Origin of the sequence: Paenibacillus sp. 1_12, from assembly GCF_900114475.1 — a bacterium.
GTDB lineage: Bacteria > Bacillota > Bacilli > Paenibacillales > NBRC-103111 > Paenibacillus_S.
The window spans coordinates 230,687-288,357 of sequence record NZ_FOTE01000003.1; the positions used below are offsets into that span (position 1 = coordinate 230,687).

Below are 57,671 nucleotides of genomic sequence, written 5' to 3' on the forward strand. Positions count from 1 at the left end.
AAATAGATCATCAAGGAAATTAATGAATTATTGAAAATGTATAGAAAACCCGGCATGAGCACATAAACGGCTGCTTTGATGGGGAAAATCTGCTGCTTCCAACTGGTAGCCATAATTCCCGCTAAACAAATAATGAGCAGAAAAGGGGAAATGGCTACGAAATTGATACTCGTAAAGCCAAGTGAAAGATAATGTGAGCCGTTTACTTGCTGTCCGAATAATAACCCCCAGCCCATGACAAGCAAAATGAATATATAAAGAGCTTTTGAATAGGGGATCAGCTTCCTGTAATCCCAAAAACACAATCCTAGCATACAGACGATGCCAATAGCGGAATAGATTATTTTATTAATGAAAAAGCTGCGCACGGAAACCAATTCAATAGCATACATCGCCAGTATTCCGATGCCAATAAAGATGCCGATAAGCCCAAGCAAGCTCCAATCGACCCGGGCTTTGTGAGCTTTGTTCAGTTGATCACCAACAAGCAGAGGATCACCCATTTGGCGGATGGCTATTTCAATCGCCTGTTCCCGCTCCATGCCTTCGGATACCTGTTCCTCTACCAGCTCAAGGATGTGGCTTTGCAGCTCCAGCTTAATTTCAGGGTGCAATTCCTTCGCGTTGACTTGCTTGCACACCTTTTGCAGATACAGCCTCACTGCTTCCTCATATCCGATTTGTTTCATGCTTGACCCTCCCCAATCACACGGTCAACAGCTGTACGGAACAAATTCCACTCTTGCTGCTTAGTCTGCAGCTGTTTTTTTCCATTGTCCGTTAATCGATAATACTTTCTTTTACGGCCTTCCTGCTCACTCCAATACGACTCGACGATTTTGTCGGCCTCCAAGGTATGTAGAATGGGATAGAGGGTTCCTTCCTTAAAGGTGAATAGACCGCTGGATCGGCTTTCGATCTCTTTGGTCATTTCATAGCCATACATTTCCTTGCGCCCAAGCAGAGTCAGGATCAGCATCGCAGTACTGCCCTTCATAAGCTCTTTGTTAACCATGGTATACCTCCTCATAAAATATGGGTTTTTCCGCTGTGCTCTGCAGCTGCCGTAAGTCAAGCATTGAGTTCCAATGCATCGAATATCTATGTATAGTATAACAGCTGCCCATTAACAAAACAAATTTTATCAAAAAGACTTATATTACGAGTTATGTAGTACTTCTATAAGACTTGTGTGGATCCAAGGGGGAGAACATATAAAAACAATAGTTGACAATGAGAATGAGAACCATTATCATTTAATTATCAACAAATTGAGAATCATTATCAGGTTTAGATCAATCCCTAAGGAGGATATTTCCCAATGGTATTACTGCTTTGCTTATTGTTGCCAATACTGTTTGTAACATTAACGTTAATTGTATGCTATTGGTGGAGTATGCGGGATTACCATACATATGAATCAATGGGGTTGAAAGGGAAATTCGCGGGGCGAGCCACGGATACACACAAATAAACTGCAGAAACAAATAGGAGGATTAAGAATGCCATCGTTATTGGTTGTAGGTGCCGATCATTTAGGGAATATGCCGGAGCAGTTAGCAAATATAGGTTTTGATGACGTTATGCATTTGTCGGGGCGGAAATCTCAATCAGTACGCAAAGGAATACCCGAGAAAATAGATGCTGTACTGGTGTTGACCGACTACATTAATCATAATTTAACCAAGGTCATCAAGCAGCAGGCGAAAGATCAGGAATTACCGATTTATTATGCCAAAAGATCATGGTGTTCCGTACAAAAAGCATTGTGCTCCTGCGAGCATGTATGTAAATTTATGGAAAATTAGTAGTGGATAAAAGAAAATCAGAACAAAAAGTCCCGATGAAATTATCGGGGCTTTTTGGTGTCCACTATCGTTAGGCGAAAACTTCTAATGGATGGACCTATTCAAGGCTCTAATAGCTTGGATTCGTTATCTGATTTCTTTTGTCGGTCAGAAAAAAGGAACTGTCAGCGACAGTTCCTTTTTAGAGTAAGCTTCTATAAGAATTAACCTTGGCTAGCTTCGATCGCTTGCTTCAAGTCGTACAGAATGTCATCAATGGACTCTGTACCGATGGACAAGCGAATCATGCCCGGTGAAACACCTGCCGCGATTTGCTCCTGTTCTTTCAACTGTGCGTGGGTCGTGCTTGCCGGATGGATAATGAGCGACTTGGAATCGCCTACGTTGGCCAGATGCGAGAACAGCTTCACGTTATTGATAACGCGGCGTCCTGCGTCAGTTCCACCTTTGATACCAAAGGTCATAATTGCGCCTTGGCCTTTTGGCAAGTACTTTTGCCCAAGCTCATAAGAAGGATGGCTTGGCAAGCCTGTATAGCTGACCCATTCCACTGCCTCATGAGCTTCAAGGAATTGAGCTACCTTTAACGCATTGGCACTGTGGCGTTCCATCCGCAGATGGAGCGTTTCCAAACCTTGCAATAGCAAGAACGAGTTAAATGGTGAGATCGAGGCGCCCATGTCGCGAAGCAGCTGAACTCTAGCTTTAATAATATAAGCAATCGGTCCCACTGCATCCGTATAGACTACACCGTTGTAGCTTGGGTCCGGTTCAGTTAAGCCAGGGAATTTACCGCTTGCTTTCCAATCAAAGTTACCGCCATCGATGATAATACCGCCAATGGATGTACCATGTCCACCAATGAATTTAGTTGCTGAATGCACGACAATGTCAGCACCATGCTCAATAGGACGGCATAGGTAAGGGCTCGGGAACGTGTTATCGATGATTAACGGGATACCGTTTTCATGAGCAATCGCGGCAACGGCTGCGATATCGAGAACATCCCCTTTAGGATTACCGATCGACTCGGCAAAGATCGCTTTGGTTTTGTCCGTGATGGCACTGCGGAAATTTTCCGGATTGGAGGGATCAACGAATTTAACGTTAATGCCAAGCTTAGGCAGTGTGATTGCGAACAGGTTATAAGTCCCGCCGTACAGGCTGGCTGCGGAGACGATTTCGTCGCCTGACCCAGCAATATTCAGAATCGAATATGTAATGGCTGCTTGTCCGGAGGCTGTAGCTAGTGCCGCAGGAGCTCCTTCTAAGGCAGCTACTCTTTTCTCAAAAACATCCGTAGTTGGGTTCATGATACGTGTATAAATGTTGCCGAACTCTTTAAGAGCGAACAAGTCAGCGGCATGATCCGTATCACGAAAACCATATGAAGTGGTTTGATACAGAGGGACTGCGCGGGACATTGTAGTCGGATCGATCTCCTGTCCAGCATGTACAGCTAATGTTTCAAGACCTAGCTTGCGTTCCTCAGACATTGAATAATTCCTCCTCGTGATTATGAAGTAACTTGGTTTTAACGAACCTATTCATTTTCTCATATTTTCCAATAAATTAAAAGAGAAGGTCCACCTAGGTTATGCCTATTCAAGCAATGATATAGAAGTATCCGTACGAAAACAGAACAAAGCCTCGCAGCATGAAGCTGAAGGCTTTGAATGGTATGTGGATGTCCGCTTTATTTGGGAAGCGGGACCTGCTGCTCGGCCAACTTCTCCATGCTGCGGCTGTAAGCAGTAATGGTTAGCGGCTGCGCAGGATCAAGCTTGGCAAAGTCCAAATCGACTTCCCATGGCAGCTCGTGGGAGATACTGAGCTGCTTGCCTGCTTGTGAATATCCTACAGCAAAGGGCTGATCGCTATGCGGCATGGACACGTAAGTGAACACCTTATGTTTGCCTTGAACACTGCTTCTGCTTGCTTGCGTGAGCGGCTTATACATGATATTTTCCTTGGTTTGGGCTTGTTCTTTTACCTGACTCAAATAAAAGTCACTCTGAATTAATCGCTGGTAGAGACGATCGGCGAAGGCGTTCTCACCAAGATCATATACGGCTTCCATGTTGCTTCGGACTGCTCTTTCTTTGCTGAAGTTAAAATAGGTGATCGCCTTTACTCTTGGATACAGCCGCGGCAAGTAGGCATATAAATCGCCGAGCTGATCCTCGGCCCAACGCTCATAGCTTTCATTCTTGATCAGGTTATAGTGGGACACGCCGCTTTCCGAAATCATAATCGGTTTATTCGGGTAGGCTTCGCTTAGAGGACGGAATGATTGCAAAAATCCGCTCTTGTCGTCACTCGCACTTTGTGGACCATCGATAGCATAAAGCGAATAACCGATCCAATCCACATAATCGTCACCAGGGTAATAAGCATCAATGTTATCCATCGGCATAAAATTGGGCGACCAGACCATGACGACATTCGGTGCTTCTTCCTTCATGATCTTATGAATAAGCTGGAACTTCTCGATATATTTGACAGGATCTCCGTACCAAGGTACCCAGGCTCCATTCATTTCTGAGGCATAACGCAGAAACACGGGAATTCCCGATGCTTTGGCTTCCTTCGCAAACGTACGCACATATTCATCATCCAGCACATCGTCCAAGCCATAACGAGGCTCCCAACCGATCTGCAAAGAGCCGCCCATCGCCTTCACATTATCGGCCTGCTGTATGGGGAAATACGAATTCGTCTGGGTCTGTACCTTACGCCAGCCGACATAGGTCAAATACATCGCATGGGTACGACCGTATACCGGCTCAATCTGCTTCCAGTTAAAAGCGACACGCTTATCGGCTCCGAGCATACCGAGGTAAACGCCAGTCACTGGCTCGAATTTAGCAAGCTGCGCATGGGGGGCTGCCGGAACGCTTACATAGGCTTCCAAGGTGACATGACTGTCTGTTGAAATTGCAGCGGACTCCGAAGCAGACTGCATCAGCAGTTTGTCGGGCTCCTTGTCAGCATATTGTCGGCTTAATTGTTCCAGTGTATCCGCTTGTGAGAGCTCATTCTTATCTCTATAGAAAGCCGCTTTCCGGCTCGTATAATCGGCTGCAAGCCGCCATTCCTGTTTCTCCACGGCACTATCAATTTGGGTGCTCCACCAGGTAAGGGTAGAGTTGGGCGGATCAGATTCCGCTGCAAGCGTCGTTATGGCCAATGAAGCATTTTGCCAGCGCTGCTGCCCCCAATAGGCAACAATACCTAATAATAAACATGCAGCTACCAACACAATTTTTCTCATATGCAGCATCCCCCAGCAATCCCTTAGCCATAAAGTATATGATTCATTATATCTTAAAAAAGTACGGGATAGGGCTTAACTTCAGAAAGATTTTTGAGAGCTGCCGCTGCATCGAATATGCTCAACACACAGCTTATCATGACTTGGATTCAAATTTTAGGCAAGGGTGACCGGAGGACCTTTTGACGAGCGTGGAGGGCATCTCAGCTGTCTTGAAGCCGAAGGCCTTACAGCCTCTGGGAAACGCAGGATCCCAAGTTACATAGTAATGAACGCATTTGATGCAGTTGATGATGAATTTGGCTGAAGCCTTGTCGCTATCCTCTTTCATGGGAATACCTCTTTTATATATACAATTTTAAACATAATAATGAGCTGAGAATAATATACCTTATACGTAGGATCGAAAGTATAGCATGAAACCCATCGAATCAGCAGCTAAGGAAGACGTAAAATTGGACTTGTTAGGATAGAATGATAAAGATTTATGGAAATCATTGATTTCGACAAAAATAATGCATATTTTTTTGAAATGATTACCATCAAGTGACATTCTTTTTTGAAAGGCTCTATTATAATAATTAAAGTAAAGTGAAATTATGAATATGGGATGGAGAGTGGAATTTTAATGATAGGTTCCAAGATTACTGTGGATATTTATGCAATTATGGCTGAACTCAATCTCTCAATAGAAAAGCTACAAGAGTCGAACGTACTGGATTGCACAAAGAAATTTCACAACAATGTTCCCTTCCCAAAAGGATTCGAGCTGTTATCGGAATCGTATCATAAAGAATTGGGAACAGCTCCATTCAGCAGGTAACCAAGTAAAACCCATGCCCCAATTGGGAAACATAGGCTCTTGCACAATAAAAAAATGGTGATGTGCTTATCGCTTAGCTAGACGACCGTTGCGCACGGATGAAATGGATAAACCGAGTGGCTTCTTCTGAAGTCAGCTCTCTGCCATCAATCGTCAATGTGAATTTGTCCAGTACCGCTTGATCTGAAAGCTCTAAATGGCTGACAAATTCTTTAGCGTGTTCGTTCACAGAACGACTGAGTTCTTCACTGCGGCCCATTAAGTAGTCGACGGATACGGCGAAAAAGTCAGCAATTCTCTGAATGGTCTCATAATCGGGTTCTCTTCGATTATTCTCATAGTGAGATAGGGCTGAGCGTGTTATCCCAACTTTCACGGCTAGCTCTTCTTGGGTTAAGTGTTTTTCATCCCGAAGATCTGCAATTCTATGCCCATATTTCATATTATGTCATGTCCTCCTCACACCCACACTACATTGGGCAAGCCTTATCTCTGTTATATCACTAATTGTACTATAAAAGAAAGTTGTCGAAAACGGTTAACTTGTTACATTTTGTATATTAACCTATAAATGACGATACGTAAAGTACCAAAAATTAAAGATACTATTTAGGTTATTAAACGATATGCGAAACTCATTATTGCCATCCTTATGAGGATCAAACGGGTCACCTTAAAGAATTGCAGTGAGTATCCATTTGTACATCGATAGGCTGCTGATCGAAAACTAAAAAGGACAAGGGAGCGTAGTGCCTCTCTTGTCCTTTTACTTAATAGAAGGATCAATTAGTTACAATACCATTTTTTCCAGATATCAATAGATTCATCAATAGGGCGATTGTTTTTATTATTCTCATACCAATCCTTGGCGTCTTTGTTTTTATTCCAAAAATCTTTTAAATCGTCTTTGGAATTGTTACTGCTTGAAACAAATGAAAAAATCTTATTAATAATCGTTTGGTCGTAGCTGTTATTATGAGGATCTGAATGATTGTCTTTGGCTGCGAAGGCTGCTGTAGGAAATGTCATCACACTGCAAAACAAAACGATGCATACTACCCTTTTTAACCTATTCATGGCGAGCTCCTCCTTCTTTAATTATTGATATAATCATATGTTCTTTATAAAGAATCATACATCAAATTTAAGAGTTTGAATACTAATAATTACCAAATTTTGTTTCCGACATAAACCTCCAGATTCACAATAAGTTCGACCATCCTGAATAGTTCTGGTTTTATGCTCCGGATCTATTTATCTCGATACAATATGGACTAAAAATAAAAAAATAAGGTTGACACGATACAATAAGTATCATAAAGTTAGTAATGTAGTCAATGTTACAAAAAGTATCATTATTATCATTTTATTGCAGTAAACAGGGAAAGATGACTGCCTTTGGAGGGGAATCGTGGAGATCAATCTTAAAGAATACTTAGTTATTATAAAGAAGCGCTTGTGGCTTGTTGTTGTAATCGTTTTTATATGTACGGCTTTGACTGCCGTTTACAGTACTAATAATTATAAACCGCTTTATCAAGCCTCCACAAAATTAATTGTCAACAAAATTGGAGAAAAAGACCAGATGGGCAAGGAACGAATCGACTATGGTGCCATCGGTACGAATCTCGCACTCATGAATACGTATAAAGAAATTATTAAAACCCCAGCGATTATGGACAAAGTCGTTCAACGGTATCCAGATATCAATTTATCTGCAGAGCAGCTGAGTTATATTACTACAGTATCCGACTTACATGAAACACAGTTAATGACTATCATTGTCCAGTACTATTCCCATGAACAGGCTGTAAAAATTGTCAATGCCGTTTCGGATGTGTTCCAAGCGGAAATCCCCAAAATCATGAAGGTTGATAACATCACGATATTGAATAGAGCGAAGCTGCAGGATGATCCATTACCCATCAATAAAAAGTCCAACCAATACATCATTCTTAGCTTTGTGGCTTCCTTATTGGTATCAATCGGAATCATTATCTTGTTAGAATCTTTAGATGATACGTTGAAAACAGACCAGGATATTCGTCAAGCGATGGACCTTACCACTATTGCTTACATACCTAAGATAAAGAAAAAAGAGTTGAAGTCACCTAAAAAAAAGAAATTCCGAACCCACACAGGAGACGAGAACTATGCCAAAACCATCCACTAGTCCCCCGATTTTGATGCAAATTAATCCCAACTCGTTAACTTCGGAGGCCTATCGATCCTTAAGGTTTAATATTGAGTTTTCTGATTTTGAACATGAGGTAAAAACAATTGCTATTACCTCAGCAAATCGAGGAGAAGGTAAAACGACAACGGCGCTAAATTTGGCGGTTGCGTATGCACAGATGGGAAAGAAAGTCGTTTTGCTTGACGCTGATCTGCGTAAGCCGTCCGTCCACATTGCCTTTGGGGGGGACAGCAGCAGGGGACTGACTAGTTTTCTTAACGAAAGAAGCTCTATGAACGAAATCATACATGAGTCGTATGTAGATGGCTTATCCATCATTATAGCGGGAGCGATCCCGCCTAATCCGTCTGAATTGCTGGCATCAAAGCAGATGAATGTGCTTCTGGCAGAATTAAAGAACAGCTACGATCTGATTATTATCGATACCCCTCCGGTATTAATGCTAACCGATGCGAAGGTGGTGGCCTCCAAGTGTGATGGTGTCCTGCTTGTTGTCGAATATGGCAAAGTCAAACGCAGGGAGGGCAAGAAGGTAAAGGATGAGCTAATGCTCGCCAAGGCTAAGCTGATAGGGGTTGTTTTGAATAAAATTAATACTCAGGATGCGGATGACTATTCATAGTGGGAGTTATCCAGATGGACTTAATAAATTTATGTTAGGAGTGGACTCTTAGCAGATGAGAAAAAAAAGACGAAAACCGTATAGACGAGTCTTGAAGACAGTCAGCATTTTGGCGCTGAGTTTTACAATCATTGCAGGATGCTCGGAAACGATTCCATTAAATCACGAATCTAATACCGCCGTGCAGGAGCAGCCGTTGAAAAGCGTAAAGGTGTATAAAGTGGCTAAGCAAAAAATTGGAGATCCGGTTGAGCGTGCTGCGGACGTTCAATCCTCGGTTCAATTTGACATTATAGCGAAAGCTGGCGGAGATATCGAGAAGGTGCTGAAAAACCGTGAAGAATCGGTTCAAGAAGGGGAAGTCATCGTCAAGGTGAATTCGGCCGATGCCAAATTCGAGAAGGAAAGGGCAGTACTTGCCGTTGAAACAATTCAGACGTCAATCAATAATTCGCGGGAAAAGGCTCGAAAAGAGATGGAAACCCAGAAACGAGAATTAAACAACTCTATTCTGAAGCTGGAAATGGGACTGGGCGACATGACAAGAAATTACAATAAACTGAAAAATGACTATGAGGTTGGGTTAGCTACCAAAGCCCAGCTCTATCAGATGGATGTTCAACTGAGGAATGCCCAAATGGATCTGGATCAAATGAAGCAAAGACAAAGGCAAAGCGTTCAAGATTCAAGTGCCTCTCTGCCAGAAATGGAAACGCAGCTCAAAAATGCTCAGCTCTCTCTACAGCAGCTTGAACAATCCTTGTCCTACCTTGAAATTAAATCGCCTGCAAGCGGAATTTTAATGGGGATTTCCCTTGAAGCGGGAATGACGCTGCAAGCAGGGAGCAAAATCGGTGTCATTCAGAAGCTTGATCCGATTAGAATTAAGGCGCTGCTAACCGCTGATGAAGCCAAATATGTAAGCAGTAAAACAGAATTAACCTACTATTTGCCAGGAACGACACAAAAGTATAGAGGAAAGGTCAGCTTCCTCTCCAAGGTTATCGATCCTGATACGAAGGCGTACGAAATCAACCTGGACGTGCCCAATAAAGAGATGACTTTGAAACCCGGAATGAAGGTATGGTTACAGTTGACCGAAGAGCAGGATCAAATCGTGTTAACGATTCCTACATACAGCATCGTCAAACAAGGAGAAGATTCCTTTGTATATGTGCTAGCGGGAGATTCGGTTGAAAAGCGCAAGGTGCAGCTTGGCCGGGTGAATGAGCCTGATCAAGAAGTGCTCTCTGGTGTTAAAGAAGGCGAACAGGTCGTCATATCCAACCCGAATCAATTGAGAGACAAAGAGAAGGTGCAGAGGGCTGCCGTGGAAGTACCAAAATGAAACTGGAGTGAACATAATTGAAAATGATGTGGAAACAAACGATAATGACGTTCATTTTATTAGTCTCCTTGTTTATTCCCACGGTACCGCTGCATGTGATGGCGATTGAACCCGAGCTTTCCATTTCATCCGCACCGGAAGGGTATCATTTGACAAGTTCAATTAAAGCAGCTGTAAAAAGTGTTCTGAATGAGCAAACCGCTGAAGGAGCAACCATCATCGCAGTTGTCCGATTGTATAATGAAGGATCGAAACTAACAAGGGTTCCCGATTTGGAAGCTAGAGCCAGGACAACAGAAGGCATAGAATACAACTTACGTTCGAGTGTGGCAAACGTGATCGCTATTCAACCGAAAGAAACAGTGGAATTAAGTTATATGGTTGCATTGGATAGGAAAGACAGCTTCTCCTTGTCTGAGCTAGTCTGGGTAGATGTTGACGAATATGCTTCTCCTAAACAGGAGAAGACGATTGCAGCGATACCTGTTTCTTCTATAGAGTGGAGGGGGAGGGATGCCATTTCTTCCGATCCGGCTGCAATTAAAAGCTGGGGGGACCCTTTCACGATCTCTGTTTTGTCTACTTCACTTGAATATAAGGCAGTTCGTTTAACTGAGCAGAATACGCTGCAGGGACCGATGACAATCGTCGAGCTTCTTGCAGCTAACAAGAGTGATTTGAAAGAAACCATACCCGATTTTCGCGTCGACGGCAAATCGAACAAAAAGCTGTATACCGGAAAAAGGTTGGAGCAGGGAACGATAACACTTGAACCGGGAGAACAACGCTATATTCACTATGCAATTCCGGCAGGTGACAAAGTGAAGCTGAACAGCTTATCGGTTCTGACTCCCGAAGCTTATACGGTAGATGAAAAAACGATTATTCGTTACTCTATCGGACAATTGACTATTAATTTGCCGGATGACAGGAATGCTGTTCAACTCATGGATCAATTGGAGCCGTACGTATGGAACAACAGGATCAAGCTTGATCCGTTAAACAAGGTCATTCCATCGGAGGTTGCCGTTTCCATGTCGTCCCTTCAAATGCATACAAGCACGGCAGGCGGCTTTAAAGTGGCTGTTGCCAAATTCAAGCTGCAGAATCTAAGCGATCGTCCGATGCCCGTTCCTCGTTTTCAGGCGGAATTGATGAGTGCTAATGGAAACAAATACACGGGAACACGACAGACGACGATAGTGGAAACCCTGATTCCTAATGTAAGCTATGTGATCTATTACTCTTTTGTGCTGCCCAGTACAGAAAGCGGCGGACAACTGGCAATGGAAATAGAAGATGGCGAATCGATCACCCCATATAAAATCCCAATAGCCATGTTTAAGACTCAAGTCCAACTGCAAAATACGGATACAGCGCTGCTGTTCTATCCGTTCAATGTAAAGATTAACAACTGGGCAGTAGATGTATTTATGGGCATAGCCAAAGATAACACCTACAGGCTCAAAGTCGATTTGGATATCAGTCTACAGGAAGAAGTCGTGGTAGATCAAAGCTTCCCTAAAATGAAGATGGAGCTTGTGGACTCGCAAGGTAAGGTCATAGGATCGAAGACCCTTGCATTCACTGGAGAGAATAGATTTGTAAGTGGTATGCAGACATTTAATTTCAATTCGGAAATATGGGAATTCTCACGTTCACTTCGTATTTATGAAACAATCGATACGTCTTATGGCGAAGCTGAACGTTTGATCGCCACATTCAAGTAGTAAGGGATTATATGATATTGCAAATCCAGAACGTCCCCAATAATAGATTGGATTTGCATATTATTGTTCAGGGTCAATGGGTTATTGCCATTGACCCTATCTACGATTCAAGTCTTAAGGTAATTAAAATTCGATAGGGGAGTTGATATCATGATTGCGGAGGATGGTACTATTACCAATGGGGACTTCTTATGCATGGGGGCTAGCGGGGAAACGACGAAAATTATTTCGCTAGCTATTCGAAAACATGGGAGGCTTGATCTTACCGCCCATGGCAATAGTATGTTTCCTTTCATTCGGGAAGGGGATGTGTGCCGTTTTGTATCATTTGACAGCTTGCTTTTGAAAAAAGGTGATATTGCTGTGTTCTATTCATTAGATGGAAATATAATCGCACATCGCTTATGTCAATTCAAATTAATAAATAATGAGCTTTGTTACGTTTTTAAAGGCGATACGAGCATAGGTTATGATGAGCCGGTTAGAAAGAAACAAATTATTGGAAAACTGATTTGGATTCGAAAAGGGACAATGATTTATCGTGCGGAAGGCTGGGCTCCGCAGCTTTGGGGTAGACTGATACTTACTTTACCCGTATTATCCCTTTTATTGAGAACGTATCTAAAAGGAAAAGCAAATACATAATCGTACAATTTAACCTTACAGCTCATACCGTATAATTAGGAAAAAATAAGAACATTTAGAATATAGTTGACAGTAGAGGGAGAAGATGATATTCTGAAATCGTTCTTTATAAAGAACGATTCTAGTGGTATAAGTGACTTCCAAAATATTATGATCAAAATATTGCGCATATTCCATACAAATGTTCTTAAACAAGAACGTTTGTATGGTAAACCAAATCGCTTGTAACATGAAGCATTGCGGAGGAAAGCATGAGCGCCATAACCGGAATATATCATTTCGATCAAAACCCTGTAAGTATTGAACATGGCCATACATTAATGCGCGGATTAGAGAAATATCCTTCCGACTATGTGCATACATGGAAAAGCGAGAAAGTCTTTCTTGGCTGTCACGCGCAATTTATTACACCTGAATCACTCTACGAGCAGATCCCTTATTACGATTCAGAAAGACAACTGGCGATCACTGCTGATGCGATAATTGATAACCGTAATGATTTATTTGATCTGTTGCAAGTGGAGTATACTCGGAGAAAAGTGATGTCTGACAGCGAACTGATTCTGCTTGCTTACTCTAAATGGGGTGTAGATGCACCCAAATATGTAGTTGGCGATTTTGCCTTCATGATTTGGGATGAAAGAAAGCAGCAGCTTTTTGGTGCAAGAGATTTTTCTGGAAGCCGTACTCTTTATTATTTTAGAAATCAGGAGCAGTTTGCCTTCTGCACAGTGATCCAGCCCTTGCTGTCGTTACCCTATGTGAAGAGGGAATTAAATGAACAATGGATGGCGGAATATATGGCCATACCTGGTATGAATGAAGCGGTAGATACTTCTATAACCGCATATCAACATATAGAGCAACTACCTCCTTCCCATTGCATCACCATAGTCGGGGATCAGGTAACGAGATCAAGATATTGTACCTTAACTACAGGGGAACAACTGAAGTTCAAGTCCAATCAAGAATATGTAGAAGCATTTCGTGAGGTGTTCCAAAGTGCAGTATCTTCAAGGCTGCGTACCTACCGTAACGTTGGTGCTCATTTAAGTGGGGGATTGGATTCGGGTTCTGTCGTAAGTTTCGCTGCAAAAGCGCTGCAGGCTAAGAATAAGTCGTTACACACATTTAGTTATGTGCCACCCGATGATTTTATAGATTGGACACCTGGATATCTGCAGGCTGACGAAAGACCATTTATTCAATCGACGGTACAGCATGTAGGAAATATTACGGATCATTATTACGACTTTAATGAAATCAATCCACTGTCTGAAGTTAGCGATTGGCTCGATATGATCGAGATGCCTTATAAGTGCTTTGCCAATTCAAATTGGATTAAAGGTATTTTTGAAAAATCCCATGATCAAGGAATAGGCGTGCTATTAAATGGGGGCAGAGGAAATTTAAGCATCTCTTGGGGATCTGCTTTGGATTATTACGCTATTCTTTTGAAAAGACTCAAATGGATTCGCCTTTTCCGTGAATTGCATCAATATAGTATGAATGTTGGAGGAAGCAGGCTGCGAAGGCTGCCCATGATCGGGAAAATCGCATTTCCAATTGTTAACCGAGTTTTTAACAAAGAGGAATCGTTTCAACCTCCTATGCTTATTAATCCGGAGTTGGCTAAGCGGACAGGCGTTTTCGATAAGCTGAAAGATCATGGTATGCACGTCTTAAGCAGCTCATCCAAAAGTAATATATATGATGCAAGAAAAAGGCATTTTGAAGAAGTATTTCCTTGGAATGCAACGGGCACATTGGGTACAAAATTGTCTCTGCGTTACTCGTTATGGAAACGTGACCCAACCAATGATATTCGCGTTATTCGGTTTTGTTTATCGGTACCAGAAGATCAATATGTACAAAACGGGCTGGATCGAGCATTAGTCAGAAGGTCAACGGAAAGCTTTTTGCCTGATAAGGTTCGATTAAATCAACGAATCCGAGGCGTCCAGGGTGCAGATTGTGTTCACCGTATGTCCCCTGTTTGGAATGCTTTTATCGAGGAGCTCGAGCAGCTTAAGGTAGACCCCATGATGGCTGAACTCATAAACACACAAGTACTCAACGCAGCCATCTCCAAGGTTAAACAAGGTCCACGGCCCGAATATTCATTTGATCCGGAATACCAGCTGTTAATGTTCAGCTTGATTATCCATCGATTTACTAAAAAATTTGCATGAGAGGAGGTGATACTATGTTAACTAATGAAAAGAAACAATGGCAAACGCCAGAATTGGAAATACTTAATGTTGAAGAGACAATGGCAAGTGGGAACTGGGGGGCATATGATGAGGGCTACAATGCTGCTCTTGGTGAACAAGGACAAGTAGCGGCCCATCATGTTTCTTAATTAATTTCATGGGTTTTGTATACGTCGCCCTTATACAGGATCATCATGTATGAGGGTTTTTTATAAAACAAACCTTGTCAATGATAAGGAGTTGAGATCATTGTTAGAGACTTTAAATCATGTGATGTATAAAGCCTTTGGATTGACGGTGCTGAGTGAAATTGTCCTGCCGGAATTGCCTCAACAACAGGGGGCACTCGGGGATTCAGCAGATATTTTGATTGAAAAAGCGGATGTATCCAAGCTATGGCGTGAGGTATCCTCTCCACACAGCAAGTATGTCGTTACAGAGAATCTAGTCATGCTGGATGTCCCCGATATTGCTATATTTTCGATCCAAGATGGCAACAAAATTACGGTGTCACCCGGAAGAGGATACGATGAGGAAATCAGTCGGCTTTACATCCTTGGAACCTGTATGGGTGCATTATTAATGCAGAGGCGAATATTTCCTTTACATGGCAGTGCGGTAGCCATTGATGGTAAGGCATACATTATTATCGGCGATTCAGGGGCTGGAAAATCAACGCTGGCAACAACATTTTTAAATCAAGGGTATCAGCTTTTAAGCGATGATGTGATAGCCATTTCTTTTTCACAAAATCTGACTCCACTTGTTACCCCTGCTTATCCTCAGCAAAAGCTATGGAAAGAAAGTTTGGTAGAGCTTGGAATGGAAATGGGTCCGTATCGTTCTATATATGGAAGAGAAACGAAGTATTGCGTTCCAGTTCCCTCCCAATATTTTAATGAACCCTTACCCCTTGGCGGTGTGTTTGAACTAGTAAAAACAGTAAATGCGAAGGTTGAAATTCATCCTATCCAAGGACTGGAACGATTGCGTGTTCTTTCCTACCATACTTACCGTAATTTTCTTATCCCGGGTTTACGTTTAATGGACTGGCATTTTAATACTTCTGCAAGTATCGCGGATACCATTGAATTTTTTCAGCTGCGTCGACCCGCATTTGGTTTTACCGCCCACCAACTGGCAACCTTAATCTTAGCTGCAATTCATAAGGAGGAGTAATACATGATTAAACAACAAACAATTTCATTAAACGATACCGTTGTACAAGGTAAAGGATACATCGTGAGCAGCATGGGCGGAGAGAAAGTGATGCTTAGCATTAACAACGGAAAATATTACAATTTGGGTAAAATAGGCGGAAGCATATGGGATCATATCGAGAAGCAGATCACGGTTAACGAATTGATTGCCGTCCTCATGTCTGAATATGAAGTAAAACAACCTGAGTGTGAAAAACAAGTGATTTCTTTTTTGGAAGTTTTATTGGCGAATGATTTAATTCTTGTTGGAGAAGCGATCAGCATATAACCCACTCTCATATTTCAATAGAAGTAGGGAAGTACAAATGAATATCTTAAAAAAAATAAAAACTTTTTTCTCATTAGAGATGACAACCATGCTTTTAATTATAGAGGCATTTATTTATTTGGGATGGGCCCGTATTCTCAAATCAATGCCGTTTGCTAAGGTAGCTTCTACATTAGGCGTTCCTATGAATGAAACCCCTCTAAGCAACAATCCATCCAACAGCAAGTTATTAACCCATATTTCTACAGCTATACATATCACTAGCGCTCACACGTTTTGGGAAAGCAAATGCCTTGTTAGAGCAATAGCCGGAATGAAAATGCTAGAGAGGCGTCAAATAGAGAGTACCCTTTACTTAGGAACAGCGAAAGATGAGAGCGGAAAAATGATTGCTCATGCATGGCTGCGCAGCGGCCCTTTTTACATCACGGGAGCAGAAGAAATGCAGAAATTCATTGTCGTAGGTAAATTTGCCAGAACTATATGCCAAAAAATTTGAAGGTGAAATACGATGTTTAATGATTATGAGCTTGATGTAAACCAGGTTTCTAAAGAGCTGAAGCTGCAGCTTGAAATCATCAGGATGGAAAACACGGAGGAGCTTAAGGCAATCGATAAGGAACGGTTTGTTCATATAGATTGGGATCATTTTCTTAAATTAGCCATACATCATCGTATATATTCATTGATTTACGTAAGGCTGCAAGAGTTGGATGAGACGTTGATTCCCGCCTATGTCTTTGAAGTTTTGCATCGAAAATTCAAAAAGAATACGCTGCAAATGCTTCACTTAAGTGCAGAAATGGAGCAAGTCAGTAAATCGTTTACGGAAAACGAGGTTCGTACTCTTTTCTTGAAGGGTCCTGTACTTGCTGTAGATCTTTATGGAGATATTTCGCTTCGTACCTCCAGTGATTTGGATATTCTTATCTCTATAGATGATCTGGATCGAGTAGAAAAGCTTCTTTTCAAGCAAGGTTATGTGAAGGATGATGAAATACTAACCGTGTTGAACGATTGGAAGTGGAGGCATCATCATAAAACCTATTACCATTCTAGCAAAAAAATTACACTGGAAATTCATTGGAGACTAAGCCCTGGTCCATCTAAGGAACCGCAATTTGAGGAGCTTTGGGGACGGAAGAGAAAAAGCTCTCTTACCCATTTTCCTACTTATTATTTGGGGAGAGAGGACCTGTTTTTATTTCTTGTTTCTCATGGAGCACGTCATGGCTGGTCTCGACTACGTTGGTTGGTAGATATTCATCAACTTGTAAGACAAAAGCTGGATTGGGGAAAACTCAACAGGTTATTGAATAAATATCAATACCTTCATCTTGGAGGCCAAGCGCTTATTTTAGCTTCACAATTATTAAAAACTCCAATGGATGAAGAAATGAAACCAATCATAGTCGGAAATCGCCCCGGGCGTTTAGCTCAAGAGGCCATATTCTATATGGAAAGAATGGTGAATTTACATTCTAATCCTGTTCCAGAGGATGTATACAAGTATCATAGACGCCATTTATTTTCATTAATGTCCAATCTGCAAAAGTTTTTTTTCGTTATGAGCTTTTTATATCCTTATCCTGAGGATTCAGAAGCATTACCATTACCTAAGCATTTTCATTTTCTATATTTTCCATTACGACCTGTTTTATGGGCCTGGAGGAAAACGAAAAAGCACGTATTATCATAGGGGGAAATAAAAGTGGAACAACTCTTGTACTTTACTAAAAAGTTGCATTCTTTTTCTGGAAGAATCCTGTATATGAATCTCCTGGGGATGGTCTTAGTCAGTCTCTTGGAGGGTATTGGCATTCTTCTGTTAATCCCTATGATTAGTATAAGCGGAATTGTCAATGTAGATATGGGCTCCAACCCCGCTTCGCCGATATTTGAATACCTGCACAATATACCTGAGACCATTGGTTTGCCCCTAATCTTAGGTTTGTATATCTTATTGGTAGTTCTTCAATCCCTCTTTCAGCAAAATGTAACCCTTCGAAATTTAAAAATTATGATACGCTTTACAAACCATATCAGATTGGAAACCTATGATGCTTTATTAAAGGCTAACTGGTCCTTTTTTATCAACAAAAGAAAGTCGGATCTTATCCATGTATTGACCGATGAATTAGGGCGTGTTGTGAATGGAACCCATCTATTTCTTCAGTTTGCAACCTCCATTATTTTTACTTTGATCCAGATTGGAATTGCCTTATGGCTTTCTACCCACATCACACTTTTCGTACTATTCGCCGGTTTGGTACTCGCCTATTTTTCCAGACATTTTATAAAAAAATCAAGAATGCTGGGGAACCGAACTTCGGAGATCGCAAGGAGCTATCTCGGTGGCATAACAGACCATTTTAACGGGATTAAAGATATTAAAAGCAATACGTTAGAAGAATCGAGATATAATTGGCTGAAAATATGGTGCGGAAAGATTGAGCAAGAGCAGCTTAGTTATAACAAATTAAAAAACAATTCCCAACTATTTTATAAAGTGGCGTCGTCTATACTTATTGCTCTTCTTATTTTTATTTCTGTAAAGCTATTTCAAGCCCAGCCGGGGCAATTATTATTAATTATTCTTATTTTTTCAAGGCTATGGCCGCGAATTACGGGTATTCAATCCAATCTGGAACAACTTGCTGCAAGCATTCCTGCTTTTAAATCTTTACTGGCCTTGCAGGAGGAATGTAATAAAGCCGTGGAAATCCAAAATGTGGAGCAAGCCTATAAACACGTAAAGCCATTGACTATAGAACGAGGAATCGAATGCACGAATATGTACTTTCGCTACCATACAGATGAGTCCCCCTTTACACTCCAGGATATTAATGTTCAAATCCCTGCAAATCGTATGACAGCAATTGTGGGCCGTTCCGGCGCCGGTAAAAGTACGTTAATTGATATTTTAATGGGGCTTATGCAGCCTGCGAACGGGCAAGTGTTCATAGATGGAAGCCCACTAACTAGTAAAAATTTATTATCGTATCGGAGAGCCATTAGCTATGTCCCACAGGATCCTTTTTTATTTAATGGGAGCATAAGAGAAAATTTGTTGATGATTGAACCGAATGCAAGTGAAGAACAGATGTGGGAAGCGCTGCAATTTTCAGCGTCTGCTGAATTTGTAAGAAGGCTGCCTCAGAAGCTGGATACTTTGATTGGAGACCGCGGGGTAAGGCTTTCTGGAGGAGAACGGCAGCGTCTTGTTCTGGCTAGAGCTATTTTACGACAACCATCTATCCTTGTCTTGGATGAAGCTACCAGTTCTTTAGATTCAGAAAATGAGGAGAAAATACAAGAGGCACTCGATCGCTTAAAAGGGAAGATGACGATTATTGTTATTGCCCATCGATTATCGACGATACGAAATGCTGACCAAGTGATCGTATTAGATAAGGGAAAAATCGTTCAAAAAGGGGTATTTAATCAGCTGGCTGAAGATAGAGGTGGGCTGTTTGCCAGCTTATTGGGCAGTCAATTCCGGCATGCGCAGGTGAGTGCATTTAAATAGTGAATAGTTGTAAAACTTTGTTGACACGTTCTTAATAAAGAACTAATATGGTAGTATATACGTTTAAAATTTGCATATTTGGCAAAAAAATTTTATATTATCGTTCTCTATTGGAAACTATATCGTTCAATGTAAAATTTTATTCTGTTTTTGAAAAGGGCGGTGGTTTATTAGTGTCTATGGTCTATTGTATGGAATGCAATCAGTTGGTTGATGAAAAGCTATGTACAGGGATAATGAAAACCGGTTTTTATAAAATAAATATTCCAGTTGCAAACCAATGTGTACATTGTAAAGATCGTGCAGACCAAGAGACAATTAGGAGCAATAAAGATGAAACCAAATAGCCAAAAGATAGAGAAAATTATACATTATTGTTGGTTCGGTGGCAAGGAAAAACCGGACATCGTAAAGAGGTGTATATCCAGCTGGCATAAGAAGCTATCCGGGTATGAAATTATAGAGTGGAATGAGCAAAATTTTGATATTCACTGTAATTCTTATGTAAGAGAGGCTTACGAATCGAAAAAGTTTGCTTTTGTAAGTGATTATGTAAGGGTGCACGCTTTATATACGTTTGGCGGCATCTATATGGATACAGACGTGGAAGTATTCAAGTCTTTTGATGATCTGCTGCATCACGATTCCTTTTGGGGTTTCGAACAAGAGAATTATATAGCAACAAGCACCATAGGAGCGGCTAAAGGAAATAAGCTGATACAACTATTTTTGGATAGTTACCAGGATAAAAGTTTTATTAAACAAGATGGTAGCCACGATGAATTAACCAATGTAGCTATCATAACCAAAATATTGCAAATCATGGGTATACAGTCCAATGGGGAGTATCAGGAATTAGTTGGTCTGGGAACCTTTTATCCGCAAACCTACTTCTCCCCCTATGATTATATTAACTGTCGTAAATTCACAACTGAGCACACCTACACCATGCATTATTATTACAAAAGCTGGTTATCTCCAAAAGAAAGATTGAAAAGTAACCTCAAATGGATCGCAGCTACTGTAATAGGTGGGAACAATATGGCGAGAATAAGAAAACTGGTTTCAAGAACGTACTCTTGAATGAAGCAGCATTGGCAACTACCGGCTTCGTCGATGCTGATGATTATATAGAACAAGATATGTATGATCTCTAAGGAGGAGCTTAACAAAATGAACATTATGATGTTTGCTCACGATGGGAGTTTGAATAGGGGATGTGAAGCTATCGTCCGTTCCTCGACCCATATCATCAAAGAAAAAATTGATGGGGCAAAGGTATATTTGGCTTCAGGGAAACCGGAGACGGATACCATCATTTCTAAGCTGGACGCGATTTATGACGGTTCCACCTGTGAAATCAACAAATATTCGTATGATTGGTTTTTGTCTGCGGTGAAGGTGAAGCTTTTTAAAGACGAGACTTATGCGCTTGGCATTATTCATAACAATATTGTTAAGCATATCCCAGACATGGATGTATGTTTATCGATAGGAGGAGATAACTATTGCTACGGAGAGCAGCCAGGCTGGTATGAGGTGAACCGAAGGGTAAAGGCACAAGGGAAAAAGCTCGTATTATGGGGCTGCTCGATTGGTCAAGAAGATATGTCCGAAAGGAAATTAAAGGATCTCAAATTGTTTGATTTAATTCTTGCCCGCGAATCGCTAACCTATCATATGCTGCAAAGTCATGGTCTGTCCAATGTTAAACTAGTTGCGGATTCCGCTTTTACGATGGACAAGGAAGAGCTGGAACTGCCGAGGGGATGGCAGGAAGGAAATATGGTGGGCCTCAATTTCAGTCCATTGGTTTTGAGTAAAAATAGCCAATCCCGAGCGGCAGTCAGAGATCTTATTGCACATATCATTAAAACTACCCCAATGACCATAGCGTTCACTCCGCATGTGATGGAAGGCGGCAATAATGATTATCATATTCTTCATAGCTATTATGAGGAATTTAAAAGCAAAAACAAGGGCAGAGTCATTCTCTTGCCTAATTATCTGAATGCCATGCAGTACAAGGGGTACATCTCAAGAATGAGGTTTTTTATCGGAGCCAGAACTCATGCAACGATTGCGGCCTACTCCAATTGTGTGCCGACTATGGTATTAGGATACAGCGTAAAGTCGAAGGGAATATCGAAGGATATTTTTGGAGAAGAAAAGCTGGTGCTTGGCATTGATGAAATATCGAATAGCCAACAATTAAAAGCCAAATTCGATGAAATGGTAAAAGAAGAAGCATCTATTAAACAGAGACTACGAGTATCCATACCCCATATAAAAAATATGTCCTACAAGGCAGTCGAGTATTTGGATCAATTAGTTCAATAAACCAATAGGATAACAGTTGCCAGGACTTGAATGAGGCAGCTTGGGCATGGGCTGTGTGGAATGTTCTGAGGGGAGGGGGAACTTGTGAAAAAAAGTGTACTATTTGTCATGAACAATTTGAACTGCGGGGGTGCTGAAAAGGCGCTCATTTCATTATTGGAAACGATGGACTATGCGAGCTATGAGGTCGATTTATTTTTGCTTAAGCATGAAGGGCTGTTCCTTAACAAAATTCCTGAACAGGTGCATTTGCTGGAAGAACCAGCGGAATACAAATATTTTGATATGCCGATCAAACAAGCTCTGGTGGCATGTTTAAGAAAAGGAAGACTGGACGTAGTGTTATCGAGATTGCGTGCAGGATATATTTTTAAAAGTGAAAAGAACAAAGCTCGTTCTGAGCAGATGGTCTGGAAATATATATCGAAATCGTTGAAAAGTATCAATAAACAATATGATATAGCCGTGGGATACCTCGAAAAAAACCCGATCTATTTCTGTGTAGATCATGTAACCGCGAATAAGAAATTAGGATTTATACATAATGATTACGACAAGCTGGGGATGGATCATATACTGGATATGCAATATTTTGACAAGCTGGATCATTTAGTAACGGTATCTGAAGAATGCGGGAATGTATTGAAAAATAGATTTCCTTTGTATAAGCATAAGGTGAGGGTTATGTACAATATCGTGTCTCCTGCGGCAATTCATAAGTTGTCTTTAGAAGAAGTCAACATGAAGGATGAGGAAATCAAGCTGGTGTCTGTAGGCAGGCTGAATCGCCAAAAAGGGTTTGAGCTCGCTGTAGAGACTTGCAAGGAGCTAGTCCAAAGCGGGTATAAGGTCAAGTGGTATATCATTGGCGAAGGTGAAGAACGAGCTATGCTGGAGAGGTTGATAAAAGTAAACAGTCTCCAGGGAATATTCAACTTACTCGGAATTAAAGAAAATCCATATCCTTATATAAAAGAAGCCGATATCTATGTTCAGCCCTCCCGATTCGAAGGGAAATCGATAGCCATCGATGAAGCCAAAATTTTGCATAAGCCTATCGTGATCACTAATTTCAGCACGGCTAAAGATCAAATCACAAATAATGAGAATGGATTGATTGTAGGCATGAACGCTGCATCCCTATCCATAGGAATCCAAACATTAATAGACAATGAACCATTGAGAAAGCATTTGGTCTTCAACCTTTCCAAGGAGCAATTAGGCACAGAGTCTGAAATACATAAATTATATGAACTATTTAATAATTAAATTCTAAGGTTGTGTAAAAATGACCATAAAAAGCTTGCTAACCTCGTTGAAAATCCGAATAAGAAACAAGCTGAACCCCAAAACAGAGCTAGATGTATTAAAAGAAAGAGGATTAACCGTAGGTAGAAACTTTAACTTCTTTAATAGTCATATAGACTACGGACATTGTTGGCTGGTGGAAATAGGGGATGACGTAACAATTACGAACAGCACGATATTAGCTCATGACGCAAGCACCAAATTGTATTTTGGGAAATCCAAAATAGGCAGAGTGAAAATTGGTGACAGAGTGTTCATTGGATACAACAGCTTGATTTTATGCAACGTAACCATTGGAAATGATGTGATCGTGGCCGCCGGGTCCATTGTCACTAAGAATATACCAGACAATTGTATAGTTGCCGGTAACCCTGCGAGAATCATTGGAATGACAGCTGATTATTTGGCAAAACATAAGCAATATCTGAAGGATAAGCCAACCTTTGATACATACTGGCCTTATAAAACTCAGCAACAGATTGATGCAATCAAACAAGCTCTGGAACACGACTTTGGCTATGATGAATAAATATAGCAGGAAATGCGGAGATCATAATGAGAGTTAGCCGGCTTAAGATGCTTCAAGTATATAAATAGCTGAAGGAGGAATTGTCGTGAAAACTGTATCCATTTTAATACCTGTTTTTAATGAGCAAGAAGTACTCCATACGCTTTATATACGACTGGCATCCGTGCTCGACCAGTTAACCTTTTATCAGTTTGAAATACTTTTTGTCAATGATGGTAGTAAAGACAGCACCCTAGATATCATAAAGAAGCTGCAAGAATTGGATAAACGAATTAGTTATTTAAATCTTTCACGTAATTTTGGGAAAGAAACTGCAATGATTGCCGGTTTAGATCATGTTACAGGTGATGCGGCTATCATTATAGATGCTGATCTTCAAGACCCTCCTGAGCTCATACCTAAAATGATTCAGTATTGGGAAGAGGGATATGACGACGTATATGCCAAAAGAAGAAGCAGGCTGGGAGAGACGTGGTTCAAGAAATGGACAGCAAGCGTTTTTTATAAAATTCTGAAAAGCTTAACCAGAATACCTATCCAAGAAAATACAGGTGATTTTCGATTGCTGAATAGAAGGTGTATAGAAGCTTTGAAGACGTTAAGAGAAACACAGAGATACACCAAAGGAATGTTCAGTTGGATTGGTTTTCATAAAAAGGAGCTTTTATTTGATCGTGATCCCAGAGCTGCAGGAGAGTCCAAATGGAACTACATCAAGTTAATAGACTTGGCGATTGAGGGATTTACTTCGTTTACAACTGTTCCTTTACGGTTATCTGCTTTCTCGGGAGTTATCATTTCACTGCTTGCGTTTATTTACATGGGTTGGGTAATCGTAAAAACTTTAGTTTTCGGTGATCCGGTGCCAGGTTATTCTTCACTTATCACCGTTATGCTGTTCTTGGGGGGAATACAATTATTTTCTCTTGGAATTATTGGGGAATATTTAGGAAGGATCTTTAATGAAACGAAGAAGAGACCCTTATATTTTATAGATGAATACAAAGGGGAACATGTCTTGAACAAAAAAGATACTCAAAAAGAAATCTTAACTCTATCAAAGTAGGTTTATGATGAATAAAAGCACACATATAGGGCTTTATGTATTTTTTGGTGTACTGACGACAGGCATAAATATTATTTGCTATACATTGCTTGCCAATATATTCAGTGTCAATTACATTGCCGCCACGTCCATAGCATGGATAATCTCTGTACTATTTGCCTTTGTCACAAACAAACTGTATGTGTTTAAGAATTGGAATAACAAAACGGGATTTTTAAAAGAAATGGTATTATTCATTCTTTTACGGTCGAGCTCATACCTTGTGGATGCTGGTACCATGATAATCTTTGTTGAAATTTTAGCTGTAAATGATGTCTTATCCAAAATAATGATAAATTTTATTATTGTAGTCCTTAATTATATCTTAAGTAAACATGTAGTCTTCAAAGCAAGTCATAATAATTAGGGTTATCCTGCAATGCTGCAGGGGAAGGGAAATGTATGATCCTAACCAAATATAATAACGTGCTCATCTTAGCCTTGTTATTTGTGTACATGTTTACGATTAATCATTTCATACCGATGTTTGCGGATGATTTTAATTATTCTTTTATGTGGGATAAGTCCAAACGGGTTGAAGACTTTATCGATATTTATAGGTCACAGTGGATGCATTATTTTGAGTGGGGGGGAAGAACGGTATCACATACCATCGGACAAATTCTTTTAATGTCCAATAAGGCAATCATTTCGTTCTGCAACGCACTGATGTATGTCCTCTTCATTTGTTTATTATATTGGCATTCCCAAGGGAAAAGAGTAAGTTTACAATCCAATGCGTTTATTTTATTATTGTTATCCTTTATTTGTTGGATGTGTTTGCCCTCCTTTGGTGAGACGACCATCTGGTTGATAGGTTCTGTAAACTATTTGTGGACAAGTGTGATCATTCTTATTTTTCTTCTCCCATTTAGAATTAGAATGCTTGTCGATCAAGGTATGAAGGATCATCTTTTGAGCCGCGTTAGCATGTTTCTTATTGGGGTAATCGCTGGCTGGACCAATGAGAACACGGCGCTATCCGTGATAGTTCTTACTTTTTTGTTTCTTATTTATTTTTACACAAAACGTTCTATTAGCGCTTGGATGTTAACTGGTTTTGTAGGGACCCTGATTGGGTTCATATTATTAGTTTTGGCACCTGGAAATATGGTTAGGGCGGCCAAGCTCCAAAGTGTTGAAGATTATTCTTTTATGCTGTATCACATTAAAATGCCCCTCATGACTACGATTAACATTGTATTATACCAAGCACCACTATGGATCATCATGTTGATTATGGCGATCGTTTTGTTAAACCATTTTATAAAAAACCGACTTACATACAAGGATATTAAAGAAAAATATGGAGTCGAAATATTGTTTTCATTAATAGTTGTTGCGTTAAGCCTATTTAATAATTTAGTTATGTTTGCTTCACCTTATTTTCCGCTAAGAGCCGGGTTTGGATCTACTGTTTTTCTGATTATCGGGGTCTTTAGTATATTTCGAATGGATATGATCAAAGCTTGGTTCAGCTATAAAACAACCTTTTCCAAAATAATCATAAGTATAGTAAGTATCGTTCTATTCATTTCGATGGGACTTGTGTATGAGAAGTATTCAAAACTAAATGAAGAGAATAACCTGCGGCTGGTTGTAGTAAATGAAAATAAAATAGCAGGACATGATGCAGTCGTAGTTGCTCCTTACAGCATACAAGCACAAGACACCTACCAAACTTATTTCGGTCATGTTTTTGTTAGTGATATTGGGGGAGACCCGTCCATTTGGCCTAATAATATTTATGCACAGTATCTGGGTTTAAAATCAATTAGAATTGATAAACCCTTCTAAGAAACATACAGCCCAAGCGGAGAAAGCGGACCCTTCTGGAGAAACGAAGTGTTCGCCTTTGCAGACGGATTCTTACCCCTATAGGGCTAAGAATCCAAAGAATCTGGCTGCAACAGCGATTGGAAGAAGGGTCTGCTTTCGCAGCGTCTCCCTGCTGTCCGAATGTTTGGTTCATCTTATATAGTCATGAATTCAAGGGGGTTATACATTGGAAAATAACCATTCATATATGCCTACTCTTGACGTTCTTAGGGCTTTTTCGATTATTCCGGTCGTATTCCTCCATACTAGTTCTTCTGAATTTGCAACCAAATATGTAGGGTATTTAGGATCCTATGGCGTTTTATTATTTTTTTGCATATCTGGATTTTTGCTTTCTTATTTAGCTTTTGAAGAAATAAAAAAGAATGGTTATTTTCATGTCAGAGCTTTTTATATGAGACGGCTTTTAAGGATATGGCCTAATTACTTTTTGTACATAATCTTAATTAATGTGTTCTTATTGACCAATCCCGATGTAACGAATTGGTTTCTGGAGCTGTTTTTATCCGTGTTTTTCCTGGGAAATCTTCTGAACAGCATCCATCCTTTTGTGGAAGGCGTTCCTCATGGCAGTATATATTTTAATATTTTATGGTCATTGGCTGTAGAAGAACAATTTTATTTATTTTTCCCTGTCATTCTAGCACTGTTTACCAAGAATAAATTCAGAACGATCATTATAGCATGTATCGGTATAGCCATAGTCATTACGGGATTACGTTATTATTTAATCCAGTTAGGCTTACAGCTTAACTATTCCAAACCCTATTGGCCGGGTATCGCATTTCAAACGAATACATATTTCGATATTATTTTGTTTTCAGTCTTTCTGGGGTATGTGAAATCAACATTTAAGTATAAGCTTTCGCAAAAGTATACGAAGATGAGTTTATTTAGTTTAGTCATCATTTTTGTGCTCTTAAGCTTTTTCTTTTTTAGAAACTTAACGTATTTAGAGGCAAAATATAGTTTAGGTTTTATTGGTATGGGAATCATATTGGGGTTAATTACGTACCTGAGCTCATTTATGGATATAAACAAAAAGAAGATAGTGAGCAAGATATTCATTTCTATCGGTAAACAATCCTATGGCATCTACTTATTTCATATCCCTATCAGTTTGATTTTAAGTGCAGTCACTTACAAAGTTAATATAGTTGTGCCTTTTTTTACTGTATGGGTTTTTATTATTTCTTACATGTTCTCTCTATTTCTATATAAATACTATGAAGTGCATTTTAGAAAAATAAGAACGAAGCACCTTCCCGCATCGACTTACGCACTCACAAAAAAATCCCTCTGACCGATGGCCTTGGGATTTCGTTGTATGGGTATTCATAAGGTGGTATTATCGATCATCCTAGTACTCGAGTTAGTATCCGTAGATACATTATTGAATACGCATTTGGCTATCGTCATTGCCTTGTCTTTCGTCAACCAGTGCAAGGCAATTTGAACGTTGTTAAAGTAACAATTAGTTACTATAGAAGCAGCAGCATTATCTGTTTTTCTAACAGTGGAGTTCATAAATGTGCTGTTGCTCGATGTGACATTCCCTTCGAAGTTGACAGCGACATTTTGAAATAAACAATTATTCGCAACGATAGTTCTCAATAATCCGTTCGTGTAAGTACCAAACGTGATATCTCCACCGATTCTCCCAGTTTTAGCTCTTAGAAACTTGCCGTTACTTAAATTACAACCTTCAAAGTTAGCTGCTCCTTCTATTAAAGTAACGCCATCAATCGTATTCGGACGTCCGGCATAGTTTTCTGGAGTACTAATATCTATGTCGTAGTTCTTGACTGTAATGTTAGTAACAACTCCCCCAGTGATAATCAGGTTGAAGTTTTTTGCTAAGGCGTTATCCGTTCTCCAATCTCTTTCGACGACGATATTGGATATATAACATCTGCCATAATTGAATCGACTAATATTAAAACCGCTTACGCCCGCATCAGTGATAGCTATAGGCTTTCCATTCAAGCTGTCAGATACCTGAAAGCTGTTTGGTGTAATGCCGACCGTATAATAAAGCTTATCTACACTTATACCTGAAGGGACCTTGCCGATCCATTGTTCAAAAGATATTCTTGCGCCGTTCCCCATTCCGTGAGGTGCAGCATAGGAAAATGTTCCGCTTGCAACATCTACCTTAGGGATGCCGAAATATCCGTATAAGCTCGCGCCGTAAAATTGACCGTTTTTAATCTGACAATTGGTAATAACCGCCCCAGTTAGATCAGCTACTTTGATGTTGCCATTATTGCAAACAGCTCCATTGACAAAATTATCACCTGAAACGACAAGCTCACAGCCTATAAAGGTATTGTTCAAATATTTTACGTACCAGTTATTGGAATACGAACTAATACCTCCAACATTAGTGCCTTCAAATGTATTATTTGCTAAGACTACATTGATACCGTCAACGTTGACAAAGTGCCCTCTGCTGTTCGTATAAATATAATTATCTTTAATGTAGATTCTTGTATTGAGCTCTAAACCCGTTTGATTTAATTCAGGTCGCCATGTCGGTATATTCGTTTCGGACCAAATGGACTCGATATCGATCCCAAACATAGGGGCCGTTCCATCTTCCGTTATACCATCATCTGCTTTGCCAATATGATGTATTTTATTATTACAAATGCCGATATCATTGGAGCCGCCAAGAGAAATACCTTGTCTTCTGCAATGATGGAGATCACAACTATGAATATAAATATGGGAACCCATTTCTGATTGTTGATAATCAGCCGCGTTCAGCTTATATATGAGCCAGCCTGTACTAATGGCATCACCGGTGCAATTACTTATATCGATATGTTCAATTTCGACATTATTGGAGCCTTTAATTTCTATGCCTTGACCCCATTCATGCGTATAATTCTGGCTGTCCACTTTGGCGCTAATTTGAGCAATCTGTGCATCTGTTTGTGGGGAAGCTGTAATATCAATAACAAATATCATTTTATTGGCACCATCTATTTCAGCAAACCAACCGCGGCCCGTAGGAGCTGCTGGAGCAAATAGTCCATTGGTTCTGGAACCGACAAGTGTGCTTTTGGATATCGTATCCTTATATTGATAAAAACTATACCCCGTTGTTGTTATACCACTGATACTCCATAGTCTAAAAGCTTTTAACAAGCCTGGATTATCATACCTGTCTACGATCTCACTGCGAATAAAATTAGGATTATTGTTTAAGGAACCGTCAGCATCCACGCCGCCTCTAACAAACTTTACACCTAGCTGGTAAATATGAGTCTTCTTGTCGCCGATTATTTGTCCACCGCTAATCTTTGCATTGGTAACGCCTGTTACATCAAATACTCTATACCAAGGCGATGAATTCGTTTCTAATTGCAAAATACATCCGTCTGCCATTTGAAAGTGCATATTGCTATACATAATAATACATGAGAATGATGAGTTGTTAATCTTTAGCTTATAGGTACCCATTGGCAGCAGAATATGGTTATATCCTTGGGAATTTGCCCAGAGCAGGGCATCATTTATCCCTTTTGTAGTGCCAGCGGAGTCTGTCCCATCATTTTTGATATTCCATCTTTTTAATTCTATTACATAGTCCATTGCTGTAGATGTTCCATTCGGTACGGGTGGAACTACTGGTGGAGCATCGGGTGTTTTAGGTATCCATTTTGATTTTGTGCTGTCAAAAGTTAATATATCATTATTTGATGGAAGCTTGCTTATCAGATCGATATCATCAAGGTCCCCAAGATTAGCCTTTATCATTGTCTGTCTCACCCCTTTAATGGTTGTAAAGTATACTATGCGTTGAGCAAAGAGGTTGTTTCAACAATAGCCCGTGTAAGAGTAAGAAGGGGTGATTGTCTTGAGAAAAGGGGCATTACGACGATCTTTGGAAGGTGAAGGAAAAAAAGAAGTTAACAAAATACAGTATTGACATGTTCTTTATAAAGAACTACAATTGTGATACGAAATGTAACTAATACTATCTTTTCTTTATTATATAGGATGAACTAAACATCATGACAGCAAAGAGGCGCTGCGTGTTTCTTAAATAAATATTTTTTTGCAGTACAGTTCTCTATAGAGAATTCGAGGATGAGGAAGAACTATATTGAGAGGGTGAAATTGTTGTCATATAGTCAAAGGTTATCATTACTAATCATGTCCGACTCCTTTATCGTGTTGACTTCCATTTTTTTTGGCCGCTTTTTGGTAAGCGCCGATATCCATGTCATTACTTTGCCTGTAGTAGTCAGCTCAATCACCTTGCTGCTCTGTCATCACCTGTTTTCGATGATTTATAAGCTTTATAAAAAAGCCTGGGAATATGCGAGTGTGGGGGAATTACTGTTTATTTTAAAAGCCATCACGTTTTCTATTTTCACTGCTGCGATTATTCAACTGGTTATTTTTCAAAGCATCTCCTTTCGGCTGCTCGTTGTGACATGGATGCTGCATATTCTGCTGATCGGCGGCTCGCGTTTATGCTGGAGAATTGTGCGAGATACCTACATAAAAAAGGATGAGAATAAAAAACGGACTCTGATCGTAGGAGCTGGATCGGCAGGAATGATGGTGGTCAGGCAGCTGAGTAAAAACAACGACGCAGAGCTGCTGCCAGTGGCCTTTATTGACGATAATATAAACATTCAAAACCTGGATATTATGGGTCTTCCCGTCATTGGCGGTGTGGATCGGATCGAGAAGGCAGTCCATGATTTAAACATTGATAACATTGTGATCGCCATTCCCTCACTCGGGAAAAAAGAATTAAATACCATATTTGAGGAATGTGCAAAAACAAATGTAAAGACACTTATCCTGCCCATGCTGGAAGATCTCGTTACCGGCAAGCTTTCAGTTAATCAATTCCGCGACGTGCAGGTAGAGGATTTGCTGGGTCGGGAACAGATCGAACTGGATATTGATAGCATTTCCGGATATATCAAGCATAAAGTTGTATTAGTAACCGGCGCTGGCGGTTCGATCGGTTCCGAAATTTGCCGCCAGGTCATGAAGTTCGATCCGCACAAAATCATTTTGCTGGGACATGGCGAGAACAGTATTTATTGCATTGAAATGGAATTGAAAGATAGTTACGGAAGCTCACCCATTGAAATTATTACAGAAATTGCAGATGTTCAGGATATAACCAAAATGATGGCGATTATGAACAAATATCGGCCTGATGTCGTCTACCATGCCGCCGCACATAAGCATGTGCCATTGATGGAGAAAAACCCGGAAGAAGCAATTAAGAACAATCTGATCGGTACGATGAACGTCGCTAAAGCGGCAAGCAAATATGGTGTGAATATATTTGTGATGATTTCGACCGATAAAGCTGTCAATCCCACGAGCGTTATGGGCGCTACCAAAAGACTGGCTGAAATGTTCATCCAGAGCATGGATAAAACGAGTGGCACGAAGTTCGTTGCAGTTCGCTTCGGCAATGTATTGGGCAGCCGAGGCAGTGTTATTCCACGCTTTAAACAGCAAATTGAAAAAGGTGGACCGGTGTCCGTTACCCATCCCGACATGGTCCGTTACTTTATGACTATTCCTGAAGCCTCAAGGTTAGTCATACAAGCCGGAGCGTTGGCTAAAGGAGGAGAAATCTTCGTCCTGGACATGGGAGATCCCGTGAAAATTGTCGATTTGGCCAAAAATTTAATCAAGCTCTCAGGAAATTCAATCGAAGAGATTGGCATTGAATTTACTGGAATGAGGCCCGGCGAAAAGCTTTTTGAAGAATTGCTTAAAGCCAATGAGGTCGATGAAAAGCAAGTTTATCCAAAGATTTATGTCGGTAAAACGGCGGATCTTTATACAGAGGAAATCATCAAAATGATCTCGAATTACGCATCGCTGGATAAAGCTATCTTGAGGGAGCAGCTGTTGAATTTAGCTAACAGCAGCAAGGTGATTCCAATTCCTAAGAAATTAATTTCAATCGGTTAAAAGGAGCATGCAACATGAAAGTAAGAAAAGCGATTATACCAGCAGCAGGAATGGGGACCCGATTTCTGCCGGCAACCAAAGCCATGCCCAAAGAAATGCTGCCTATTGTAGATAAGCCGACCATTCAATACATCGTAGAAGAAGCCATAGAGTCGGGTATTGAAGATATTATCATTGTTACAGGAAAAGGAAAACGAGCGATTGAGGACCATTTCGACAGCTCCTTCGAGCTGGAGCACAATTTAATGGAAAGACAAAAATTCGATTTATTAAATGAAGTTCAAAAGTCCTCCAATTTGGTAGATATCCATTATATTCGTCAAAAGGAACCCAAGGGTCTGGGACATGCCATCTGGTGCGCACGCAAATTCATTGGGGATGAGCCCTTCGCAGTGTTGTTAGGTGATGATATTGTGCGGGCGCAAAAACCTTGCCTTAAGCAGATGATCGAGCAATTCGAACGTCATGCGGCATCCATTATCGGTGTGCAGCATGTATCGGATGAGGAAGTATCCAGGTATGGCATTGTTGATGGATTCAAAATAGAGGATCGATTATTTAATGTGAATCATCTGGTGGAGAAGCCAAAGCGGGAGGAAGCGCCATCCAATCTGGCAATTTTGGGACGTTATATTCTTACTCCTCGGATATTTGAAATCTTAAGTTATCAAGAACCTGGAGCTGGCGGAGAAATTCAGCTTACTGACGCTTTAGCGGAATTGAATCGTTTTGAATTGGTGTATGCTTACGAATTTACGGGTACACGGTATGATGTGGGCGACAAAATGGGTTTTATCCAAACCACCATCGAGTATGCCTTGCAGCGGGACGATTTAAGATACGGTTTATTAAACTATTTAACCAAACTATTGGAAAAGGAACTAATCATAGATAAGTTCAATACTAAATAATATTCGTATAAAACGTCCTTCCAGCAATTTGAAACGGCTTATTGTCCTGTTGTTTGGAAAACGTTTTATTTATGTGCAAAATTCAGATTCCCGTTAAATAAGAACGGAAATGGAAAGGATTGGAGGATCCGGGATGGTGCCGACTTTGACTGTTTTTACGCCAACATATAATCGTGCATACACACTTCATTTATGTTACGAAAGCCTAAAAAGACAAAGTTGTAAAGATTTTAGCTGGTTAATCATTGATGACGGATCTACTGATCAAACAAAGGAATTAGTAGAAGAATGGATTTCTGAAGGCTCCTTTCCAATACGCTATCATTACCAGGAAAATCAAGGTATGCATGGTGCACATAATGCTGCCTATGAATTAATCGATTCGGAGCTGAATATGTGTATTGACTCGGATGATTATATGGCAGATGAAGCTATTAAGCGGATTCTTTCCTTCTGGAAAATCCATGGAAGCGACCAATATGCCGGAATCGTGGGATTGGATGCCACTCCAAATGGAGACATTATCGGGACTAAGCTGCCGGATTATTTGAAATCGTCCACCCTTACTCCGTTATTTGCCAAACATAAAGTTAAAGGAGATAAAAAGCTTGTTTATCGTTCAGAGCTGACACGTAAAATTCCACCATATCCCTTATTTCCCGGGGAAAAGTACTGCCCTCTGAGCTATAAGTATGTTCTTATTGACCAGGAGTGCCCACTGCTGATTATGAATGAAATTCTTTGCCACGTTGAGTATTTAGCAGATGGCTCCAGCTTGAATATCATTAAGCAGTATAAGAGCAACCCCCAAGGTTTTTTATTCTTTAGGAAGGTTGCTATGAAATATGCCCCTACATTTAAGGATAAATTACGTGAATCCATGCACTATGTATCAAGTAATTTGATGATTAATAACTACAAATTTCTATTTGAATCGCCTTGTAAATGGACTACGTTTATCGCCACACCTCTTGGAATCCTGTTTTATCTTTATATTCAGAATACAAGCAAGGTGACTTTTTTGAAAACTCAATAAGTTTTTTTGTGGAAGGAATACCAACATGACAATGATATGGATTAATCTTGTTATGGTTTATATCTTTTCTTTTTTTTCAAGGTATTTGGCAAGGCCTGCGATGATCGGATCGGGCAATGGCTTTGTTAGTATACAACCTAATAAATTTATGACGTTTATTGTAATGATAACTTTTGTAATGATAGCAGGTCTTCGTAAAAATATTGGGGATACATTTTTTTATATGCATTCTTATGTTGTTGATCCCTATTCATGGCAATTTGTTATGTCGAGTAAAGATATTGGCTTCGGTCTCTTCCAGATGGTACTCAAGCAATTTTCCAATGATCCTCAGCTGCTGGTGTTTACAACCGCATTAATTACAAATGTACTTATTGTAGGTGTGCTTTATAAATATTCAAGATTATTTGAGTTAAGTTTATATGTTTACATAACGTCAGGCTTTTATATCGTTTCCATGAACGGGATTAGACAATTTCTGGCCGGGGCGATTCTGTTTGCAGCTACCAAATATATATTCGATGGAAATTGGAAAAAGTATTTCTTAGTCGTGCTGCTCGCCTCAACCATCCACCAAAGTGCTCTCATCCTCATTCCGATTTATTTTATTGTTAGAAGGAGAGCTTGGACGTCTGCTACCTTTGTACTTCTATCTTTCGCGATACTGCTAGTTATAGGATACAACCAAATTTCAGACATGATGTTTTCAGCTCTAGAGGATACCCAATATGGCAACTACAAGGATTTTAAAGAAGGGGGTGCTAATTTAATTAGGGTTGCTGTTGAAGGGGTACCGATTTTATTCGCTTACATGGGAAGAGATAAACTTAGGGAGATCTTTCCCAAGAGCGACTATGTGGTCAACATGTCCATATTGAGCTTGGTCTTCATGGTCATCGCAACACAAAACTGGATTTTCGCGAGGTTTACGATTTATTTTGGATTGTATAATTTAATACTGATTTCATGGATTGTAAAGCTATTCGTCAAGAGACATCAGATTATAATTTACTACGCGATTATCATATGTTATTTTATTTATTTTTTTTATGAGCAGGTTATTACGTTGAATATTGTTTATAGAAGTGATTATTTCAATTTTTGAGAAAAATGAGGCTGCGAATATGGCGAAGAAGCACATACAAAAACTTGTTAACTGGTTGTATCTTATTCGCAATGGGATGAATATTCCAATATGGTCAATCGCGGTATTCATGACCAATGATGTCGTTTCTGCTAAATCACTGCAAGAAATGAATTTGGACATTCCCACTTTACAAGCCTCGGATGTCAATGATGTGCAAGCTGAATTTGTTGCGGACCCTTTTATCATACGGCATGATTCGCAATTTTACATGTTTTTTGAAGTAATGAACAAAGTATCGGGACGGGGAGAAATAGCAGCAGCGGTGAGCTTGGACGGAGTGAAGTGGGATTACCAGCAAATCGTCATTCGTGAACCTTTTCATATCTCTTATCCACAGGTTTTTAAAGTTAAAGATGACATATATATGATCCCTGAAACGATTGAAGCTAATCGTGTTTTACTGTATAAAGCCAAACAATTCCCTATCCTTTGGGAAAAAACAAGCGAACTGCTGGATGGCCATTATTTAGATCCTTCTGTAATAGAGTATGCCGGAAAATGGTGGATGTTTGCGGGAACGGAGGAAAGAAATCTGCATTTATTTGCAGCGGACACATTAGAAGGACCATGGAGCGAACATCCCAGCAGTCCGATTATTACGAATGATATTAGTATTACGAGGCCGGGAGGCCGTCTTATCGTATCGGGGGATCACCTGTATAGATATACACAGAACTGTTATCCGTACTATGGAATTTCTGTAAAAGAATTTAAAGTGAAAGCGTTATCGGAAACAGAATACGAGGAAGAGGAAATCTCCCAGATTATGAGCGGTACTCAAAAAGACAGTGACTGGAGACGAGACGGGATGCATCATATCGACCAACTCAGAATTGACGATAATCAATGGTTGGTCGCGGTAGATGGTCACACATTTAAAAAGTCGAATTACTTCGTATGGAAGTTTAACCGTATCTTTGAGAAGGTTTTTAGCTGATAGAGCGGGGTGGCGATCAAAACGACTAATTGATTTTTTGTTCATGATACTTGAGCTTGGTATAAAAATGCTCTTTCATTTTCAAGTCCAGGCAATCCCTGTAAAGAATAAAATTATAGGCATACAAAACCTGATGGTAAGTCTTCTTCGCCTTTCTCAGTAATACCTTCAAAAGCGAGTACATAACATGCCCCCTTGGTATATCTTTATGGACTATTATACGGATGTATTCAGTCTAAAGCTACATTGTGAATATGGGAGGAGGTGATACAAAGGGACCCTATGATCTCAAGGACGATTGATTGTAATGGTGGTTATGAATTCTTGAATTTTGCTAAAAGTGTCACTTTGGAGTGATGTCCATGATCGGTAATAATATTTCTGCTATTCGAAAACAGAGAGGTTACACGTTGTCTGAGCTATCCGAACGGGCCGGTGTATCCAAATCCTACTTAAGCAGTATTGAAAGGAATCTTCAGCAAAATCCATCTATACATGTTATGGAAAAAATAGCTACGGTTTTAAAGGTCGATCTCAAAAGGTTGCTAATCATTGCAGGTGAAGCAGATAAAAAGCAGATTGAAAAAGAGTGGATGGATTTAATTTATGATTTGAGAAAATCTGGTATAGGTAAAGAGCAGATTCATGAATACAAAATCATTGTTGAGTTTATGAAATGGTACAATGAAAAAATGAAGTAGAACCTTATATAAGTGAGTACTATTGGACGACAAAAAGCCCCTTCAGGGGGCTTTTTCGCAAAACGCTATGGACACGTAAAAAATGTAATGTTTGTTCTTTAAAGAGAATTTTGATATGCTGTAGTCACTATAGTTATCTCAATTCATTAAGTGAAAAGGGAAGATTCCGAATGATAGGTAAACGTGTCCAACAGCTTAGAAAAGAAAAGGGAATGTCTCTGACGGAGCTAGCTGAACGCGCTGGTGTGGCTAAGTCGTATATAAGTAAATTAGAACGTGACATTCAGAAAAATCCCTCAATTGAGTTTCTTGAAAAAATTGCGGCTGTATTAAACGTGACTATAAACAGGCTTATTGATTCTGAGGAACCGGCTGCTAATGACAATGAATTTGATCAGGAGTGGTATGAAATTATTAAAGACGCCATGTCATCAGGGGTTGATAAGAAGCGGTTTCGAGAGTATCTGGAATACAACAAGTGGATCATGAACCGTTCTAACGACGACTAGCTTCATGAGTTTTTGTAACGGTACTTCGTTATGCATCCTCTGTGTTAACATAATCCCTCGTCTCACATTTCATTTGAGTACATATGGATCATATTCTGTGTTCATATCCAGATGCTGTGCAGACTGCTCGGAGCTTGTCAGAAATGTGCGAATGTCGCATGGGTTAAGCCCCATCTTACGAGCACTCATAATAAGATCCACCCACTCCACATCAAGCAACTCAAGTTCCATTCGATTCGTGCTACTCACAGGTAACCCCTCCTGAATAAATGAACGTTTAGATACATAATGTATCATTAAATGTATTATTGCATTTTTTTTTTTCGAAATCAATCATAATTATTAATTTTAATACAAAATGTATCATATTTAACATTAATTTTGGAGCATGAACATTTAGTTTAGCCTGATCGGGCGAACTAAGGACATAGACAAAGCTTCCATACGGGTGATATGATGAAACAAGACAATTGTATACGTGATAAAATAGGTGCGAGCTTTGAGAAATCTTACTTGCTTAAAAGGGAAGCCGGTTACAATCCGGCACGGACCCGCCACTGTAATGAACGCCAATTTCAATTGGCAAATGCCCTGAATGATGGATCCACTGAAGCAGTCCAAATGCTTTGGGAAGGAATCGGGGCACTTTGTTCTGAGTCAGGAAACCTGCCTGTTTTGAAAACACTGTTAACCTACGTGGATTTAGGCAAGTGTTAGAGACTGGCTTACTTACAGTTACAGAGGGCGGGGAACCTCTTGTCGATACACTGTTTGTAGGTGATGCAACAGCATTTCTAACACAATGGAAGTGCTTTTTTTGTTGTCATTTTATGGATGTGGATATAGAAAGGACGTGCAGCGTGTGGCAGGGAAATTGCTGATTGTCGGTTTTGGCCCCGGCAGCTTTGAACATATAACTAAACGGGCTCGTGAAGCGCTCCAGGAGAGCGATGTCATCATCGGCTATAACACGTACGTGGACTTAATTAGCGGTTTGTTGAGCGATCAACAGATTGTGAGAACGGGAATGACCGAGGAAGTAAGTCGTGCTCAAGAGGCAGTGCGGCAGGCAGAAGCAGGCAAAAAGGTTGCTGTCATTTCCAGTGGTGACGCTGGTGTATACGGGATGGCTGGGCTTGTGTACGAAGTGCTGATAGAAAAAGGCTGGCATCCTGAGGATGGTGTGGAGGTTGAGATCATTCCCGGAATATCGGCGATTAACTCATCGGCTTCACTGCTGGGGGCGCCCATTATGCATGATTCCTGCACGATCAGTTTGAGCGATCATCTGACCCCTTGGGAGCTGATTGAACGTCGTGTAGAAGCGGCTGGGCAGGCTGATTTCGTCATTGCCTTGTACAATCCGCGAAGCGGCAGAAGGACTCGGCAAATCGTGGAGACACAACGGATTTTGCTGAAGTATCGTTCACCGGAAACGCCTGTCGGTATCGTAAAAAGCGCATATAGGGATCGTGAGCATATCGTCCTGACGAACCTGCGAGATATGCTGGATCACGATATCGGTATGCTGACAACGGTCATTATCGGCAATTCGTCGACTATGGTGTATGACGGACTGATGATTACGCCGCGCGGTTATCAGCGCAAATATACACTGGGTGCCGATGTGCAGCCGCTAAGGCCGCACCAACGGCTGCGGCAGGAAGCGGAGCCTTGGGCGTTAGAGCAGCTGCCTGAGGACCCAAATGACGAGCACGACGATGAGGAATGGGAATCGAATGATGAAGGCGATTCTCTGATTGAGGATATAGATGATGAAGAATGGGATGACGAGGAGGATGAAGTCCTCGCGAAGAACGGCGGCTCGTTGTCAGCTGTGAGTGCAGTGTCGCCTAGCTCAGGAGCGGCAGGCAAACCATCTCTGAACTACAATGAAGGAATAGCCGCAAAAGCAGAAGCAGGCAAGCCATATGAAGGCGCACTTGGAAAAGCGAAGGCAGTCGAATATTTAGGTATATCTACTGCTGCAGAGCCAAGCGCAGTAGCTGTAGCAGAACGACACGTTAGCGCAGATCCGCTGTTGCTGGCAATGGAGGCCTTGCAGCTTGTGGAACGCAGAAATGGAGTAGCGTCGGTAAGCATAAATACTACCGCTCCAGCTGTATCTGTATCGGGAGCTTCCGTCACTGCTTCGGCTCCAGCTGCTTCTTCGACTGCCGTTACCGCAGGGTTGTTCAGGCAGCAGTCGATCTTTGAGCTGGCTGTCAGCCCAGGCGTGGCTAACAAACAGTTCACCGCCAAGCAGATGCTGACCTTGGCTGCCGTTGTCGGAGATAAAGGATCGATGGAATATACACCCCATCATCAGCTGATCGTGCGTGTACCTACAGACAATCCGGCGGAGATTACGCAAAGGCTTAGCATGGAAGGATTTTTGCTGGCACCTATTGGTGATGTCGCACAGGTGAAGGCTTGCGATTTTTGTAATGGCGAGAAGGGCGAGTCCATTGCTTACGCTGAGGAGCTGCAAGCGAAGCTCGGTGGGCTGGGCGTTCCCAAAGAAATGCGTATCGGATTTAATGGCTGTGGCATGGCCTGCTATGGCGCGGTCAACGAGGACATCGGGATCGTATACCGCAGGGGAAAGTTCGACTTGTTCCTGGGCGGCAAAACTGTGGGCCGTAATGTTCACCCGGCTCAGCCGGTTGCTGAAGGGATCAAGCCTGAGGACTTGGTCGCTACGATTGAACGAATTATGCAAAGGTACGTAACCGAGGGTCACCCGAATGAAAGGTTCCATAAGTTTTTCAAACGGGTTAAGGAGCTTGAAGGCTACCGTCATCAGGATCTGCCTGTGTTTACAATCGAAAATGCAATTTGCGGAGATTAGGGACTATGAGGAGGTAACCCATGAACGCTGTATTATTTGTAGGGCATGGAAGTAAAGATGCTGAAGGTAATGAGGAAATTAGACAATTTGTTGAAGCTATTGCAAAGGAGCTTCAAGGGCCGCTCGTAGAAACGTGTTTTTTGGAATTCGAGAAGCCGAACATTCGGCAGGGAATTGACCAGTGCGTAGCCAAGGGAGCGACGCAAATTGCTGTCGTGCCGATTACTTTATTTTCAGCAGGACATGCAAAAATTCACATTCCTGCAGCTATCGACGAAGCCAAGCTGCGTTACCCCCAAATCCGTTTTAATTACGGCAGGCCGATAGGTGTCCATGAGCAGGTATTGGAAATTTTGACCTCACGTCTGGGAGCAGCAGGAATAACGGAAGCCACCCTGCAGGAGCAAGGACAAGAGCTGGAAGAAACGGCGATATTGGTCGTGGGAAGAGGCAGCAGTGATGCAGACGCGAACAGCGATCTGTTCAAAATATCCCGTTTATTTTGGGAAAAGCTGAAGGTGAAATGGGTAGAAACAGCATTCATCGGTGTAACGGCTCCTCTTCTGGAAGAGGGGATGGAACGATGTTTGAAGCTGGGTGCCCGCAAGGTCATTATACTTCCTTACTTTTTATTCACGGGTGTATTGATCAAACGTATGGAGGGTATGCTGGAAGCCTTTGAAGAGCGCTACCCCGAGCACCAATTTTCACTTGCCGATTACTTTGGCTTTCATCCCAAACTCAGACAGATTTTGATTGAACGTGCAACGGAGGCTTTGCAGGGTGAAGCCAAAATGAACTGTGATATGTGTCAGTACCGGATCGCTGCCATGGAGCATATCGATCATCATCACCATGATCATGACGACCACGATCACCATCATCACGATCATGGACACGACCATCACGATCACAATCACCACGATCATGGACACGATCATCACGATCATAAACATACAGATGGACACGACCATGATCACGGGCATGATCATCATGACCATGATAACCACGGCCACGATCATGGACATGACCATGCTGATCACAAACATACAGACGAGGATCATAAAGAACCACATATCCAAAGAAAGTAATTTCGAGCACGATAATAGTCACGACCATGATTATAAACAACCACGTATCCACAAACAGTGACTTTGATCATGATCAAGTCCCGAGCATGATTAGCATGTCGATCAAGATCATACACATGACGCTCATGCTAACGATGATACGCATGTCGATGACCATGATTACCATACGCAGGCAGTCCATAATAAGGCTGTGGCATCATTCTAATAGAAGGAGGCTTAACGATGATATTAGTTATGGCTGGAACTAGTGACGCTCGCGAGCTTGCAGTTTCCATTCAGCAGACGGGTTATGATCTGCTAACTACCGTTGTAACCGAGAGCGCTGCGCAATCGATGGAGAATGCCGGTCTGCCTGTTATGGTAGGCCGGTTAACTGCTGGGCAGTTAGCTGCATTAGTTAAGGAACGCGGCATTCGTACGATTGTAGATGCAACGCATCCTTTTGCCGAGGAAGCCTCGAAGAATGCTATCACGGCTGCCCGCGAAGCGGACGTGCCCTATATTCGCTATGAACGGGATCGACTTACTTTTGAAGGTAATCCGCTGATTACATACGCTGACGACTATGAGCAGGCAGCCGAGATGGCCGCAGCCAAGCAGGGCGTCATTATGCTGACGACAGGCAGTAAAACGCTGCATATTTTTGCCAAGCGATTGTTGAACGAGCCAAACACGACATTGGTAGCCCGTATGCTTCCCCGCAAAGATAATATGGAAAAGTGCGAGGAGCTCGGCTTGCAGCAAAAGAACATTGTCGCGATGCAGGGTCCATTTTCCAAAGCTTTAAATACTGCTTTATATGAGCACTATAAGGTCACCCTGATGATTACCAAGGAGAGCGGTAAAGTAGGGGCAGTCGATGAGAAGCTGGAATCGGCGCTGGAGCTTGGCATCGAAACTATTATGATTGGACGGCCAGAGGTAGAGTATGGCGTACATTTTAGCGATTTTGAAGATGTGATTAAGAAGCTGAACGAACTATTGAAGGGGGTATAAGAAGGATGGATTTTAAAACGGAATTTAAACCTTTGACGGTACAGCCGCAGGAGATTGAGGAACGCAGCTTTGAAATGATCACGGAGGAGCTTGGCGAGCATCCCTTTACAGAGGAGCAGTATCCTGTTGTGCAGCGTGTCATTCATGCCTCCGCTGATTTTGAGTTGGGACGCAGCCTTGTTTTTCATAAGGATGCTATTACAGCGGGAATTCGCGCCATTCGTGAGGGTAGACCTGTTGTAGCTGATGTGCAAATGGTGCAGGTTGGTATCAGTAAGCCGAGAATTGCCAAATTTGGCGGTGATGTACGCGTATATATTTCTGATCCTGATGTGATGGAGGAAGCTAAGCGTTTGAATACGACACGGGCAATCATCTCGATCCGCAAGGCGATTCTTGAAGCGGATGGGGCTATTTATGCAATTGGTAATGCACCTACGGCGCTGCTGGAGCTTATTCGTCTTGTCAAAGAAGGCGCCGCTAAGCCGGGGCTTATTGTAGGTGTTCCGGTCGGCTTCGTATCCGCTGCGGAATCCAAGGATGAATTGGCAAAGCTGGATATTCCTTTTATTACGAATATTGGGCGTAAAGGCGGCAGCCCTGTGGCAGTGGCGACGGTCAATGCGATTTCGTTGATGGCTGAACGGCTGGGCTAGGTCAAATTATGGCGATGGATAAGTCCGGGAGCAAGGGAGACCAAGATGCCAAGCCGCTGCGCCATGGTTATACGACAGGCTCTAACGCTGCGGCGGCAACCAAAGCTGCTTTAACAGCATTAATCACGCAGGATGAGCAGACGGAAGCTACCATTCATTTGCCAATCGGTCAAGTTGTGACGTTTACGATAGTACGCTGTGAATTTACGATCGAACGGGCGCAAACCGAAGTCATCAAGGATGGTGGGGACGACCCGGATGCTACCCATGGTGCGCGGATTATTGCTGAGGTTTCTTGGCGGAATGAGAATGGAATTGAGCTTGATGGCGGTGTTGGTGTTGGACGTGTTACGAAGCCAGGCTTGCCGGTTGAGGTTGGAGAGGCGGCAATCAACCCGGTTCCCCGCAAAATGATTCGTCAGGCAGTGAGCGATGTTCTGAAGCAGTTCGAGATGGACCGCGGAGTACGCGTCGTTATATCAGTCCCGGATGGCGAGGAAATTGCCAAAAAGACTTTGAACGGCAGGCTTGGCATCATTGGTGGTATCTCCATCCTCGGTACACGGGGCACGGTGGTACCTTTTTCCACAGCCGCTTATAAAGCCAGTGTGGCTCAGGCTATTCGGGTCGCTGTTAAATGCGGCTGCGAGCATATCGTACTCTCCACTGGTGGACGAACTGAGAAGTATGGCATTGATATGTTTCCCGAGCTGTCTGAGGAAGCTTTTGTGGAGATGGGCGATTTTGTTGGATTTGCACTGCTCCATTGCAAAAGGCAGGGTATCAAGCGTGTAACGATGGTCGGAATGATGGGCAAGTTTTCCAAAATCGCGCAGGGCGTGATGATGGTGCACAGCAAAAGCGCGCCGATTGATTTTGGCTTTCTTGCGAAGGTCGCCCTGGAGGCAGGAGCCACGGAGGAGCAGGCTGAGGCGATTCGGGGAGCGAACACTGCTGCTTTGGTGGGCGATTGGATGCAGGAATGGGGCTATCCTGGTTTTTTTGAGCTGTTGAGCAGCTACTGCTGTGACATGGGCCTGAAGGAAGTAGGGGGCGGTATGGAGCTGGATACCGTAATTATTTCGATGAAAGCTGTACTGCTGGGCAGCGCTCGGAGAAATGATGTGGGGATAGGTGAATAAGGATCGCTGTGCGGAGAATAGGTGAAAGTGCCGCTGTGCGGAGAATAGGTGAAAGTACCGCTGCGCGACCGAAGTGTTCTTCCGATCACTGTTGTTCCCGAAATTTTTGATCGTATAAGGGATTTAATGGTCAAAATTCGGGAACAAAGGTGAACGCTAACGCTTCTCCAGAACACCACGGTCGCTCCGCTCTTTATTCACCGAGCTTTTTAGAATAGAAAGAACACGCGTTTTCCGTAAAGTATGTTTACGTAGTGCTTTAAGGCGACGCTTACGATGCAAGCATTGCTGAAGCAGCGCTTTAAGAAAAAGCTTACGAAGTTAGCGTTGCTCTGGTCCGCTCTAAAGTCCGGTGAATAATGAGCGGAGTGGGCGGAATCGTTCTGGAGAAGCGAAGCGTTCGCCTTTGTCTCTGGATTTCTACCGCTAAAAGTCTTATATCATCAAGAAATCTGGAGACAACAGCGATCGGAGGAATGATCCGCCCACGCAGCGGAACATATTCACTGTGCTTCAAAGACTATGCTTACGATGCAAGCGCTGCTTAAGCAGCACTTTAAGATAAAGCTTACGAAGTTAGCGTTCCTATGGAACGCTTTAAGGAGACTAAACCATGAGCGGACAACAACCGCATGTACGAATAAATAAGCCGAAAGTCATCGGCATTGGCGATAACGGTAGAGGCAGCCTGCTGCCTCTGTATACAGATTGGATCGACAACTGTGAGCTGCTCGTTGGCGGTGAGCGTCAGCTGCAATTTTTCCCTGACCATCAGGGAGAGCAATGGGTCATTAAAGGTGGCTTGAGTGAGCTGGCAGCCCGATTAAAGACAGAGTCGGAACAGGGACGCAGTGTGGTGGTGCTGGCTTCGGGTGATCCACTTTTTTACGGTATCGGCGGCTATTTGAGCTCCAAGCTGGCCGTTGAGGTGTATCCGAATCTGAGCTCGATCCAGCTGGCTTTTGCACGAATGGGTGAGAGTTGGCAGGATGCTGAGGTTATCAGTGTTCATGGTCGGCGTATAAAAGGTTTAGCTCAGCGTATCGACGGCCGGAAGAAGGTCGCACTGCTCACGGATGAAACGAATAGTCCACAAGAGATTGCCCGCTATTTGCTCAATTTTGGCATGACGGAATATCGGGTATTTGTAGCTGAGAATCTGGAAGGACCGAGTGAACGCACAGGCTGGTATGAGCTTCAGGAACTGGCTGAGCAGGGAACGGAAGCTTTTTCTCCGTTGAATGTAGTTGTTTTACGACAAAAGCCGGGTATTTCCAGCGCAGATTTGCCGGAGTGGCCGTTCGGTATTGATGATGAGCTGTTTGCACAGCGCAAGCCGGATAAAGGGCTGATCACCAAAAAAGAAATCCGTGTTCTGAGCCTTGCCCAGATGGGACTTCGTTCCGACAGCATTGTCTGGGATATTGGTACGTGCACAGGTTCGGTAGCGATTGAAGCAGCGCGTATAGCCAGACAAGGTGAGGTATTTGCCATTGAAAAAAATGAACCCGATCTCGCCAACTGCCTGGAAAATATGACGCGTTTTCGCGCTGATTTTACGGCTGTTCAGGGACGCGCGCCACAAGGACTGGAGGCATTTGCTGATCCAGACGCGGTATTCATAGGAGGCAGCGGCGGTGAAATGAAAGAGCTGCTGCATGTGTGCTGCACGCGACTGCGGCCTGGGGGCAGAATCGTTCTTAATGCGGTGACTATAGAAAACTTGTATGAGGCTAACCGAACATTTGCCGAGGAAGGATTTGCTACGAATATTACCTTGGCCCAAATTTCACGCAGCAAGCCGATTTTGGATATGACCCGATTTGAGGGACTTAACCCTGTTTATATTATAACGGCCCGGCATCAAGCGCCGGAGAGCGCGGCAGTAAAGGAGACGAAAGCAGTTGAGTAACTTAGGTATTTTGTATGGCTTGGGCGTTGGACCTGGAGACCCGGAGCTCATTACAGTAAAGGCTTTCCGACTTCTGAAAGAATCACCAGTAATTGCTTATCCACGTAAAAAGCGGGGAGCTAAAAGCTATGCTTTAGCCATTACGGAGCTTTATGTGAACACGGAAGAGAAAATTATGGTTCCTTTGATCTTTCCAATGACGAGAGACCGTGATGCTCTGGAGCTGCAGTGGAACAAAACGGTGGACGCCGTTTGGCAGCATTTGGAACAAGGCAAGGATGTCGCTTTCGTCACCGAAGGCGATCCGATGATTTACAGTACTTTTATCCATTTGATGCGGCTAATGGCGGAGCGCCATCCTGAGGTAGAGATCCGCTCGATTCCGGGTATCTCGTCGGTTAATGCATCGGCCTCACGCTTAGGGCTGCCGATGGCGGACGGGGATGAGAAAATCGCCATTGTTCCGGCTATGGACGACTATGATCAAATGCGTTATGCGATCGAATCTCATGATTGCATCGTATTTATCAAGGTGGCGAAGGTGATTGATTTGATGCTGCGTGTGCTGGGTGACCTTGGTTTGGTCGATAAGGCATCTGTGCTGACGAAAGTAACTTCTTCCGAAGAAATGATCTGGCGGGATATTCGCGTGCTGCAGGGCCGTGAGCTGGAATACTTAACATTAATGGTGGTGAGAAAATAATGGATAAAATCTATATTATCGGAGCGGGTCCCGGCGATCCGGATTTGATTACGGTCAAAGGCTTACGTTTGCTGCAGGAAGCGGATGTTGTTCTCTACACGGATTCATTGGTTAATGAAGACCTGATTGCCAAGGCTAAGCCTGAAGCGGAGATTTTGAAAAGCGCGGGCATGGATCTGAAGGAAATGGTCGATATCATGGTGGACCGGGTACGTCAAGGTAAAATGGTTGCCCGTGTCCACACAGGTGATCCCGCCGTGTTCGGTGCCATTATGGAGCAGATTGCTCTGCTCAAAAAAGCAGGAGTCGGGTACGAGGTTATTCCTGGTGTCAGCTCTGTATTTGCCTCAGCTGCAGCGATTGGTGCGGAGTTGACGATCCCCGAGCTAACGCAGACCTTGATTCTAACTCGTGCGGAAGGACGGACGCCTGTACCTGAGTTGGAAAAGCTTAAGGACCTGGCTGCCCATCACTGCACGCTTGCCTTATTCCTTAGTGCCACACTCGTCAAAAAAGTTGTGGGTGACCTACTCGAGGCTGGCTGGAGCGAAAATACGCCGGTTGCGGTTGTGCAGCGTGCGACTTGGCCCGATCAGCTCATCGTGCGTACGACAATCGCCAATCTGGAACAGGACATGCGCGCGAATGGAATTCGTTCACATGCGATGATTTTGGCAGGCTGGGCGCTGGACCCAGACATTCATAGTAATGAAGAGTATCGCTCCAAGCTGTATGACAAGGAATTCACGCATCGTTTCCGCAGAGGAGTGAAGCCCTCATGATCAGCTTAGTCGAGGGTCAATTTCCGGAAATTGAGCAAAATGGCGATTATGCAATAGTAGCCATTACGAAGCATGGCGTAGAGCTAGCTCGCAAGCTGCAGCAATCATTTTCTCATTCAGATTTGTATTATATGTCCAAATTTGCCCGCGGCGACGAAGCCGAGCTGGGTATTCAATTATTCGAGGGCAGCGTGAGAATGCTGTTCCCTGCGCTATTTCCTGCTTATAAGGGTATCATCACGATCATTTCCTTGGGTGCTGTTGTCAGAATGATCGCTCCCTTGCTGGTAGATAAGAAATCAGACCCCGGTATTGTCGTCATCGATGATAAAGGGGAGCATGTGATCAGCATGCTGTCTGGCCATTTGGGCGGTGCGAATGAGCTGACACGTGAGGTAGCCGCAGCCATCGGCGCTAGAGCTGTCATTACAACAGCCTCTGATGTGCAAAAGACGATAGCCGTCGATTTATTCGGTCGTCGCTTTGGCTGGGTATGGGAATCCGCGGCTAAGCTGACTCCGGTCAGTGCGGCGGTTGTTAATGAGGAGCAGGTTGCTGTTGTAGTAGAATCGGGGGAGCCGGGCTGGTGGCTTCATGATTCTCCGCTGCCTGCGACCATACGTGAGTATACATCTGTTGAGGCTGCACTTGCCGCTCAGCCGCAGGCAGCTCTTGTTGTCACACACCGTGTGCTTTCTGAGACGGAAGAAACCATACTAACCAATGGTGTGCTGTATCGTCCGAAGGTGCTTGCACTTGGAATTGGCTGCAACCGTGGCACAGCAGCCGAGGAAATTGAGGCAGTGATTGTCGAAACGCTGGCGGAATTGCAGTTCTCGATTAAGAGCGTCAAAGCTATCTGCACGATTGATCTGAAGAAGGACGAGGAAGGTTTGCTTGCTGTCACTCATAAGTATAGCTGGCCGCTGGTGACTTACTCCCCTGAGCAATTAAACGAAATGCATATCGAGGCACCGTCCGATACCGTTCATCGTTTTACAGGTGCATACGGTGTCAGCGAACCTGCTGCCAAGCTGTATTCGGGAGCATCCAAGCTTGCTTTGACTAAGAAAAAATCCGGCAATGTGACGATTTCCGTCGGTCTCATCGATTTTGACAAGTTGGCTGTGAAGTCTGTGCAGGCTGCTGCTGAAGGCGATGCATCTGATGCTTCGAAAGCAGCGTCTATACCCGCATCAACAGCAGTGAACAATAAGCAAGCCGGGGTGCAAGCCGATGGCTGATAGAAAAATCGTAATCGCGGGAACCGGCAGCGGTGTCGGCAAAACCACACTAACCATTGGCTTGATGGCGGCTCTTCGGAATCTTGGTCATCAAGTTCAAGGATTTAAATGCGGACCGGATTATATCGATCCTACCTTTCACACCGCTGTTACTGGACGCAGCTCACGAAATCTCGACAGCTACATGCTGTCTCACGATACCGTTAAGGAAATTTATACAAGAGCCAGTCATGATGCGGATATTTCGATCATTGAAGGGGTCATGGGCTTCTACGATGGTAAAAATCCCAAAAATAACGAAGGCAGCACCGCAGAAATCAGCATGCTGCTTGATGCACCGGTTCTGCTTATTGTGAACTGCCAGAGCATGGCGCGCAGCGCTGCTGCGATCGTCAAAGGTTTTCAATGTATGGAGCCGCGGGCACGAATTGTCGGTGTTATTGCCAACAGGGTAGGCAGTGCCAATCATCACCGGATTGTGAGTGATGCGATTGAGCAGGAATGCGGCATTCCCGTTCTTGGGTATTTGCTCCGAGACGATCAGATCTCGATGCCGGAGCGCCATCTTGGTCTCGTCCCTTCTATAGAGAGGGGAGAGCTGCAGCCGTTTTTTGACGGTTTGTCCACTTTGATTTCAAGCACCGTCGATGTTCAGCGGATTTGGGAGCTGGCAGAGTCTCCTGAAGTTGAGCTGTCGAAAGATAGCCCGCGAATGTTTATGCCAGCTGATAGCCTGCCTAAGCCTCAGGTTACGATTGCTGTTGCCAGAGATGCGGCTTTTAACTTTTACTATCAGGAAAACATCGATCTGCTTCAAGCCAATGGAGCCAATTGTATCTATTTCTCGCCTCTTGCTGGTGAGCCGCTTCCAGCAGATGTTCATGGTCTGTATCTTGGAGGTGGTTTCCCTGAGGAGTTTGCCGATATGCTGGCAGCAGATGAAGCGGAACCTGTACGCCGGTCGATTCGCGAAGCGATCTCTGAGGGGCTGCCTACACTGGCGGAATGCGGAGGATTCATGTATTTGACCGATTCAATCGAAAATACGAATGGTCAACATTATCCGATGCTGGGATTGATCCCTGGAACCGTTCGTATGCAGAAGAAGCTCGCTGCGTTGGGCTATCGGGAAATAACCGGCACCGAAGGCAACTTCCTGCTTGGAGCTGCCGATAAGGCCAAAGGTCATGAGTTCCATTATTCTACGTTTCAGCCCAAGCTGGTAGAAAACGAAGACCCAGAGAAAGCACTGCGCCATGCTTATGTAACCAAAGGACTGCGCGGCACCAAGCCGGAAGGTTATTTGAGCGAGTCAGGCAATTTGGTCGCAGGATATACGCACATTCATTTTGCATCCGAACCAGCTTTAGCACAGCGGTGGGTGGAACAATGCAAGCAGTATAAGCAGCTTAAAGAACATTAATGCACAAGCCAACGAGAGGGGAATTATGAATCATGACTGTTATGGAACTGCTGCTTAAGCGGCGTGCAACTCGAAATGTTCAAACCATTGAAATTGAAGATGAAAAAATCGATGCCTTGCTCGAAGCTGCGGCATTAGCGCCAAACGACAGGTTGCGCGAGCCTTGGCATTTTTATGTGATTCGCGGTGAAGCGAAGCAGCGTTATGAGTCGCTGGCGCTTTCCTACTTGGAAGAGCGGTTTCCTACCAAGCCTAAACTTGTCGAGGAGTCTTTGAAGGTACTCACGGCAACACCACTTGTCATTGTAGTAACATCCGATGTGATACCGAATGATCCTGCATCCTCCAAGGATAATGAATACGCCACAGCTTGCGCCATCCATTCGATGTGGCTTGCTGCAGGGGAGCTTGGACTGGGTTTTGTTTGGCGCACTCGCGGCATTGGTCTGGTGCATGACGAACGGATGCATGAGTTTATTGGTTCACCAGAAAATAAAAAGGTTATCGGTACGGTATTTATTGGATATCCCATGGATGAACCTGCCGCGACTGCGCGGACGCCTCATCGCGATAAGACGACATTTGTACAATAGGTACTTGCATCAAGGATTGGAGTACGGTTGGTAACCTGATCAACGATGCTCAACAGTTTCGGTGATGATTCATTCCAATCTTGGGTTAAGCCATAGAAGTTCGTGTCCATATTGTCGCGTGCTTCTATGGTTTTAACATTGTATAATGCTTACAGATAGGAGTGGATTAACGGAAATGAAGAAGCATTGGATTTTATGGGCAAGTGTGTGTGGAGTAGTAGTACTATCCGGTTCCATAATCTTATCAAACGACAAGATCATGAAAAGTGATGTGAATGCAAAACAACCGACGCCTGTAACTGTCCCAACCAAAGAAGCGACTAGGCCCGAATTGGGAGCTCCGCCGTCTGCCCCCTCTTCTCCGACAGCACCAACGGCAGCAAATACCTCGCCAGCCAACACAAAATCTAAGGCTTCTGAAACAAGTTCAACAGGAACACCAACATTGTCTACGAAGGCAGCACCAACGGAGAACAATAATGTACGAGCAACCGCTCCAACAGGACTCCCGAAAACGAACGAAGCATCATCAACAACGACACCGACTAAAGCCCCAAATGCAACAGTAACTGCTCCGTCTAAAGTTCCGACAGTATCCCCAACGATGAACGTAACAACACCAGCTGCAGATGCAACTACAAACACAACAGCAACTTCCACAATCATAGCGCCAACTGTTCCTGTAGCTCCAGTAATCCCTTCGGCTCCCAAACATGATCAACATTAATATGAATAAGAGGTGAATAGGTATTGTTAGATAAATCAGTACCTCACTACGATGTGATCATGAAACGGAGTGCGGGTATTCCCTTGCCTGATACTATTTTACCTGAAGGATATACATTTGCTTGGTACATTCCAGGTAAAGAAGAACAATGGGCTGAGATCGAGGCATCTGTTGGTGAGTTCGAAAATACAGAACAAGGTCTTAATTACTTTCGGGATGAATATTTGCCTTTTGGTGACGAACTTAAACGGAGGCTATTGTTTATTCAGAATGAAGACAGTAAAGAGGTTGGGACAATCACAAGTTGGTGGAATCTAACGGGAGAAAGACGTGATCCCTCAATTCATTGGTTTGCTGTAAAAAAAGAATATCAAGGTATAGGACTTGGAAAGGCTTTAATTTCAAAATGTCTACATCAATTGCTGCTTTTGGAAGGCGACATAGATATATTTTTACATACGCAAACCTGGAGCTACAAAGCTATAGGACTGTATTTAAAAACTGGTTTTGAAATTCTTAAAGATGACAGTTTCGCTCATTACAAAAATGACTATGATAAAGCCCTGCCAATACTACAAACAAAACTGTATTAACCCAATCTGATCAAAATCCTAATATTGAATAAGCAACGTTAAGTATACAATTAGGTAGGTGATCTATCATTGAAATCGAAAGATTCCCTCTTCGGTATGATTGCATCCGTGGGATGTATAGTTCTGTGTGTCATTTTGTTGTTCGGGAATCCGTATTCAAATACGCCAGTGAGTAAAGGAACGTTTATCATCATTGTTATGATGTTGATTCTTCCTGCATGTTTAGGCATTACTGCCTGGTTTTTGAGAAATCGTTTCTTAATGTATATGGTATTTGTGTGGTCTTTGCCTTATGGTCTTTATTTATCTGTCGCGTCAATTCCAAGTATTTGGAACCTGTTAAGTGTAATCCTTATTTTATATCTTGTCTCTGCCAAACGGATGAGCAAAAGCTACTCTGGTTAAGGTGAGAACATTTTACTTTTATTCCCCTTTCTATTAACTAATGTTAGCATGAATGCAAGATCCTGCTGCCATTTTTGGCGGCTTTTTTCTTATTGTGTTTAATAGCAGCATGGTTAAATCGATAATAAAGGGAATGTTCTCTGTGTGTCGAACTAACACCCTTGAATTAGAAAAATGAGGAGGTCAGGTCATGCAAGGGTATAACGTTATTATGATATACAGCAAAGATATGGACCAATTGCTCATGTGCAAACGTTTAAAAAATCCATATAAAGGATTAAGCAATTTAGTTGGTGGGAAAATCGAAAATGGAGAAACGGGTATTGAAGCTGCTTACAGAGAACTATTTGAAGAAACCAGCATTTCAAATGAGGATGTTAGTTTAAAACATTTAATGGATTTTACATATTATTTGCAGCATTGCTATGTTGAAGTATATGTTGGCAAATTAAAGTACGATGTAAGGGTCTCAGGGGATGAAAATGAATTATACTGGTCTGATTTGAATCGTGATTTCTTTGACATGTCCTTATATGCAGGTGAAGGAAATATCGGGCATATGATCGAACAAGTCAGGTTGAGCAAAGATATATTTCTTTGAGTGTGTATGCTGAACCCCGAAACTAATTCCATTTATTGGTGTATACACGATTTTAAACGTAAAGATGAATACAGGGGGCTACTATGTTGTCAAATAAGTCAATGGGTGCAGCGGCGGTCATACGGGATTCTGAAGGACGTATTCTCTTAGTAAAACACAGCTATGGGAAAAATAATTGGGAACTACCAGGGGGTAAATCTGAAAAGAATGAGTCAGCGCAGGAAACTGCGAAAAGAGAGGTACGGGAGGAAACAGGCCTTGAAGTCACAGTAGAGCAATTAACTGGCATTTACTATGACCCCGACTATGATATGCATCATTTTGTTTTCATCTCAAATAACGATCGTAATCAAGAACCTCAGCCTAGTTCACCTGAGATTTTAGAATGTAAATATTACTCGATAGATGATTTGCCCAAACCGATTAGTGACTTCACTTATAAACGTATACAGGAAGCTTTAAATCAGGATAGGAAGCAGCTATTCCACGTTATAGGACCGAGACAATGGATGGAATAAGGTGTGTCTAATAAAGCGTTGAACTTATGGATACTATAGTGCAATTCCGAGAGGGCTGTCGTTTGGCAGCCCTTCGCTCGGCTAAAAGGCAGTTATTCCACAAGCGGCAGTCTAGGGCGATATGTTCTTGTCCTGACTGCCGCTGTTTGTTTATTTTATTAAGCTGCTTCTTTAACGCCTGATTTCTGCTTCATTTTATCGAATCGGCCGGGACCAGACAGCACACCTGCCAGAACGCCGATAACGGCAAAGATGATGGCAATCATAAATCCGTGATTAATCGCCGTACCGAGGGAGTCACGCAAAAAGTCGCGAATTTCCTGAGGTATGCTTGCTGCTGCCCGGACTAACAACTCGGGATTAGCCAATGTATCGATTTTATCCGCGGGGATATGGTGAGCCTCCGATCCATCGCGAATCAATTGTGCTAATTGATTGTTAACGATGGTGGCTGTGAGGGTCGCTCCAAGAATACCACCGATATTCCGCCAGAAGCCTACGATGGACGAGCTGATGCCGATATAACGGGGGTCAACACTATATGCGACGGCATTTTGTGCTACGCTCATCAACGGGCCAATCGCACCAAAACCAAGCATAACCATAAGGGAAATCATATAGATGGAGGAAGCGTCATGAGCAACTCTGGTGAGCAGAAAGGTAACGACGATTCCCATCAGCATGGATACGATGATCAAAGACCGGAATGAGAAACGCGTCTGCAGACCTCCGAATACAACAGCTCCAACCATTAGAGAGAACATCATCGGTGTCAGCAATCCATTGGAATTGGAGTTGCCAAGTACAGCTACGGAGAACATGGGCAAATAAGTAATGGCTGAGAACATAATGGCGCCTTGGCACAAGCAGGCAATACTGGTACCGACAATCATACGATTGCGAAACAATTGCAGCGGCAGTATCGGTTCTTCAGCCTTTAGCTCGGTAAGGACAAATAGGATCGTTCCGATCACAGCTGTCACAAATAAGCCGATAATTTGCCAAGATGCCCAAGGATAGCTTTTGCCGCCCCATTCCAAAGCCAACATCAGCGAAATCGTGGAAACAATCAAAAGGAAGGTGCCCAGATAATCGATTTTGGGTTTGCGGTCTGAACGTGATTCCTTCAAAGCGATCAGCAGTACGAGAAAGGATAAGGCTCCAAGCGGCACATTTACGTAGAAGCACCAACGCCATCCCCAGTAATCCGACAACAGCGTGCCAATCTGTGGACCAGCAACCGATGAAATACCAAAAATGCCAGCAAATATACCAGAAAGCTTGGCGGCCTGCTTCGGATCAGCGAACATCGTGTAGATGATCGTAAAGCTGATGGGGAAGAGGGCTCCTGAACCGATTCCTTGCAGCGCGCGAAACCAGATTAACTGATCGATATTTTGCGCAAGCCCGCATAGGGCTGAACCGAGTAGGAAAATGGCAATACCAATTAAATAAAATCGTTTTCTACCGAATAAATCGGACATTTTTCCGAAAACAAGCATCGTACTGGTTGCGGCCAGCATATAGGCTGTGAATACCCAGCTCATTTTATCAAATCCGCCGATATCCTTAATAATATGACTGACGGCAGCCGAGGTGATGGTATTATCTAGCGATGCCATCAATAGCCCAAGCGCCATAGCCAGCAAAATAAATCCGTTCGTCCGTTTATTCATGTGATTTTCCCTCCATGGAGTCCATCATATGGAGTCGTGCAATGCCTTGTTGAAGTACCTGGACCTGGCTCCGCAAATTGCCGATGCCGATTTGGATACAGATCTCCTGAGTAGGACTCATTCCAGAAGAAAAGCGCTTATAGTCGTTCTCCAAGTTGTGAAGCTCCGCCTGCGAGCGTTGCAAAGCATCGTTCATCCAACCCGTGACCATCTGTGGATCAGCCAATTCTCCAAAAATAAGACGCACCATGAAATCCGAACGAAGCACATTATCTTGAATGTCGCTTTGCAGATAGCTTTGAAACTTCACTCTTCCTGGCTCGGTAATCGAATACACATGCTTGTTAGGTTTTCCTTCCTGGAGAACACTTTCCTTTGTAATGAATCCTTCCTTCTCTAACTTGGCAAGTGTCGGGTAAATCGTACCGAAGCTCGCATCAAAAAAGTAAGAAAACAAATCCTCGAATTTCTTTTTGATGTCGTAACCTGATTTTGGTTCAACGGCTAAAATTCCAAGTATTACATCTTGACCTGTCATCAATGATATGCCTCCCTAATTGCTAATAAATGTATTATAAACGAATGATATATATCAAGTCAATATATAGACAAACGATATAATATTAATTTTTTGTAAAATAATGATTGGAATTCTCACTGCTGTTCTTTGCGCTATACCACTTTTTGATGGATAATAGAAAGGTGAATTTGATAACGAGAATCGCAGCATAGAGAGGATGATAAGCATGAGTCAAGCTTCAGTTCAAAGTGTTCTTTTTTATAATGAGCCTGCTATTCAATTGAATGCAGGAGGTTATCAAGCAGTTATCGTTCCGGGATTGGGTGCTAATGTGGTTGAACTCAGCCGTCCCGAAGAAGGCCTGAGTTTTTTGCGTACTCCAGACACAATTGAACAGCTTCGTCAATCCGGTCAAAGATACGGGTTACCGCCTTTGTTCCCGCCCAATCGGATTGAAGGTGGGAAATTCTCTACACCTCATCGCAACTATAGCTTTCCTCTCAATAGCTCGGATGGAAAGGTGTTTATGCATGGGATTCTACATAAAAAACCGTGGCAGGTCCAGACATCTGGTGTTCGCGAGGATGGATCAGTCGAGGTTATCCTATTGATGAATATGAATCGCGATGGCGAGATGTATGCCTATTATCCGCATGAATTTACATATGAATTAACCTACTTACTATCCGAAAAGGGACTGGAGCAGCATATCCGAATTGTGAATTTAAGCGATGAACCGATGCCTTTGGGTGTAGGCTTTCATACCGCATTTAAAGTCCCTTTCCATCACGAAGGACAGGAGCAGGATTACTTGCTGCAGGTATCCGTCGACAAGCAATGGGAGCTGACATCAGAGTTTCTGCCTACTGGGGTCTTATTGCCGCTGAACGAAACCGACCGTGAGCTGCGTCATGAGGGTATTCGACCTACTGGCGAAGCTTATGCGAGTCATTTGACCGGGGGAGTTATACAACATAACGGCTTGGACTTCTATGGTGCCGTTCTAACGGATAAGCAGCGTGAGATCAGCTTTATTTATGAGGTGGATCCAGCTTTTGGACACTGGACGATATGGAATGATGACGGAACCAGCGGATTTATTTGTCCTGAACCTCAAACCTGGGCAATCAATGCGCCGAATATTTCTTTACCGGATGAAGCTACCGGATTCCAGATGCTGGCACCAAGAGCAGAATGGACCGCATCCAGCCGTATGTACGCAGAACACAAATAAA

Annotated in this window: 54 protein-coding genes and 1 riboswitch (1 of these 55 cut by a window edge); of the genes, 43 read left to right on the forward strand and 11 right to left on the reverse strand. The window is 42.6% G+C overall.

All coding sequences use genetic code 11. The features are described from left to right. A protein-coding gene (locus BM210_RS08645; RefSeq protein WP_091167112.1) for an FtsW/RodA/SpoVE family cell cycle protein crosses the window boundary here: on the reverse strand, positions 1–689 show its 5' portion. It extends 619 nt beyond the left edge of the window; the window shows 689 of its 1,308 coding nt (coding positions 1–689); it begins with the start codon at positions 687–689; its stop codon lies beyond the left edge, outside the window. Then, complete coding sequence (locus tag BM210_RS08650) at positions 686–1,015, reverse strand: PadR family transcriptional regulator (RefSeq protein WP_091167113.1); 330 nt, start codon at positions 1,013–1,015, stop codon at positions 686–688. Before BM210_RS08650 ends, BM210_RS08645 begins: the two co-directional genes overlap by 4 nt. Before the next feature lie 487 nt (positions 1,016–1,502). Here BM210_RS08650 and BM210_RS08655 point away from each other — a divergent pair, with 487 nt between their 5' ends. After that, on the forward strand, positions 1,503–1,808 hold the full coding sequence (locus BM210_RS08655; protein WP_091167114.1) for a DUF2325 domain-containing protein: 306 nt from the start codon (positions 1,503–1,505) through the stop codon (positions 1,806–1,808). 203 nt (positions 1,809–2,011) lie between these two features. On the opposite strand, the gene BM210_RS08660 is transcribed toward BM210_RS08655, so the two are convergent. The 4 genes from BM210_RS08660 to BM210_RS08685 all read right to left on the reverse strand — a co-directional run bounded on the left by BM210_RS08660 (position 2,012) and on the right by BM210_RS08685 (position 6,982). After that, entirely contained in the window at positions 2,012–3,304 is a 1,293-nt protein-coding gene (locus BM210_RS08660; protein ID WP_091167116.1) for a homocysteine synthase, read from the reverse strand. 200 nt (positions 3,305–3,504) lie between these two features. Further along, positions 3,505–5,082, reverse strand: a complete 1,578-nt coding sequence (locus BM210_RS08665) for a glycoside hydrolase family 26 protein (RefSeq protein WP_177237716.1) — start codon at positions 5,080–5,082, stop codon at positions 3,505–3,507. Positions 5,083–5,978: 896 nt separating this feature from the next. Beyond that, entirely contained in the window at positions 5,979–6,347 is a 369-nt protein-coding gene (locus tag BM210_RS08680; RefSeq protein WP_091167121.1) for a helix-turn-helix domain-containing protein, read from the reverse strand. A gap of 344 nt (positions 6,348–6,691) precedes the next feature. Further along, positions 6,692–6,982 (reverse strand): hypothetical protein, encoded by a 291-nt coding sequence (locus tag BM210_RS08685; protein WP_091167122.1) that lies wholly within the window; start codon positions 6,980–6,982, stop codon positions 6,692–6,694. A gap of 334 nt (positions 6,983–7,316) precedes the next feature. Between BM210_RS08685 and BM210_RS08690 the strand changes: the two genes are divergently transcribed. From BM210_RS08690 to BM210_RS08785, 20 genes are all read left to right on the forward strand, one after another. Then, entirely contained in the window at positions 7,317–8,078 is a 762-nt protein-coding gene (locus BM210_RS08690; protein WP_177237717.1) for a YveK family protein, read from the forward strand. Next, positions 8,059–8,724 (forward strand): CpsD/CapB family tyrosine-protein kinase, encoded by a 666-nt coding sequence (locus BM210_RS08695; RefSeq protein WP_091167125.1) that lies wholly within the window; start codon positions 8,059–8,061, stop codon positions 8,722–8,724. Before BM210_RS08690 ends, BM210_RS08695 begins: the two co-directional genes overlap by 20 nt. Positions 8,725–8,779: 55 nt before the next feature. After that, on the forward strand, positions 8,780–10,072 hold the full coding sequence (locus tag BM210_RS08700; protein ID WP_091167127.1) for an efflux RND transporter periplasmic adaptor subunit: 1,293 nt from the start codon (positions 8,780–8,782) through the stop codon (positions 10,070–10,072). A gap of 17 nt (positions 10,073–10,089) precedes the next feature. Beyond that, the gene (locus BM210_RS08705; RefSeq protein WP_091167129.1) at positions 10,090–11,802 is read left to right on the forward strand and encodes a hypothetical protein; all 1,713 of its coding nucleotides are present in this window, start codon (positions 10,090–10,092) and stop codon (positions 11,800–11,802) included. Between the two features lie 150 nt (positions 11,803–11,952). Further along, positions 11,953–12,447, forward strand: a complete 495-nt coding sequence (locus tag BM210_RS08710; protein WP_091167130.1) for a S24/S26 family peptidase — start codon at positions 11,953–11,955, stop codon at positions 12,445–12,447. Positions 12,448–12,698: 251 nt separating this feature from the next. Further along, positions 12,699–14,639 carry a lasso peptide isopeptide bond-forming cyclase gene (locus BM210_RS08715; RefSeq protein ID WP_091167132.1) on the forward strand — a complete coding sequence of 647 codons (1,941 nt, stop codon included), beginning with the start codon at positions 12,699–12,701 and terminating at the stop codon, positions 14,637–14,639. A 14-nt stretch (positions 14,640–14,653) separates the two neighbouring features. After that, the gene (locus tag BM210_RS34260) at positions 14,654–14,809 is read left to right on the forward strand and encodes a paeninodin family lasso peptide (RefSeq protein ID WP_143101017.1); all 156 of its coding nucleotides are present in this window, start codon (positions 14,654–14,656) and stop codon (positions 14,807–14,809) included. A gap of 100 nt (positions 14,810–14,909) precedes the next feature. After that, complete coding sequence (locus BM210_RS08720; protein ID WP_091167133.1) at positions 14,910–15,839, forward strand: phosphoenolpyruvate carboxykinase (ATP); 930 nt, start codon at positions 14,910–14,912, stop codon at positions 15,837–15,839. A gap of 3 nt (positions 15,840–15,842) precedes the next feature. After that, positions 15,843–16,148 (forward strand): lasso peptide biosynthesis PqqD family chaperone, encoded by a 306-nt coding sequence (locus tag BM210_RS08725; protein ID WP_091167135.1) that lies wholly within the window; start codon positions 15,843–15,845, stop codon positions 16,146–16,148. Positions 16,149–16,185: 37 nt separating this feature from the next. Next, positions 16,186–16,647: a lasso peptide biosynthesis B2 protein gene (locus BM210_RS08730; RefSeq protein WP_091167137.1), complete on the forward strand. Its 462-nt coding sequence runs from the start codon at positions 16,186–16,188 to the stop codon at positions 16,645–16,647. A 12-nt stretch (positions 16,648–16,659) separates the two neighbouring features. Further along, positions 16,660–17,847: a nucleotidyltransferase domain-containing protein gene (locus BM210_RS08735; RefSeq protein ID WP_091167139.1), complete on the forward strand. Its 1,188-nt coding sequence runs from the start codon at positions 16,660–16,662 to the stop codon at positions 17,845–17,847. A 12-nt stretch (positions 17,848–17,859) separates the two neighbouring features. Continuing rightward, a complete protein-coding gene (locus BM210_RS08740) occupies positions 17,860–19,677 on the forward strand; it encodes an ABC transporter ATP-binding protein (RefSeq protein WP_091167141.1) in 1,818 nt (605 codons plus the stop codon). Between the two features lie 333 nt (positions 19,678–20,010). Continuing rightward, the gene (locus BM210_RS08750) at positions 20,011–20,760 is read left to right on the forward strand and encodes a glycosyltransferase family 32 protein (RefSeq protein WP_091167145.1); all 750 of its coding nucleotides are present in this window, start codon (positions 20,011–20,013) and stop codon (positions 20,758–20,760) included. A gap of 90 nt (positions 20,761–20,850) precedes the next feature. Beyond that, on the forward strand, positions 20,851–22,017 hold the full coding sequence (locus BM210_RS08755) for a polysaccharide pyruvyl transferase family protein (RefSeq protein ID WP_091167146.1): 1,167 nt from the start codon (positions 20,851–20,853) through the stop codon (positions 22,015–22,017). An 84-nt stretch (positions 22,018–22,101) separates the two neighbouring features. After that, the gene (locus tag BM210_RS08760) at positions 22,102–23,286 is read left to right on the forward strand and encodes a glycosyltransferase (protein WP_091167148.1); all 1,185 of its coding nucleotides are present in this window, start codon (positions 22,102–22,104) and stop codon (positions 23,284–23,286) included. A gap of 19 nt (positions 23,287–23,305) precedes the next feature. Then, positions 23,306–23,854, forward strand: a complete 549-nt coding sequence (locus tag BM210_RS08765) for an acyltransferase (protein ID WP_091167149.1) — start codon at positions 23,306–23,308, stop codon at positions 23,852–23,854. Positions 23,855–23,939: 85 nt separating this feature from the next. Continuing rightward, positions 23,940–24,920 carry a glycosyltransferase family 2 protein gene (locus BM210_RS08770; protein WP_091167151.1) on the forward strand — a complete coding sequence of 327 codons (981 nt, stop codon included), beginning with the start codon at positions 23,940–23,942 and terminating at the stop codon, positions 24,918–24,920. Between the two features lie 7 nt (positions 24,921–24,927). Next, positions 24,928–25,326 (forward strand): GtrA family protein, encoded by a 399-nt coding sequence (locus BM210_RS36200; protein ID WP_371263453.1) that lies wholly within the window; start codon positions 24,928–24,930, stop codon positions 25,324–25,326. 35 nt (positions 25,327–25,361) lie between these two features. Next, entirely contained in the window at positions 25,362–26,756 is a 1,395-nt protein-coding gene (locus BM210_RS08780; RefSeq protein WP_091167155.1) for a DUF3329 domain-containing protein, read from the forward strand. A 208-nt stretch (positions 26,757–26,964) separates the two neighbouring features. Then, positions 26,965–28,101 carry an acyltransferase family protein gene (locus tag BM210_RS08785; RefSeq protein ID WP_091167156.1) on the forward strand — a complete coding sequence of 379 codons (1,137 nt, stop codon included), beginning with the start codon at positions 26,965–26,967 and terminating at the stop codon, positions 28,099–28,101. A 32-nt stretch (positions 28,102–28,133) separates the two neighbouring features. Here BM210_RS08785 and BM210_RS08790 read toward each other — a convergent pair whose 3' ends face one another. Next, positions 28,134–30,563: a right-handed parallel beta-helix repeat-containing protein gene (locus tag BM210_RS08790; protein ID WP_091167157.1), complete on the reverse strand. Its 2,430-nt coding sequence runs from the start codon at positions 30,561–30,563 to the stop codon at positions 28,134–28,136. Between the two features lie 366 nt (positions 30,564–30,929). Here BM210_RS08790 and BM210_RS08795 point away from each other — a divergent pair, with 366 nt between their 5' ends. The 7 genes from BM210_RS08795 to BM210_RS08825 all read left to right on the forward strand — a co-directional run bounded on the left by BM210_RS08795 (position 30,930) and on the right by BM210_RS08825 (position 38,003). Continuing rightward, positions 30,930–32,762, forward strand: a complete 1,833-nt coding sequence (locus tag BM210_RS08795) for a polysaccharide biosynthesis protein (RefSeq protein WP_091167159.1) — start codon at positions 30,930–30,932, stop codon at positions 32,760–32,762. A 14-nt stretch (positions 32,763–32,776) separates the two neighbouring features. Then, positions 32,777–33,673 carry a UTP--glucose-1-phosphate uridylyltransferase GalU gene (gene galU / locus BM210_RS08800; RefSeq protein ID WP_091167160.1) on the forward strand — a complete coding sequence of 299 codons (897 nt, stop codon included), beginning with the start codon at positions 32,777–32,779 and terminating at the stop codon, positions 33,671–33,673. A gap of 133 nt (positions 33,674–33,806) precedes the next feature. Further along, positions 33,807–34,709, forward strand: coding sequence for a glycosyltransferase family 2 protein (locus tag BM210_RS08805; RefSeq protein ID WP_091167162.1), 903 nt, complete (start codon positions 33,807–33,809; stop codon positions 34,707–34,709). A 25-nt stretch (positions 34,710–34,734) separates the two neighbouring features. Next, positions 34,735–35,814, forward strand: a complete 1,080-nt coding sequence (locus tag BM210_RS08810) for an EpsG family protein (RefSeq protein ID WP_091167163.1) — start codon at positions 34,735–34,737, stop codon at positions 35,812–35,814. A gap of 19 nt (positions 35,815–35,833) precedes the next feature. Beyond that, the gene (locus BM210_RS08815; RefSeq protein WP_143101018.1) at positions 35,834–36,793 is read left to right on the forward strand and encodes a glucosamine inositolphosphorylceramide transferase family protein; all 960 of its coding nucleotides are present in this window, start codon (positions 35,834–35,836) and stop codon (positions 36,791–36,793) included. 362 nt (positions 36,794–37,155) lie between these two features. Further along, positions 37,156–37,494, forward strand: coding sequence for a helix-turn-helix domain-containing protein (locus BM210_RS08820; RefSeq protein ID WP_091167166.1), 339 nt, complete (start codon positions 37,156–37,158; stop codon positions 37,492–37,494). Between the two features lie 170 nt (positions 37,495–37,664). Next, on the forward strand, positions 37,665–38,003 hold the full coding sequence (locus BM210_RS08825; protein ID WP_091167168.1) for a helix-turn-helix domain-containing protein: 339 nt from the start codon (positions 37,665–37,667) through the stop codon (positions 38,001–38,003). Positions 38,004–38,072: 69 nt separating this feature from the next. Here the strand turns inward: BM210_RS08825 and BM210_RS08830 are convergent, their stop codons facing one another. Then, on the reverse strand, positions 38,073–38,252 hold the full coding sequence (locus BM210_RS08830) for an anti-repressor SinI family protein (RefSeq protein WP_091167170.1): 180 nt from the start codon (positions 38,250–38,252) through the stop codon (positions 38,073–38,075). A 222-nt stretch (positions 38,253–38,474) separates the two neighbouring features. Continuing rightward, a riboswitch (cobalamin riboswitch) is annotated at positions 38,475–38,692 on the forward strand. Between the two features lie 173 nt (positions 38,693–38,865). Here BM210_RS08830 and cobJ point away from each other — a divergent pair. The 11 genes from cobJ (at position 38,866) to BM210_RS08885 (ending at position 51,396) form a co-directional block, all read left to right on the forward strand. Beyond that, positions 38,866–40,854 (forward strand): precorrin-3B C(17)-methyltransferase, encoded by a 1,989-nt coding sequence (gene cobJ, locus BM210_RS08835; RefSeq protein WP_091167664.1) that lies wholly within the window; start codon positions 38,866–38,868, stop codon positions 40,852–40,854. 20 nt (positions 40,855–40,874) lie between these two features. Further along, positions 40,875–41,945, forward strand: coding sequence for a sirohydrochlorin chelatase (locus tag BM210_RS08840; RefSeq protein WP_091167172.1), 1,071 nt, complete (start codon positions 40,875–40,877; stop codon positions 41,943–41,945). 222 nt (positions 41,946–42,167) lie between these two features. Then, on the forward strand, positions 42,168–42,941 hold the full coding sequence (cobK, locus tag BM210_RS08845) for a precorrin-6A reductase (protein WP_091167173.1): 774 nt from the start codon (positions 42,168–42,170) through the stop codon (positions 42,939–42,941). Between the two features lie 5 nt (positions 42,942–42,946). Continuing rightward, a complete protein-coding gene (locus BM210_RS08850; RefSeq protein ID WP_091167175.1) occupies positions 42,947–43,597 on the forward strand; it encodes a precorrin-8X methylmutase in 651 nt (216 codons plus the stop codon). 14 nt (positions 43,598–43,611) lie between these two features. Further along, positions 43,612–44,739: a cobalt-precorrin-5B (C(1))-methyltransferase gene (locus BM210_RS08855; RefSeq protein WP_091167665.1), complete on the forward strand. Its 1,128-nt coding sequence runs from the start codon at positions 43,612–43,614 to the stop codon at positions 44,737–44,739. 613 nt (positions 44,740–45,352) lie between these two features. After that, entirely contained in the window at positions 45,353–46,651 is a 1,299-nt protein-coding gene (gene cbiE, locus BM210_RS08860) for a precorrin-6y C5,15-methyltransferase (decarboxylating) subunit CbiE (protein ID WP_091167177.1), read from the forward strand. After that, positions 46,644–47,354, forward strand: coding sequence for a precorrin-2 C(20)-methyltransferase (gene cobI / locus BM210_RS08865; protein ID WP_091167178.1), 711 nt, complete (start codon positions 46,644–46,646; stop codon positions 47,352–47,354). The genes cbiE and cobI overlap by 8 nt, the downstream gene beginning before the upstream one ends. Next, positions 47,354–48,136 (forward strand): precorrin-4 C(11)-methyltransferase, encoded by a 783-nt coding sequence (gene cobM, locus BM210_RS08870; protein WP_091167180.1) that lies wholly within the window; start codon positions 47,354–47,356, stop codon positions 48,134–48,136. The genes cobI and cobM overlap by 1 nt, the downstream gene beginning before the upstream one ends. Then, positions 48,133–49,380 carry a cobalt-precorrin 5A hydrolase gene (locus BM210_RS08875; RefSeq protein WP_091167182.1) on the forward strand — a complete coding sequence of 416 codons (1,248 nt, stop codon included), beginning with the start codon at positions 48,133–48,135 and terminating at the stop codon, positions 49,378–49,380. The genes cobM and BM210_RS08875 overlap by 4 nt, the downstream gene beginning before the upstream one ends. Next, on the forward strand, positions 49,373–50,803 hold the full coding sequence (locus BM210_RS08880; protein ID WP_091167183.1) for a cobyrinic acid a,c-diamide synthase CobB: 1,431 nt from the start codon (positions 49,373–49,375) through the stop codon (positions 50,801–50,803). The genes BM210_RS08875 and BM210_RS08880 overlap by 8 nt, the downstream gene beginning before the upstream one ends. Before the next feature lie 32 nt (positions 50,804–50,835). Next, positions 50,836–51,396: a nitroreductase family protein gene (locus BM210_RS08885; protein WP_091167185.1), complete on the forward strand. Its 561-nt coding sequence runs from the start codon at positions 50,836–50,838 to the stop codon at positions 51,394–51,396. 132 nt (positions 51,397–51,528) lie between these two features. On the opposite strand, the gene BM210_RS08890 is transcribed toward BM210_RS08885, so the two are convergent. Then, the gene (locus tag BM210_RS08890; protein ID WP_091167187.1) at positions 51,529–52,062 is read right to left on the reverse strand and encodes a hypothetical protein; all 534 of its coding nucleotides are present in this window, start codon (positions 52,060–52,062) and stop codon (positions 51,529–51,531) included. An 84-nt stretch (positions 52,063–52,146) separates the two neighbouring features. Here BM210_RS08890 and BM210_RS08895 point away from each other — a divergent pair, with 84 nt between their 5' ends. From BM210_RS08895 to BM210_RS08910, 3 genes are all read left to right on the forward strand, one after another. Next, a complete protein-coding gene (locus tag BM210_RS08895; RefSeq protein WP_091167188.1) occupies positions 52,147–52,716 on the forward strand; it encodes a GNAT family N-acetyltransferase in 570 nt (189 codons plus the stop codon). Positions 52,717–53,311: 595 nt separating this feature from the next. After that, positions 53,312–53,722 (forward strand): NUDIX hydrolase, encoded by a 411-nt coding sequence (locus BM210_RS08905; protein WP_091167191.1) that lies wholly within the window; start codon positions 53,312–53,314, stop codon positions 53,720–53,722. An 83-nt stretch (positions 53,723–53,805) separates the two neighbouring features. After that, positions 53,806–54,240, forward strand: a complete 435-nt coding sequence (locus BM210_RS08910) for an NUDIX domain-containing protein (protein WP_091167192.1) — start codon at positions 53,806–53,808, stop codon at positions 54,238–54,240. A 158-nt stretch (positions 54,241–54,398) separates the two neighbouring features. On the opposite strand, the gene BM210_RS08915 is transcribed toward BM210_RS08910, so the two are convergent. Then, positions 54,399–55,916, reverse strand: a complete 1,518-nt coding sequence (locus BM210_RS08915) for a DHA2 family efflux MFS transporter permease subunit (protein ID WP_091167194.1) — start codon at positions 55,914–55,916, stop codon at positions 54,399–54,401. Continuing rightward, entirely contained in the window at positions 55,909–56,454 is a 546-nt protein-coding gene (locus BM210_RS08920; protein ID WP_091167195.1) for a PadR family transcriptional regulator, read from the reverse strand. Before BM210_RS08920 ends, BM210_RS08915 begins: the two co-directional genes overlap by 8 nt. A 208-nt stretch (positions 56,455–56,662) precedes the next feature. Here BM210_RS08920 and BM210_RS08925 point away from each other — a divergent pair, with 208 nt between their 5' ends. Further along, entirely contained in the window at positions 56,663–57,670 is a 1,008-nt protein-coding gene (locus BM210_RS08925) for an aldose 1-epimerase (RefSeq protein WP_177237719.1), read from the forward strand. Position 57,671: the final 1 nt, after the last annotated feature.

What these genes read in the sequence shown, in the direction of transcription:
- BM210_RS08650 (WP_091167113.1), bottom strand. Translation starts at nt 1,015, where the DNA reads ATGGTTAACAAAGAGCTTATGAAGGGCAGTACTGCGATGCTGATCCTG.
- BM210_RS08655 (WP_091167114.1), top strand. Translation starts at nt 1,503, where the DNA reads ATGCCATCGTTATTGGTTGTAGGTGCCGATCATTTAGGGAATATGCCG.
- BM210_RS08660 (WP_091167116.1), bottom strand. Translation starts at nt 3,304, where the DNA reads ATGTCTGAGGAACGCAAGCTAGGTCTTGAAACATTAGCTGTACATGCT.
- BM210_RS08665 (WP_177237716.1), bottom strand. Translation starts at nt 5,082, where the DNA reads ATGAGAAAAATTGTGTTGGTAGCTGCATGTTTATTATTAGGTATTGTT.
- BM210_RS08680 (WP_091167121.1), bottom strand. Translation starts at nt 6,347, where the DNA reads ATGAAATATGGGCATAGAATTGCAGATCTTCGGGATGAAAAACACTTA.
- BM210_RS08685 (WP_091167122.1), bottom strand. Translation starts at nt 6,982, where the DNA reads ATGAATAGGTTAAAAAGGGTAGTATGCATCGTTTTGTTTTGCAGTGTG.
- BM210_RS08695 (WP_091167125.1), top strand. Translation starts at nt 8,059, where the DNA reads ATGCCAAAACCATCCACTAGTCCCCCGATTTTGATGCAAATTAATCCC.
- BM210_RS08700 (WP_091167127.1), top strand. Translation starts at nt 8,780, where the DNA reads ATGAGAAAAAAAAGACGAAAACCGTATAGACGAGTCTTGAAGACAGTC.
- BM210_RS08710 (WP_091167130.1), top strand. Translation starts at nt 11,953, where the DNA reads ATGATTGCGGAGGATGGTACTATTACCAATGGGGACTTCTTATGCATG.
- BM210_RS08715 (WP_091167132.1), top strand. Translation starts at nt 12,699, where the DNA reads ATGAGCGCCATAACCGGAATATATCATTTCGATCAAAACCCTGTAAGT.
- BM210_RS34260 (WP_143101017.1), top strand. Translation starts at nt 14,654, where the DNA reads ATGTTAACTAATGAAAAGAAACAATGGCAAACGCCAGAATTGGAAATA.
- BM210_RS08725 (WP_091167135.1), top strand. Translation starts at nt 15,843, where the DNA reads ATGATTAAACAACAAACAATTTCATTAAACGATACCGTTGTACAAGGT.
- BM210_RS08730 (WP_091167137.1), top strand. Translation starts at nt 16,186, where the DNA reads ATGAATATCTTAAAAAAAATAAAAACTTTTTTCTCATTAGAGATGACA.
- BM210_RS08735 (WP_091167139.1), top strand. Translation starts at nt 16,660, where the DNA reads ATGTTTAATGATTATGAGCTTGATGTAAACCAGGTTTCTAAAGAGCTG.
- BM210_RS08750 (WP_091167145.1), top strand. Translation starts at nt 20,011, where the DNA reads ATGAAACCAAATAGCCAAAAGATAGAGAAAATTATACATTATTGTTGG.
- BM210_RS08755 (WP_091167146.1), top strand. Translation starts at nt 20,851, where the DNA reads ATGAACATTATGATGTTTGCTCACGATGGGAGTTTGAATAGGGGATGT.
- BM210_RS08765 (WP_091167149.1), top strand. Translation starts at nt 23,306, where the DNA reads ATGACCATAAAAAGCTTGCTAACCTCGTTGAAAATCCGAATAAGAAAC.
- BM210_RS36200 (WP_371263453.1), top strand. Translation starts at nt 24,928, where the DNA reads ATGAATAAAAGCACACATATAGGGCTTTATGTATTTTTTGGTGTACTG.
- BM210_RS08780 (WP_091167155.1), top strand. Translation starts at nt 25,362, where the DNA reads ATGATCCTAACCAAATATAATAACGTGCTCATCTTAGCCTTGTTATTT.
- BM210_RS08790 (WP_091167157.1), bottom strand. Translation starts at nt 30,563, where the DNA reads ATGATAAAGGCTAATCTTGGGGACCTTGATGATATCGATCTGATAAGC.
- galU (WP_091167160.1), top strand. Translation starts at nt 32,777, where the DNA reads ATGAAAGTAAGAAAAGCGATTATACCAGCAGCAGGAATGGGGACCCGA.
- BM210_RS08805 (WP_091167162.1), top strand. Translation starts at nt 33,807, where the DNA reads ATGGTGCCGACTTTGACTGTTTTTACGCCAACATATAATCGTGCATAC.
- BM210_RS08810 (WP_091167163.1), top strand. Translation starts at nt 34,735, where the DNA reads ATGACAATGATATGGATTAATCTTGTTATGGTTTATATCTTTTCTTTT.
- BM210_RS08815 (WP_143101018.1), top strand. Translation starts at nt 35,834, where the DNA reads ATGGCGAAGAAGCACATACAAAAACTTGTTAACTGGTTGTATCTTATT.
- BM210_RS08820 (WP_091167166.1), top strand. Translation starts at nt 37,156, where the DNA reads ATGATCGGTAATAATATTTCTGCTATTCGAAAACAGAGAGGTTACACG.
- BM210_RS08825 (WP_091167168.1), top strand. Translation starts at nt 37,665, where the DNA reads ATGATAGGTAAACGTGTCCAACAGCTTAGAAAAGAAAAGGGAATGTCT.
- BM210_RS08840 (WP_091167172.1), top strand. Translation starts at nt 40,875, where the DNA reads ATGAACGCTGTATTATTTGTAGGGCATGGAAGTAAAGATGCTGAAGGT.
- cobK (WP_091167173.1), top strand. Translation starts at nt 42,168, where the DNA reads ATGATATTAGTTATGGCTGGAACTAGTGACGCTCGCGAGCTTGCAGTT.
- BM210_RS08850 (WP_091167175.1), top strand. Translation starts at nt 42,947, where the DNA reads ATGGATTTTAAAACGGAATTTAAACCTTTGACGGTACAGCCGCAGGAG.
- BM210_RS08855 (WP_091167665.1), top strand. Translation starts at nt 43,612, where the DNA reads ATGGATAAGTCCGGGAGCAAGGGAGACCAAGATGCCAAGCCGCTGCGC.
- cbiE (WP_091167177.1), top strand. Translation starts at nt 45,353, where the DNA reads ATGAGCGGACAACAACCGCATGTACGAATAAATAAGCCGAAAGTCATC.
- cobM (WP_091167180.1), top strand. Translation starts at nt 47,354, where the DNA reads ATGGATAAAATCTATATTATCGGAGCGGGTCCCGGCGATCCGGATTTG.
- BM210_RS08875 (WP_091167182.1), top strand. Translation starts at nt 48,133, where the DNA reads ATGATCAGCTTAGTCGAGGGTCAATTTCCGGAAATTGAGCAAAATGGC.
- BM210_RS08880 (WP_091167183.1), top strand. Translation starts at nt 49,373, where the DNA reads ATGGCTGATAGAAAAATCGTAATCGCGGGAACCGGCAGCGGTGTCGGC.
- BM210_RS08885 (WP_091167185.1), top strand. Translation starts at nt 50,836, where the DNA reads ATGACTGTTATGGAACTGCTGCTTAAGCGGCGTGCAACTCGAAATGTT.
- BM210_RS08890 (WP_091167187.1), bottom strand. Translation starts at nt 52,062, where the DNA reads ATGATTGTGGAAGTTGCTGTTGTGTTTGTAGTTGCATCTGCAGCTGGT.
- BM210_RS08905 (WP_091167191.1), top strand. Translation starts at nt 53,312, where the DNA reads ATGCAAGGGTATAACGTTATTATGATATACAGCAAAGATATGGACCAA.
- BM210_RS08910 (WP_091167192.1), top strand. Translation starts at nt 53,806, where the DNA reads ATGTTGTCAAATAAGTCAATGGGTGCAGCGGCGGTCATACGGGATTCT.
- BM210_RS08915 (WP_091167194.1), bottom strand. Translation starts at nt 55,916, where the DNA reads ATGAATAAACGGACGAACGGATTTATTTTGCTGGCTATGGCGCTTGGG.
- BM210_RS08920 (WP_091167195.1), bottom strand. Translation starts at nt 56,454, where the DNA reads ATGACAGGTCAAGATGTAATACTTGGAATTTTAGCCGTTGAACCAAAA.
- BM210_RS08925 (WP_177237719.1), top strand. Translation starts at nt 56,663, where the DNA reads ATGAGTCAAGCTTCAGTTCAAAGTGTTCTTTTTTATAATGAGCCTGCT.